General features: G+C 64.6%; 45 protein-coding genes (1 of these 45 only partly in view). 26 read left to right on the top strand and 19 right to left on the bottom strand.

What is annotated here, in order from left to right:
* The first annotated feature begins 201 nt into the window (after positions 1 to 201).
* On the top strand, positions 202 to 1,095 hold the full coding sequence (locus NKI59_RS14695; RefSeq protein ID WP_352704982.1) for a sugar phosphate isomerase/epimerase family protein: 894 nt from the start codon (positions 202 to 204) through the stop codon (positions 1,093 to 1,095).
* Between the two features lie 39 nt (positions 1,096 to 1,134).
* On the opposite strand, the gene NKI59_RS14690 is transcribed toward NKI59_RS14695, so the two are convergent.
* Both NKI59_RS14690 and NKI59_RS14685 read right to left on the bottom strand, forming a co-directional pair.
* A complete protein-coding gene (locus NKI59_RS14690; protein WP_352704980.1) occupies positions 1,135 to 1,590 on the bottom strand; it encodes a cyclic nucleotide-binding domain-containing protein in 456 nt (151 codons plus the stop codon).
* 196 nt (positions 1,591 to 1,786) lie between these two features.
* Entirely contained in the window at positions 1,787 to 2,470 is a 684-nt protein-coding gene (locus NKI59_RS14685) for a response regulator transcription factor (RefSeq protein ID WP_023680479.1), read from the bottom strand.
* 144 nt (positions 2,471 to 2,614) lie between these two features.
* Between NKI59_RS14685 and NKI59_RS14680 the strand changes: the two genes are divergently transcribed.
* Positions 2,615 to 3,151, top strand: coding sequence for a L,D-transpeptidase family protein (locus NKI59_RS14680; protein ID WP_352705004.1), 537 nt, complete (start codon positions 2,615 to 2,617; stop codon positions 3,149 to 3,151).
* Positions 3,152 to 3,234: 83 nt separating this feature from the next.
* On the opposite strand, the gene NKI59_RS14675 is transcribed toward NKI59_RS14680, so the two are convergent.
* Positions 3,235 to 3,480 carry a hypothetical protein gene (locus NKI59_RS14675; protein ID WP_352704978.1) on the bottom strand — a complete coding sequence of 82 codons (246 nt, stop codon included), beginning with the start codon at positions 3,478 to 3,480 and terminating at the stop codon, positions 3,235 to 3,237.
* Positions 3,481 to 3,642: 162 nt separating this feature from the next.
* Between NKI59_RS14675 and gcvA the strand changes: the two genes are divergently transcribed.
* Positions 3,643 to 4,563 (top strand): transcriptional regulator GcvA, encoded by a 921-nt coding sequence (gcvA, locus tag NKI59_RS14670; protein ID WP_352704976.1) that lies wholly within the window; start codon positions 3,643 to 3,645, stop codon positions 4,561 to 4,563.
* A gap of 3 nt (positions 4,564 to 4,566) precedes the next feature.
* Here the strand turns inward: gcvA and NKI59_RS14665 are convergent, their stop codons facing one another.
* The 6 genes from NKI59_RS14665 to tsaD form a co-directional block, all read right to left on the bottom strand.
* Positions 4,567 to 4,986 (bottom strand): DUF1761 domain-containing protein, encoded by a 420-nt coding sequence (locus NKI59_RS14665; RefSeq protein WP_352704974.1) that lies wholly within the window; start codon positions 4,984 to 4,986, stop codon positions 4,567 to 4,569.
* Between the two features lie 48 nt (positions 4,987 to 5,034).
* On the bottom strand, positions 5,035 to 5,691 hold the full coding sequence (locus NKI59_RS14660) for a class I SAM-dependent methyltransferase (RefSeq protein ID WP_352705002.1): 657 nt from the start codon (positions 5,689 to 5,691) through the stop codon (positions 5,035 to 5,037).
* On the bottom strand, positions 5,688 to 6,113 hold the full coding sequence (locus NKI59_RS14655) for an EVE domain-containing protein (protein WP_352456302.1): 426 nt from the start codon (positions 6,111 to 6,113) through the stop codon (positions 5,688 to 5,690). Before NKI59_RS14655 ends, NKI59_RS14660 begins: the two co-directional genes overlap by 4 nt.
* Before the next feature lie 181 nt (positions 6,114 to 6,294).
* Positions 6,295 to 6,591 carry a YciI-like protein gene (locus NKI59_RS14650; protein ID WP_352704972.1) on the bottom strand — a complete coding sequence of 99 codons (297 nt, stop codon included), beginning with the start codon at positions 6,589 to 6,591 and terminating at the stop codon, positions 6,295 to 6,297.
* Positions 6,592 to 6,617: 26 nt separating this feature from the next.
* Positions 6,618 to 7,628, bottom strand: a complete 1,011-nt coding sequence (locus tag NKI59_RS14645; protein ID WP_352704970.1) for an NAD(P)H-dependent glycerol-3-phosphate dehydrogenase — start codon at positions 7,626 to 7,628, stop codon at positions 6,618 to 6,620.
* Positions 7,625 to 8,710, bottom strand: a complete 1,086-nt coding sequence (tsaD, locus tag NKI59_RS14640; RefSeq protein WP_352705000.1) for a tRNA (adenosine(37)-N6)-threonylcarbamoyltransferase complex transferase subunit TsaD — start codon at positions 8,708 to 8,710, stop codon at positions 7,625 to 7,627. Before tsaD ends, NKI59_RS14645 begins: the two co-directional genes overlap by 4 nt.
* 101 nt (positions 8,711 to 8,811) lie before the next feature.
* Between tsaD and hemC the strand changes: the two genes are divergently transcribed.
* The 6 genes from hemC (at position 8,812) to NKI59_RS14610 (ending at position 15,308) form a co-directional block, all read left to right on the top strand.
* Positions 8,812 to 9,738: a hydroxymethylbilane synthase gene (gene hemC / locus NKI59_RS14635; RefSeq protein ID WP_352704968.1), complete on the top strand. Its 927-nt coding sequence runs from the start codon at positions 8,812 to 8,814 to the stop codon at positions 9,736 to 9,738.
* 1 nt (position 9,739) lies between these two features.
* The gene (locus NKI59_RS14630; RefSeq protein ID WP_352704966.1) at positions 9,740 to 10,447 is read left to right on the top strand and encodes a uroporphyrinogen-III synthase; all 708 of its coding nucleotides are present in this window, start codon (positions 9,740 to 9,742) and stop codon (positions 10,445 to 10,447) included.
* 500 nt (positions 10,448 to 10,947) lie between these two features.
* Positions 10,948 to 12,438 (top strand): COG4223 family protein, encoded by a 1,491-nt coding sequence (locus tag NKI59_RS14625; RefSeq protein ID WP_352704964.1) that lies wholly within the window; start codon positions 10,948 to 10,950, stop codon positions 12,436 to 12,438.
* Positions 12,439 to 12,446: 8 nt separating this feature from the next.
* Positions 12,447 to 14,054, top strand: a complete 1,608-nt coding sequence (locus NKI59_RS14620; RefSeq protein WP_352704962.1) for a heme biosynthesis protein HemY — start codon at positions 12,447 to 12,449, stop codon at positions 14,052 to 14,054.
* Positions 14,055 to 14,093: 39 nt separating this feature from the next.
* Positions 14,094 to 14,573 carry a tellurite resistance TerB family protein gene (locus NKI59_RS14615; protein ID WP_023678200.1) on the top strand — a complete coding sequence of 160 codons (480 nt, stop codon included), beginning with the start codon at positions 14,094 to 14,096 and terminating at the stop codon, positions 14,571 to 14,573.
* 18 nt (positions 14,574 to 14,591) lie between these two features.
* A complete protein-coding gene (locus NKI59_RS14610) occupies positions 14,592 to 15,308 on the top strand; it encodes a glutamine amidotransferase (protein ID WP_292657163.1) in 717 nt (238 codons plus the stop codon).
* Between the two features lie 36 nt (positions 15,309 to 15,344).
* Here the strand turns inward: NKI59_RS14610 and NKI59_RS14605 are convergent, their stop codons facing one another.
* From NKI59_RS14605 to NKI59_RS14580, 6 genes are all read right to left on the bottom strand, one after another.
* Positions 15,345 to 16,550, bottom strand: coding sequence for an MFS transporter (locus NKI59_RS14605; protein WP_352704960.1), 1,206 nt, complete (start codon positions 16,548 to 16,550; stop codon positions 15,345 to 15,347).
* Between the two features lie 457 nt (positions 16,551 to 17,007).
* Positions 17,008 to 17,472 carry a Ros/MucR family transcriptional regulator gene (locus tag NKI59_RS14600; protein ID WP_352704958.1) on the bottom strand — a complete coding sequence of 155 codons (465 nt, stop codon included), beginning with the start codon at positions 17,470 to 17,472 and terminating at the stop codon, positions 17,008 to 17,010.
* A 164-nt stretch (positions 17,473 to 17,636) separates the two neighbouring features.
* Complete coding sequence (locus NKI59_RS14595; protein ID WP_352704956.1) at positions 17,637 to 18,341, bottom strand: ROK family protein; 705 nt, start codon at positions 18,339 to 18,341, stop codon at positions 17,637 to 17,639.
* A gap of 19 nt (positions 18,342 to 18,360) precedes the next feature.
* Positions 18,361 to 19,737, bottom strand: coding sequence for a glucose-6-phosphate dehydrogenase (gene zwf, locus NKI59_RS14590; protein WP_352704954.1), 1,377 nt, complete (start codon positions 19,735 to 19,737; stop codon positions 18,361 to 18,363).
* A 22-nt stretch (positions 19,738 to 19,759) separates the two neighbouring features.
* Entirely contained in the window at positions 19,760 to 20,776 is a 1,017-nt protein-coding gene (gene gnd / locus NKI59_RS14585; RefSeq protein WP_352704952.1) for a phosphogluconate dehydrogenase (NAD(+)-dependent, decarboxylating), read from the bottom strand.
* A gap of 100 nt (positions 20,777 to 20,876) precedes the next feature.
* Positions 20,877 to 23,288 carry a glucan 1,4-alpha-glucosidase gene (locus tag NKI59_RS14580; protein ID WP_352704950.1) on the bottom strand — a complete coding sequence of 804 codons (2,412 nt, stop codon included), beginning with the start codon at positions 23,286 to 23,288 and terminating at the stop codon, positions 20,877 to 20,879.
* Between the two features lie 217 nt (positions 23,289 to 23,505).
* Here NKI59_RS14580 and NKI59_RS14575 point away from each other — a divergent pair, with 217 nt between their 5' ends.
* From NKI59_RS14575 to NKI59_RS14555, 5 genes are all read left to right on the top strand, one after another.
* Entirely contained in the window at positions 23,506 to 24,519 is a 1,014-nt protein-coding gene (locus NKI59_RS14575; RefSeq protein ID WP_352704948.1) for an ABC transporter substrate-binding protein, read from the top strand.
* Between the two features lie 74 nt (positions 24,520 to 24,593).
* Positions 24,594 to 26,087, top strand: a complete 1,494-nt coding sequence (locus tag NKI59_RS14570) for a sugar ABC transporter ATP-binding protein (protein ID WP_352704998.1) — start codon at positions 24,594 to 24,596, stop codon at positions 26,085 to 26,087.
* A 1-nt stretch (position 26,088) separates the two neighbouring features.
* The gene (locus NKI59_RS14565) at positions 26,089 to 27,063 is read left to right on the top strand and encodes an ABC transporter permease (RefSeq protein ID WP_352704946.1); all 975 of its coding nucleotides are present in this window, start codon (positions 26,089 to 26,091) and stop codon (positions 27,061 to 27,063) included.
* A 2-nt stretch (positions 27,064 to 27,065) separates the two neighbouring features.
* Entirely contained in the window at positions 27,066 to 28,013 is a 948-nt protein-coding gene (locus NKI59_RS14560; protein ID WP_352456288.1) for an ABC transporter permease, read from the top strand.
* Positions 28,014 to 28,134: 121 nt separating this feature from the next.
* Complete coding sequence (locus NKI59_RS14555) at positions 28,135 to 30,204, top strand: 3-hydroxyacyl-CoA dehydrogenase NAD-binding domain-containing protein (protein WP_352704944.1); 2,070 nt, start codon at positions 28,135 to 28,137, stop codon at positions 30,202 to 30,204.
* Between the two features lie 8 nt (positions 30,205 to 30,212).
* Here the strand turns inward: NKI59_RS14555 and NKI59_RS14550 are convergent, their stop codons facing one another.
* Positions 30,213 to 31,025: a helix-turn-helix domain-containing protein gene (locus NKI59_RS14550; RefSeq protein ID WP_292657193.1), complete on the bottom strand. Its 813-nt coding sequence runs from the start codon at positions 31,023 to 31,025 to the stop codon at positions 30,213 to 30,215.
* 114 nt (positions 31,026 to 31,139) lie between these two features.
* Here NKI59_RS14550 and NKI59_RS14545 point away from each other — a divergent pair, with 114 nt between their 5' ends.
* From NKI59_RS14545 to NKI59_RS14500, 10 genes are all read left to right on the top strand, one after another.
* Positions 31,140 to 32,270, top strand: a complete 1,131-nt coding sequence (locus NKI59_RS14545; RefSeq protein WP_352704942.1) for an ABC transporter ATP-binding protein — start codon at positions 31,140 to 31,142, stop codon at positions 32,268 to 32,270.
* Positions 32,251 to 33,414 (top strand): ABC transporter substrate-binding protein, encoded by a 1,164-nt coding sequence (locus NKI59_RS14540; protein WP_352704940.1) that lies wholly within the window; start codon positions 32,251 to 32,253, stop codon positions 33,412 to 33,414. Before NKI59_RS14545 ends, NKI59_RS14540 begins: the two co-directional genes overlap by 20 nt.
* Positions 33,415 to 33,490: 76 nt before the next feature.
* Complete coding sequence (locus NKI59_RS14535) at positions 33,491 to 34,354, top strand: ABC transporter permease (protein ID WP_352451300.1); 864 nt, start codon at positions 33,491 to 33,493, stop codon at positions 34,352 to 34,354.
* A complete protein-coding gene (locus tag NKI59_RS14530; RefSeq protein ID WP_352451299.1) occupies positions 34,354 to 35,166 on the top strand; it encodes an ABC transporter permease in 813 nt (270 codons plus the stop codon). Before NKI59_RS14535 ends, NKI59_RS14530 begins: the two co-directional genes overlap by 1 nt.
* A gap of 13 nt (positions 35,167 to 35,179) precedes the next feature.
* Entirely contained in the window at positions 35,180 to 35,941 is a 762-nt protein-coding gene (locus NKI59_RS14525; protein ID WP_352704938.1) for an SDR family NAD(P)-dependent oxidoreductase, read from the top strand.
* A gap of 123 nt (positions 35,942 to 36,064) precedes the next feature.
* Positions 36,065 to 37,270 (top strand): 3-oxoadipyl-CoA thiolase, encoded by a 1,206-nt coding sequence (gene pcaF / locus NKI59_RS14520; protein WP_352704936.1) that lies wholly within the window; start codon positions 36,065 to 36,067, stop codon positions 37,268 to 37,270.
* A 531-nt stretch (positions 37,271 to 37,801) separates the two neighbouring features.
* Positions 37,802 to 38,833, top strand: coding sequence for a BMP family protein (locus NKI59_RS14515; RefSeq protein WP_352704934.1), 1,032 nt, complete (start codon positions 37,802 to 37,804; stop codon positions 38,831 to 38,833).
* 212 nt (positions 38,834 to 39,045) lie between these two features.
* The gene (locus NKI59_RS14510; protein WP_502901063.1) at positions 39,046 to 40,536 is read left to right on the top strand and encodes an ABC transporter ATP-binding protein; all 1,491 of its coding nucleotides are present in this window, start codon (positions 39,046 to 39,048) and stop codon (positions 40,534 to 40,536) included.
* The gene (locus NKI59_RS14505) at positions 40,536 to 41,591 is read left to right on the top strand and encodes an ABC transporter permease (RefSeq protein WP_352704932.1); all 1,056 of its coding nucleotides are present in this window, start codon (positions 40,536 to 40,538) and stop codon (positions 41,589 to 41,591) included. Before NKI59_RS14510 ends, NKI59_RS14505 begins: the two co-directional genes overlap by 1 nt.
* On the top strand, positions 41,588 to 42,532 hold the full coding sequence (locus NKI59_RS14500) for an ABC transporter permease (protein WP_023721348.1): 945 nt from the start codon (positions 41,588 to 41,590) through the stop codon (positions 42,530 to 42,532). Before NKI59_RS14505 ends, NKI59_RS14500 begins: the two co-directional genes overlap by 4 nt.
* Positions 42,533 to 42,546: 14 nt before the next feature.
* Here NKI59_RS14500 and NKI59_RS14495 read toward each other — a convergent pair whose 3' ends face one another.
* Positions 42,547 to 43,314, bottom strand: coding sequence for an SDR family NAD(P)-dependent oxidoreductase (locus NKI59_RS14495; RefSeq protein WP_352470743.1), 768 nt, complete (start codon positions 43,312 to 43,314; stop codon positions 42,547 to 42,549).
* A 264-nt stretch (positions 43,315 to 43,578) separates the two neighbouring features.
* On the opposite strand from NKI59_RS14495, the gene NKI59_RS14490 reads away from it, so the two are divergent.
* Both NKI59_RS14490 and NKI59_RS14485 read left to right on the top strand, forming a co-directional pair.
* Positions 43,579 to 43,734 carry a hypothetical protein gene (locus NKI59_RS14490; protein ID WP_023678176.1) on the top strand — a complete coding sequence of 52 codons (156 nt, stop codon included), beginning with the start codon at positions 43,579 to 43,581 and terminating at the stop codon, positions 43,732 to 43,734.
* Between the two features lie 130 nt (positions 43,735 to 43,864).
* Positions 43,865 to 44,812, top strand: a complete 948-nt coding sequence (locus NKI59_RS14485; RefSeq protein ID WP_352704930.1) for an LLM class flavin-dependent oxidoreductase — start codon at positions 43,865 to 43,867, stop codon at positions 44,810 to 44,812.
* Positions 44,813 to 44,846: 34 nt separating this feature from the next.
* Here NKI59_RS14485 and NKI59_RS14480 read toward each other — a convergent pair whose 3' ends face one another.
* On the bottom strand, positions 44,847 to 45,797 hold the full coding sequence (locus tag NKI59_RS14480) for a dihydrodipicolinate synthase family protein (RefSeq protein WP_352704928.1): 951 nt from the start codon (positions 45,795 to 45,797) through the stop codon (positions 44,847 to 44,849).
* Positions 45,787 to 46,236 carry the final stretch of a Gfo/Idh/MocA family protein gene (locus tag NKI59_RS14475; protein WP_352704926.1) on the bottom strand. It continues 546 nt past the right edge of the window, so the window shows 450 of its 996 coding nt (coding positions 547–996); its start codon lies off the right edge, out of view; the stop codon is at positions 45,787 to 45,789. Before NKI59_RS14475 ends, NKI59_RS14480 begins: the two co-directional genes overlap by 11 nt.

Here is a 46,236-nt window from a genome sequence, read left to right as displayed (position 1 = left end):
CACAACGTCCTGTATCGCGGTCGGGGGGGCGGGTTTTTTTTAAAAACAGACATATTTCAAGCATAACAGGGGCTGCACCCCAGCGCGCAACCCCCCCCACCCGGGGGGCGGCGGGGCTGCCCGGCCCCACCTTTTTGTCCGAGCATTGGATTGCCAAAACCGCTTTGGACTTGGGTCAGCTGGAAATAACCGGAGACGATCATGTCGCGCATCGGAATCCACTCATTCGTCTGGTCGGCGAGCTCGGCGCAGGGCGACCTCGAGCGGACGCTGGCCAACACCAGGGAAGCCGGCTTCGACCTGATCGAATTCTCCTATCTCGACCCCGCCAATGTCGACATTGACGGCTTGGCCAAGCGGATCGCCGATCTCGGCCTCGGCGTTGCGATCAGCATTGGATTGCCGGCCGACGGCGATATTTCGAGCGCCGACAAAACGATTGCCGCGCACGGCGTTGAAATCCTGGAACGTACGATCGCGCTGACCCGCGATCTCAGCGGCCAGAAGGTTGCCGGCATCCTCAGCACCAGCCACGGCTTGCAGAGCGAGGCGCCGACGCGTGACCAGTGGAACCGCAGCGCCGGCACGCTGGCCGAGGTGGCGGACACGGCAAAATCAGCCGGCGTCACCCTCAACCTCGAAATCGTCAACCGCTTCGAAAGCAATCTGCTCAACACCGCCGCGCAAGGCATGGCCTTCATCGCGGACAGCGGCTCCGACAATATCTTCCTGCATCTCGACAGCTTCCACATGAACATCGAGGAGGCCGATGTCGGCTTGGCCATTCGCAATGCGGCCGGGAAGATCGGCTATGTCCATATCGGCGAGAGCCATCGCGGTTTCCTCGGCACCGGCAATATCGATTTTGCCGCGATATTCGATGCGCTGACCGCCATCGGCTACAGCGACGACCTCAGCTTCGAATCCTTCTCCTCGGAAATCGTCGACGAGAACCTGTCGCGGAAAACCGCGATCTGGCGCAATCTGTGGACCGACAACATCGAGCTGGCCAAACATGCGCGCCGCTTCATTGCGCTCGGACTGGAGACGGCACGGCGCAAGGCCGAGCTTGTTTCCGCAACGCACCGGCCTTGAGCCCTCGCGGTTCCAATCTGGCTAGGCCAGAGGCCTACATTAGCCGGCAAAACGCGGCCCAAGTTCCTCGATGCGGCGGATCATCGCCTGGAAATCCTCCGAGATGCGTTGGTGTAGGTGAACCGCCAGCTCCGGGTATTCCTCAAGGATGCGGCGGAACATCTTGCGGCTGAGCCGCAGCACTTCCGAATCGATTTCGGCGGAGGCGCTGGTCAGCCGGTTGGTATCGGCGATCAGCGCCAGTTCGCTGAGCATGGTGCCGGGGCCGGCGGTGCCGATCGGGATGCGCTCGCAATCGTGCTCGCGGTAGAGGACGATGCGGCCGCTGATCACGATATAGGCGCAATCGGCCGCGTCATCCTCGCGGTAAAGCTTGTGGTCGGCTTGCAACTTGGTGGTTTCGGCGCCGAAGGCGAGCAGACGCAGCTGTTCCTGCGTAAAGCCCTCGAAGAGCCTCACGGTGGACAGGATGCGGATGTCGTCATCCAGCGCCATCTAGCTATGTCCCCGAACCGTCAGTCCCACTCCTCCCTTAGAGCGCCGCGCGTCCGCCGGACGCGCAAGGCGTTTCAAAAATCGGTTCCGCTCCTTGGACCCGATGCCTCCGCGAGTTCGATCCAGACCCACCTCCAGCTCAGGACCGTACCCGAAAAGCGCCCCGCCCGGATCGCTTATTTGAATAATGAAATGTTTAAGGAACCAGCTTGTAGCCGCCGCTTTCTGTCACGAGAATTTCCGCGTTGGAAGGATCGCGCTCGATCTTCTGGCGCAGCCGGTAGACGTGAGTTTCGAGCGTATGCGTGGTGACGCCGGAATTGTAGCCCCAGACTTCCTCCAGCAGCACGTCGCGGGTCACCACCTTCTGGTCGGCACGGTAGAGATATTTGATGATCGAGGCTTCCTTTTCGGTCAACCGCACCTTGGCGCCGCGCGGGTCGATCAGAAGCTTCTGGCTGGGCTTGAACGTGTAGGGGCCGACCGAGAAAGTGGCGTCCTCGCTCTGTTCGTGCTGGCGCAACTGCGCGCGGATGCGGGCCAGCAGCACGGCAAAACGGAACGGCTTCGTCACATAGTCGTTGGCGCCGGCCTCGAGGCCAAGGATGGTGTCGGAATCGGTATCATGGCCGGTCAGCATGATGATCGGCGCCTTGTAGCCGCCCTTGCGCAATATCTTTACCGCCTCGCGGCCATCCATGTCGGGCAGGCCGACATCCATGATGAGCAGGTCGATGAGCCCGCCACGCGCCGTGGCGACGCCTTTGGCGGCGGTCGCTTCCTGCAGGACATCGAATTCCTCATAAAGCGACAATTGCTCGACAAGGGTGCCGCGCAGGTCGTCATCGTCGTCGACGATCAGAATGGTGCGTGAAGTCATGGATCAATCCGTTGTTTTGAAAAGAGATTTCAGTTGACCGCTGCCTGTTTATGCGGAAGCTGACCGGCACAACAGCCGTTCACAGTGATTTGTTCCGTGGCACGATCATACAAGAAAAAACACGATCGCAATGCAGTCGGCGCAATTTTGCCGAAAGGGCTCACCGTGCTCACCGTGCGCGCGCGCCCCGGCCAACCCAGCCACGGCTTTCTGCAGGCCGGCAAACTGGTGTTTCCATGTGCGCTGGGGCATGGCGGCATCTCGGCCGGCAAGCGCGAGGGCGACGGCGCCACGCCGCTTGCCTCGATGCGGATATTGTCGGGATATTTTCGCGGCGACCGTTTTGCCGGCGGCCGCCGGACGCGGCTGGCGATGACGCCGATCGGCCGCGACCTCGGCTGGTGCGAAGTGCCTGGGGACCGCAACTACAACCGCCCGGTCAAAATCCCCTATGGCGCCAGCCATGAGCGGATGCTGCGCACCGACGATCTCTATGACGCCTGCCTGGTGCTGGACTGGAACATTGTGCCGCGCCGGCGCGGGCGCGGCAGCGCCATCTTCTTCCACCTGGCGCGCCCCGGCTTCACGCCGACGCAAGGCTGCGTCGCGGTAACAGCCCGCACCATGGCGCGGCTGCTGCCGCTGCTGTCGGAGCGGACGGTGGTAAGGGTGGTGAGGTAAGGGAGTAGGGGAATAAGGGGGTAGGGGAATAGGGCAGTAAGGGTAAGACAGGCGCGGGCGCGCCGCTTAGCTTTCCTACTCCCCTACTCCCCTACTCCCCTACTCCCCTGCCAACCGATGTCGAGAAGGCCGAGCCGGCCGAGTTCGCGGTCCATGGCGCGTGCGATGTCCTTGCGTTCGCCGCCGATGTCGCGCAGCTGGCGATCGGAGAGATCCTCGACATTCTCGCAGGGGAGATTGACGGCGATTTTTGCATGGCGAAACCAGTCAAGCACGGCGCGCAGCCAGGCCGGGCGGAGGGTTACCGAGCGCAAGGTGATGTCAGACATGGTGCAATCCGCTTCTCCGGACATCAAATCCGGTTTGATGTTTCTTCGATGCTCAGAGCATGGCGGATTGAAATTCAAACGAGAAACGAGTAGTTTTTTCTGCATCTTCAAGTTTTGTTTGAGGATTGGAATGCTCGACCGAACCCTCCTCGTCTGGCATTAATGGCGCGCCTGCTGCCTGGAACCCGTGCGCTGCGGACGCTGGAGGCAGCGGCGCGGCACCTCAATTTCACCCGCGCCGCCGACGAGCTCGGCCTGACGCCGGCAGCGGTCAGCCATCAGATCAAGGAAATCGAGGATCAGCTCGGCATCGTGCTGTTCACACGCACCAGCCGCACGATCCGGCTGACCGAGGCGGGCGCGGTGCTGTTCGAAGCTTCGACCGATGCGCTCGACCTGCTTGGCCGGGCCGTCTCACGGGCGCAGAAGGCGGCGCGCGGATCGGCGCTGCTGAAGGTCACCCTCGATGCGCAATTCGCGACGAAGTGGCTGATGCGGCGCGTCGACGATTTTCGCAAGCAGCATGCGGCAATCGAGCTGCGTTTCGACATCAGTTACGAGGTGCGCGACTTCGATCGCGACGACGTCGATCTCGGCATCCGTTTCGGCACCGGCAAATATCCGGGGCTTCGCTCGCACCGGCTGTTCGAAAACGTCATCATCCCCGTCTGCAGCCCGGCCTTGCTGCGGTCAGGGCCGCCGCTCAAGGAGCCGCGCGACCTGTTCCATCATACGCTGGCCCATATCGAGTGGTCGCGCCAGGGCGTCACCTGGCCGAACTGGAGCATGTGGATGGCGGCGGCGGGCGTCGACGATTTCGACGACAGCCGGACCATCGTGTTCGGCAATTCGACGGATGCCGTCCAGGCCGCGCTCGACGGCAACGCGGTCGCGCTCGCCGATTTCGCCATGGTGGCAAACGACCTTTCGGAAGGTAGGCTGATCCGGCCGTTCGAACTCGGCATCAAGGTCGCGCCCGAATTCGCCTATTTCCTGGTCTATCCCGAGACTGCGGCGAACGATGCGCGCATCGTCGCCTTTCGCGCTTGGCTCCTCGAGGAAATCGCCAAGACGCCGACCTGACGGTCAGCCTGTCGCCGCCGCGCCGAACCAGCCGATCACCGCCCCGATGAGAAGCAGCACGCCGAGCCAGTGACCAACATCGATGAGCGTCAGATCCCAGCCGAAACCTTCGTAGCGATGGTTGACCGAAAGCGTGGTGGCGACGAACCCCAGCCAGAGAACGAAGCCGAAGATCACCCCGGCAAGCAGGCTCGGCTCGCCGCCGGTTACGGCGCCGATGATCAGCGACATGACCAGCGCCATGACGAGCTCCGCGATGAAGGAGACGACGAAGGGCAGCATCGATTTGCTCATCGTCGCCGGATCAAGCTTGGCGGCCTTCAGCCACGGCTTGCTCAAGCCCATGTACCAGGCCCCGCCGAACAACCACGCCACGACGGCGGCGACGATTACCGCCAGCCAATTGATTGCTGAAAAATCCATGGTTCCCTCCGGTCGATTGCGCGATGGAACGCCTGTTCGGCGATGCCGTCAAGCAAGACGCCAGACGGTGGTGCGCTTGACCTCGGCGTCCTCCAGCGCCCGGGTCACCGCCACTTGATAGACGGCAAGCGGCTCCAGTCCCGCCCTCGGCAGATAGGAGCGGCCGGGATCGCCGACGAGAATGTCGGCGCCGCGCGCCTTCAGCGCGACGAACCATGGCATCAGCCTGTCGGCGAAAGTTTTGTCGTAGAAGACGTCGCCGGCCAGCACCAAGTCCCAGCCGGCATCGCTGCCGATGCAGTCGCCGATGAGGAATTTTATCTCGGTCCCATTTGCCTCGGCATTGAGGCGGATGGCGGTCGCGCAGAACGGGTCGATATCGGCGGCGATCACCTCGGCAGCTCCGGCCTTCACCGCGGCAATGGCGACAAGGCCGGAGCCGGAGGCGAAGTCCAGCACGCGCTTGCCGCGCACCGCCGCCGGATTGTCTAGGATGTAGCGGGCAAGGCCTTGGCCGCCGGCCCAGGCAAAAGCCCAGAAGGGCGGCGGCAGGCCGATTTCGGTCAGCTCGTCCTCGGTCCGCCGCCACAGTTCGTGCGCCTCGTCGGCCAGCTGCAGGCGGATCTCCGGCACATGTGGCGGCGCCATCAGCGCCGTGTTGTCGAGGATGAATTTCCTGGCGCTGTCCGGCGTCAGCGCCGTCATGGCGCCGGCGTCAGGCCGCCCATGCGGCAAACCTCTTGCCATTCGGCCGGCGTCACCGGCTGCACAGACAGCCGCCCAAGCCGCACCAGCGCCATGTCGGCCAGCTTTTGATTGGCCTTGGCTTGCTCCAGCGTCACCGGCTTCGGCATGGCCTTGAAGGCGCGGATGTCGACGCACTCCCAGCGGGGATCGTCGGTGGTGCTGTCCTGATGGGCCAGAGCGCAGACTTCGGCGATGCCGACGATGTCCAGCCCGTCATTGGAATGGTAGAAGAAGCCGAGATCGCCGATCTGCATCGCCTTCATGTTGTTGCGCGCCGCATAATTGCGCACGCCGTCCCATTGCGTGCCGGCCTTGCCCTTGGCCTTGAGGTCCTCGAAGGAGAAGACCGAAGGTTCGGATTTGAACAGCCAGTAGTTCATCTCAGTTGTCCCGTTGCCGTTGTCGGTTTGTCGCTATCCAGCGTTGGCGCTGCCCCTCACCCTTACCCTCTCTCCGTAAGGACGGGGAGAGGGGTCGCCAGCGCTGGAGCTTCTCCCTTCTCCCCGTTCTTCACGGGGAGAAGGTGCCGGCAGGCGGATGAGGGGCAGCGCGAACGAACGATCATTCACTCACAGGTTTGTTGAAGCTCCAGTTCCACTGCCGGATTTCGACGCTTTCGAACAGCCCTGCCTTGGTATAGGGATCGGCCGCCGACAGGGCTCTTGCCGCAGCCAGATCGGGCGCCTCGACAACGGCGAGAGTGCCGTTCGGCTTGCCGTCGGCGTCGAGGAACGGGCCGGCGAAGGCCAATTTCTTGTCGCCGTTCAGCCCTTCCAGGAAGGCAAGGTGCTTGGGCCGCGTATCGAGCCGCACCTGCAGCCTTCCTGGCTTGTCCTTGCAAATCAACGCAAACAGCATCTTTCCATCTCCGCAATCGTTCGCGATCACATGTCGGTTTCGGTTTTGAGCGGCCTTGTCATCAACGCCGACACGGCCTGGTCTATGGTTATGGTGCCGTCCAGTATGGCGGCGACGGCGGCGATGATCGGCGCGTCGATCCGGCGCTCGCCGGCGATGCGGGCGGCGATTGCCGCCGTCGGCACGCCTTCGGCCAAAGGCAGGCCGGCAAGCGGCTTGCCTTGCCCCAGCGCCAGCCCATAGGCGAAATTGCGCGACTGCGCGGACGAGCAGGTGAGCAGCAGGTCGCCGAGGCCGGAAAGCCCCATCAGCGTCTCCGGCTTGGCGCCAAAGGCGGCGCCGATGCGGCGCAATTCGACGAAGCCGCGCGTCACCATCGCCGCCTGGGCGCTGGCACCGAGCTCGGCGCCGGTGACGGCACCCGCGGCAATGGCAAAGACGTTCTTCAGCGCGCCGCCGATCTCGACGCCGATTAGATCGTCGCTCGAATAACAGCGCAGATTTTCCGCCGAAAAGCGGGCGGCAAGGTCGGTGGCCAGAGCCTCGTCGCGGGCGGCGACCACGACGGCCGTCGGCAAGCCCCTGGCGACGTCGGTGGCAAAGCTTGGGCCGGACAAAGCGGCGACCGGATTTGCCGGCAGTATTTCCTCGGTGATGGACGATAGCAGCGCGCCGGTGTCGCGCTCGATGCCCTTGGCGCAGAGGACCAGCGGGACGCCTTTCGGCATATGGCTGGACGCGGCCGTCAGCATAATTCGCAACGATTGCGCCGGCGCTACCGCCAGAACGCAGTCGGCACCGTCGAGCGCCGCCTCGATGTCGCTCGTCGCCACGATGCCGGGATCGAGCGCGATGCCCGGCAGATAGCGCGGGTTTTCGCCACGGTCGACCGCCGCGACGGTCTCCGGGTCGCGCGCATAGAGGCGGACGAAATGACCGGCGCGCAGCGTGGCCAGCGCCAGCGCCGTGCCCCAGGCGCCGCCGCCGAGCACGGCGACGCGCCAGCCGCTTGGCGCCTTGTGCCCGCTGCCGGTCATGCCTTGGCCCCACGCCGGCCCGAGCCGACCATCGGGGCCGAGACGCTGTCCAGCGGCCAGCGCGAGCGCGGCACGAAATCGGCGGCGTTTTCACCTGATATGCCGGCGCGCAAGCGCTCGATGCCGGCCCAGGCGATCATCGCCGCATTGTCGGTGCAGAGGTTAAGCGGCGGCGCGACGAAGCTGAACCCGGCCTGCTCGCACAGGCCCTGCAATGTCGCCTTGATGGTCCGATTGGCGGCCACGCCGCCGGCGACAACCAATGCAGGCTCGGCCTTGTCCGGGAATTGCTGACGGAACCGGGTCAGCGCCCGCGCAACACGGTCGCCCAGCGCATCCGCCACCGCCGCCTGGAACGAGGCGCAGATATCGGCAACATCCTGGTCGCTCAGCGGGGCGATCGCGGTGGCTGCCTGGCGGACCGCGGTCTTGAGGCCGGAGAAGGAAAAATCGGGCTGCACCGAGCCCTTCATCGGGCGCGGAAAGGCAAAACGGGCCGCATCGCCATTTGCCGCCGCCTTCTCGACATTCGGTCCGCCCGGATAGGGCAGGCCGAGCATCTTGGCCGTCTTGTCGAAGGCCTCGCCAAGCGCGTCATCGATCGTCGTCGCCCAGCGCTGGTAGTCGCCGACGCCGCGTACGGCGACGATCTGGGTATGGCCGCCGGAGACCAGCAGCAAGAGGTAGGGAAAGTCGAGCCCGTCGGTCAATCTGGCCGTCAGCGCGTGGCCTTCGAGATGGTTGATGGCGATCAGCGGTTTTTTTGCTGCCGCGGCGATTGCTTTGGCCGTCATCAGGCCGACGATCAGCCCGCCGACAAGACCGGGGCCGGCGGTGGCGGCAATCGCATCGATGTCGGCGAGCTCGACGCCGGAATCGGCCAGCGCTGCCTCGATGATGCCGTCGAGCGCCTCGACATGGGCGCGCGCGGCGATCTCCGGCACGACGCCGCCGAAAGCAGCATGCTCCTCGATCTGGCTGAGCACGATGTTCGACAGGATTTGCGGCGTGCTGCGACCGTCCAGCGCCACCACGCTGGCGGCGGTCTCATCGCAACTCGTCTCGATGCCCAGAACGCGGATCAATTCGTCGCTGTCCAAAAATCGTACAGATTGTACTGTCGGCCTTTCCCCGATAGGAGAAAACCCGAAAACCTGCCGGGGGTTATCACGGACGGCGCGTCATGCAAACAACCTTGAAAATCGGAACACGCGGCAGCCCGCTGGCGCTGGCGCAGGCGCATGAAACGCAGGCGCGACTGATGGCGGCGCATGGCATGCCGGCGGAAGCTTTCGAGGTGGTCGTCATCTCGACCAGCGGCGACCGCATCCAGGACCGGCCGCTGTCGGAAGCCGGCGGCAAGGGCCTGTTCACCAAGGAGATCGAGGAGGCGCTGCTGGCGCGCCGCATCGACATCGCCGTGCATTCGTCGAAGGACATGCCGACGCTGTTGCCCGAGGGGCTGGAACTGTCCGCGTTCCTGCCGCGCGAGGACGCGCGCGATGCCTTCATCGGCAAGGCGGCGCGAACGATTGCCGGCCTGCCGCAAGGCGCCAGGGTCGGTTCGTCGTCGCTGCGGCGCCAGGCGCTGATCCGGCGGATGCGGCCGGACGTCGAAGTGGTGATGTTTCGCGGCAATGTGCAGACGCGGCTGCGCAAGCTCGACGACGGCATCGCCGACGGCACCATCCTAGCCTATGCCGGGCTGAAGCGGCTCGGGCTCGAAGACGTCGTCACCGACCTGATGCCGCTCGAGGTCTTTCCGCCGGCGCCGGGGCAAGGCGCGATCTGCATCGAAAGCCGCATCGGCGACCGCGACGTGGAACAGATGCTGGCAGCGATCCACGACGGGCCGACCGGCGAAGCGCTGGCCTGCGAGCGCGCCTTCCTGGCGGCGCTCGACGGGTCCTGCCGCACGCCGATCGCCGGACATGCGACGATATCGGGCGGAACGGTTTCCTTTGCCGGGCTGATCATCTCGCCCGATGGCACGCAGTCGCATGAAGTCAGGCTGCAAGGGCCGGCGCAGGAGGCGGCGCGCATTGGCGCGGAAGCCGCGGCGACCGTTCGGGCCAAGGCCGACGAAAAATTCTTCGATGGCTGGACCTGACATGCTCCGCGTCCTTGTGACGAGGCCCGAACCGGGCGCGTCGCGCACGGGGCGCCGGCTTGCGGATGCCGGCTTTCAGCCGATCCTGCTGCCATTGACCGGAACCGTGGCGCTGCCGGTCGATGCCGGCGCGCTCGCTGACGCCGCGGCGGTCGCGGTCACCAGCGCCAACGGCGTTCGCCATGCGCCGAAAGAGGTCATCGCGGCGCTCGCCGGCTTGCCGTGCCACGCCGTCGGCAGGAAGACGGCGGAAGCCGCCCGCGCTGCCGGGTTCCTGTCGGTCAGCGAAGGCCCGGGCAATGCCGAGGCGCTGGCCGATGCGCTTGCTGGCGGTTACGCGGGGCAGACGATCTGCTATCTCTGCGGGCGGGTGCGATTTCCCGGCTTCGAGGAAGGGCTGTTGGCGTCGGGCGTTCAGGTCCGCGCCGTCGAGACCTACGACACCGTTGTGTTGGATTACTCCGACGAGGCCGTTCTTGCGCGCCTGTCCGCCCGGCCGGTCGAGGCGGTGCTGCTCTATTCGGCCAAGGCGGCCACCGCTATGCAGGCCCTGGCTAGCCGGCCGGTGCTGCGCGGTGTTTTTGAAAAGACGCGCTTTTTCGGATTATCGGGGCGCATCGCCGCGGCCTTGGGCGATGTCGCCGAGATCCGGATTGCGCCTGAGCCCAGCGAGGACGCGCTGCTGGGACTTTTGCAGGCGTCGCGCTGACCGGCATCCGCCGCTGCTCTGTGCCAGCTTGTTCCAAACATTGGCGCCGCCCCTCACCTGCCTGCCGGCATCCTCTCCCGTATAGTGACGGGGAGAGGGTGCCTTCGCCGAGGATTTCGCCAACCTCCGGCGTTGCAGAAGAAGCGTCGAGACGCGTGACAGCCCTTCTCCCCGTCACTATACGGGGAGAAGTGCCCGGCAGGGCGATGAGGGGCAGTCCCAACGTGGATGACTGCGCTCGGGCACATTTTGTTCTTGCTTTGTGCCGGCAGCTATGCTAGTAATTTGGTTATGGTGCTAATTGGCTCCAACGACCCGCCCGCCGAGGCGGGTTTTTTGTGTGCCGAGATGGGCCTTGGCTTGAAACGTGGATTCGGCCCTGCGGCGTTTTGCCAAAACTGAACTCCAAGCCGTGGCGTCATCACGCCGCCCCTTTTCACCGCTTGGTGATGTGCTAGACCCTTCAAACCATCCCGAAGCGAATTTTGCGGAGCCCGAGCATGGTCAAGACGCCGAAGATGCGGCATTCCAAGAGCCGCCGTGAGCCGGTGACCATCGAGCTTGAGCCTGGCGCCGTCTCGCGAGTCGCCGACGAACAGGATGCCGTGACCTCGCAGACCGACGAGGCGCGGGCCGAGGAAGCGGCGAACGCCTCGCAGCCGGAGCCACCTGAAGAGCCGGTGCATGCGGACCAGACCGATCTCGAGCCATGGGAACATGCCGACGCAGCCGCGCCGGCCGGCACGCAAGAGCCGGCGGACGCCGGCGTCGATTCTGCCAGGGAAGCGGAAACCCCTTATCCCGCCGGTTCGGATGCGCCGGCCGGGCGCTCCACGGTTTCCGACTACAGTTTCGAAGATGCATCCAGCGGAACCGGGGCCAACGAACCGGGGATCCCAGGTTCCGGCGAGAAGACAGCTGAGACGAGGGACGACCATATGGCAGCGCAGCCGAAGCGAAGCGGCATCAACGGCATCGCCGCCGGTATTATCGGCGGCGTCATCGCCCTCGCCGCGGCCGGCGGGCTGCAATTTGCCGGCCTGCTCGGTGCGCCGGGGTCGGGCGGCGTGTCGCTCGACGCGGTCAATGGTGAGATCGTTTCGCTGAAACGCGAGGTCGCGGACCTCAGACAGGCCGGCGCCAACAATGACGCATCGGCCAAGGTGGACGGGCTGTCGGCGGCGCTGGATCAGGTGAGGGCGGACGTTGCGACGTTGAAGTCGGCGGTCGAGCAAGGCGGTGCCGGCGACAATGCCGGCCTGGCAGCACTTGGCGACAAGATAAGGCAGATCGAGACGGCGGTTGCGGCCCTCGGCAAGGCCGGCGGTACGGCGCCGGTCGATCTCGGCCCGCTCAACGAAAGGCTGGCCGCGCTCGATGCGCTGGTGAAATCGGCCGGCGAGACGACAAAGGCGCAGGACAGCCGGCTTGCGGCCCTGGAACAGTCGGTTTCACAGATCTCGGGCAAGGTCGATGCACAGGCTTCGCAGCCGAAGATCGCACTGGCCATTGCCGCTTCGGCGCTCAAGGCAGCGCTCGACCGTGGTGCACCGTTCGCCGCCGAGCTCGAAACCTTTGCCGCGATCTCACCCGATGCACCCGAGATCGCGACGTTGCGCACCTATGCCGAAAAGGGCGTCCCGATGCGCTCCGAGATCGCCGCCGAAGCGGACGGCGCCGCCAACGCGATGGTCGCTGCCGCGACGCCCATCGACCAGAATGCCGGCATCCTGCAGAAGCTGCTGTCCAGCGCCGAATCGCTGGTCAAGGTCAGGCCGATCGGCGCCGTCGAAGGCACCGGCGTTCCGGAAACCGTCGCGCGCATGGAGGTCGCGGTCAACCAGGGCGACTACGCCAAGGCGCTCAGCGAATACGAAACCCTGCCTGAGGCGGCCAAGGCCGCCGGCGCCGACTTTGCCGGCAAGCTGAAAATGCGGATGGAGGTCGAGACGCAGATCGATTCGCTCATCGCCGGCGCAATGAAGGCGTGAGGAACCCAATGATCCGCATCCTCGCCTTCCTTGCCGTCGTCTTTGCGCTCGGGCTCGGCTTCGCCTGGCTGGCCGACCGGCCGGGCGAAATGCTCGTCACCTTCAACGGCTATCAATACCAGGTCAGCCTGATGGTCGCGGCGGTGGCGGTCGTTGCCGTGGTTGCCGCGGTGATGATCGTCTGGTGGCTGGTCAAGGCGCTGTGGAACAGCCCCTATACGATCTCGCGCTATTTCCGCGTGCGTCGCCGCGACCGCGGCTACCAGGCGCTGTCGACCGGGATGATCGCCGCCGGCGCCGGTGACGGCGCGCTCGCCCGCAAGAAGACCAAGGAAGCGGCAAAGCTGATCCGCTCCGATCAGGAGCCACTGATCCAGCTGCTCGACGCGCAGGCCTCGCTGCTCGAAGGCGACCATGAAGGCGCCCGCGAAAAGTTCGAGACCATGCTCGATGATCCCGAAATGCGGCTGCTCGGCCTGCGCGGGCTTTATCTCGAGGCCGAGCGGCTCGGCGACCGCAACGCAGCCCGCCACTATGCCGGCCGTGCCGCGGCGGTGGCGCCGCAACTGGCCTGGGCGGCCGAATCGACGCTGGAAGACCTGACCGGACGCGGCGACTGGGATGGCGCGCTGAAACTGGTCGACGCCCAGAAGTCGACCCGGCAGATCGAGCGTGACGCCGCCAACCGGCGCCGCGTCGTGCTGCTGACCGCCAAGGCGCAGGCGCTGATCGACAGCGATGCCAATGCCGCCCGGACGGCGGCTCTGGAAGCCAACCGGCTGCGGCCGGATTTCGCGCCGGCGGCGGTCGTCGCGGCGAAATTGCTGTTTAGGCAGAACGACGTGCGCAAAGGCTCGAAAATCCTCGAGGCGGCGTGGAAGGCCGAGCCGCATCCGGAGATCGCCGAGCTCTACACCCATGCCAGGCCGGGCGATGCCGTGCTCGACCGGCTGAACCGGGCAAAGAAGCTGCAGGAGCTGAAGAAGAACCATGCCGAGTCCTCGCTTGCCGTGGCGCGCGCCGCGCTAGATGCGCAGGATTTTTCAACCGCCCGCCGGGAGTCGGAAGCCGCCATCCGCATGGATCGCCGCGAAGGCGCCTATCTGCTGCTGGCCGATATCGAGGAGGCCGAAACCGCCGACCAGGGCAAGGTGCGGCAGTTGCTGTCGAAAGCGGTGAGAGCGCCGCGCGACCCGGCCTGGGTCGCCGACGGCGTCGTCTCCGAACGCTGGGCTCCGGTATCGCCGATCACCGGCAGGCTCGATGCATTCGAATGGCGGGCGCCGATGGAGCGGCTCGGGCAGTTGATCGACGGTCATGAGGATACGCCGGAGGCGCCGGTGCCGGCCATCGCGGCTCCAGCCAGGCCGGTACAGGAAAGAGCCGGGACGATCGAGCACACGGCGGAGACACCGGGCACAGCGACCGAGGAGAAGACGGACGACCGTGCCGGCGAGGATCATGTGACACCAATCACCGCGGCGGCGTTTGCCCAAGTGCCGGAAGATGCCGAGGCCGTCGAGCCGGCGCAGGAGCTGACGCGGCTGCCCGACGACCCCGGCGTCGATCCAGACGACGCGGCGGATAAATCGACGCGCCGGTTTCGTTTGTTCTGATCAGGGTCGAGTGGACCCGGGCTTATTGGGAATGATTTGATGTTCGAACGCGTTTTGTCGTTTCTAAGGGATCTGCCGTCCGGTGGTGGCGCCAGCCCCAGCGCCGACGATCCCCGCATTGCCGCGTCCGCCCTGCTTTTTCACGTGATGAACGCCGACGGGGTGCGCCAGGATACCGAATGGGAACGGTTCAAGAAGGTGCTGGCGGAAAGCTACTCGATCAGCGGCGACGAACTCGACGCGTTGGCGGCTGCCGGCGAGCGGGCCGACAATGAGGCGATCGACCTCTACGCTTTCACCAGCGTGCTCAAGCGCCATCTCGACGCCGAGGCGCGAAAGGCCTTCATCGGCCTGATGTGGGAGATCGTCTATGCCGATGGCGAGCTGCACGAGCTCGAGGACAATACCGTGTGGCGGGTCGCCGAGCTGATCGGCGTCGAACGTCGCGACCGTGTCGAGGCGCGCCTCAAGGCGGCCGCCGCGGCTCCTGGTGCTGCCGGAACCTCAAGCGACGAATAGACAGGATCCCGCCTTCCAATGCCGCCCAAGCCAAGTCCGAGACCAAAGATCCTGATCGTGCTGCATCAGGAGCATTCGAGCCCCGGACGGGTCGGCCATATGCTTATCGAGGAAGGCTTCGACCTCGACATCCGCCGACCGCCGCTCGGCGAGGCCTTGCCGCAGACGCTGGATGGCCATGCCGGCGCCGTGGTGTTCGGCGGGCCGATGAGCGCCAATGACGGCGACGAGTTCGTCCGCCGCGAGACCGACTGGCTCAAAATTCCGCTCAACGAGAACCGGCCGCTGCTTGGCATCTGCCTCGGCGCGCAAATGCTGGTCAAGCATCTTGGCGGCAGGGTCGAGGGCCATGGCGAGGGCCTCGTCGAAATCGGCTGGTATCCGCTGAAGGCAACCGAAGCGGGCAGCAGGCTGATGCATTGGCCGGAGATGGTCTATCAGTTCCATCGCGAAGGGTTTTCGCTGCCGAAGGACGCGACGCTTTTGGCGACGGCCGAAACCTATCCCAACCAGGCCTTCCGCTATGGCGACAATGCCTGGGGCATTCAGTTCCATGGCGAATTGACCCGGGCGATGATGCAGCGCTGGGTGGTGCGCGGCGCGCACCGCTTCGAACTGCCCGGCGCGCAGCCCGGCCGCGACCATCTCGGCGGCCGGCTGATCTGGGACATGCACCTCAAGCGCTGGCTCGGCGAGTTCCTGCCGATGATTTTCGGCAAGCCGGCGCTGCGGTAATCAGTTTCGCCCCCTGAGATGACGCACCTTGCGCAGCTACGGGAACAGCACCGCCCATAGGCCGGCAACAGCGATCGCCCCGACACCTCCGACCACCACGGCCGGAACCGTGCCGATCAACGCCGCCATGGTACCGGCGCGGAATTCGCCGAGCTCATTGGAAGCGCCGACAAACACCTGGTTGACAGCGTTGACGCGGCCGCGAACGTCGTCCGGGGTCCACAGCTGGATCAGCGTCTCGCGGATATATACGCTGAACATGTCGGTGGCGCCGAGCAGCGCAAGGGCCGCAATTGACAGCCAGGTGATGGTCGAGAGGCCGAACAGAACCGTGAACGCGCCGAACAGCGCGACGAAGCCGAGCATGACAAGGCCGGCATGGTTGCGGATCGGGTGTCCGGCCAGCCAGATGGCGACGCAGATGGCGCCGACGCCGGGCGCCGAGCGCAACAGGCCGAGCCCCCATGGGCCGAGTTCGAGGATATCGCGCGCGTAGACCGGCAGCAGCGCCGAGGCGCCGGACAGGAGCACCGCAAACAGATCGAGCGAAATCGCGCCGAGCACGATCTTTTCGCTCCAGATATAGCCGAAGCCGGCGAACAGGGTCTGTACCGTCGGCCTGTCGGTCCGGCTGCGCTGGGCAGGCTTCGGGATGGTGAAGATCAGCACGGCGGCAACCAGCATCAGCACGGCGGCGGTGGTGTAGGCGGCTTCGGCTGAAAGCCCGTAGAGCAGGCCGCCGGCGACCGGCCCGACGATGGTTGCCGTCTGCCAGGCGGACGAGTTCCAGGCGATGGCGTTGGCGAAATCCTCGGGCGGCACCAGATTGGCGAACAGCGATGAGGAGGCCGGCCCGAAGAAGGCGCGCGCCATGCCGAACATGGCGAGCACGATGAAGACCGGCATTGGCCCGGAAAGGCCGCGCAGCGTCAGCAGCAGAAGGGCCAAAGCGCAGCCCGCCTCGACCAGCACCGCCAGCGCCATGATCAACCGGCGCCCGAAACGGTCGGCAACGTCGCCGGTGACCAGCACCAGCAGCAGCGAAGGCAGGAACTGGACGATGCCGACAAGGCCGAGGTCGAACGGGTCGCGGGTGAGATCGTAGATCTGCCAGCCGACGGCGACCGACACGATCTGGGTGGAGAATGTCGAGAGGAAGCGCGCCGCCCAGTAGCTCAGGAACGGCCGGTGGCGAAAGGCGGCATAGCGCTGGTAGGATGGTACTTGGGATTCTGTGGTCATGGAATAAGGCCCCGTGGCGGCGATGTCGGCCGACGGGGCACTTCCACGATGGGCGCTGGTCCGGCCAAGAGAGCCTTTAGCGCAGTTCGGCACGGGGCGCGCGCAAAAATCCGGCCTGGCTCCAGCTTTTTTCAGGCTGCCATACCAATTGCAGGCGGCAACCACGCTCGGCGGAGATGGAGAGGGTTATTTGGCGCGCAGGTCGAGTTCCTTCGCGCCCCCCTCTGTCCTGCCGGACATCTCCCCCTCAAGGGGGGAGATTGGACGTCGCGACGTCCTTCGCCAGTCTCCGGCTTCGAAGGCAATTTGTACGTTCAAAGATTTGTACGTTTAAAGAGTAGCGCCATCGGCGAGGCAGCTGATCTCCCCCCTTGAGGGGGAGATGTCCGGCAGGACAGAGGGGGGCGCTGTCCCGCCAATCTTCGAGGCTTGCGTTTGCAGGGCTTCGAACGATGCTTTAGGCCGTCGCCTTGGCCTTCCTGCCCCGGCCCTTGACGGGCGTGGGCGGGGGGGCTTTGCGGCCGAGGCCGATCGCCTTGGCCAGTTGCGAACGCGAGGCCGCGTAGTTGGGGGCGACCATCGGGTAGTCCGACGGCAGGCCCCATTTGGCGCGATAGGCGTCGGGCGTCAGCCCGAAATGAACGCCGATATGGCGCTTCAAGGATTTGAACTTCTTGCCGTCCTCGAGACAGATGATGTAGTCCGGCGTCACCGATTTCTTGGGATTGACGGCAGGCGTCAGCGGTGCGGCGACCGGCACTGCCGGTTGCCCGAGCCCGCCTATGGCAGCGCTGACGCTGGCGATGAGGTCGCCGAGGCCGGAAGACGGCAAGCGGTTCTTCTCGACATAGGCGGACACGATATGGGCGGTCAGCTCGAGCAGGTCGATATTTTTGCGAGCGTTGTTGCTGTCGTCGGTCAATCTATTTCTCCGTCCGTGGGGGTCGCAGAAATTCCTAGTCGGCAAATCTGCGCAATGCAATGACGCCGCACCACGTCACACATTATTTTGAATAATAATACTAACGGCAGCGCGGGATTAACAACCCTGAGCCGGTGCTCGATAATATCAGACAATCAGCAATATCAAATAATCAGGGATTTGTCGCGCCATAGTCGAAATCCGCCCTCGAAGGCGCGTGTGTTGTCGCCGCGTCTGCAATCGGCGGGCAAGTCGGTGAGTTCGTCGACATTGCCGCCGCCGATGACCACGTAATCCGGCTGCATGGCGGCGCGAAGCCGGTCGACCACGTCGAAGACGTGTTTGCGCCATTTCTTCTTGCCGCGCTTTTGCAGGCCGCGTTCGCCGACATAGTCTTCGAAACTGCCGCGCTTCTTGTAGGGAAGATGGGCAAGCTCCATCGGCTGGGCAACGTTATCAACGATCATCGCGGCCCCCAGGCCGGTGCCGAGGCCAAGGAACAGCATGCGGCCGCCCTCATAACTGCCGATGGCCTGCATGAGCGCATCGTTAACGACCTTGACCGGTTTGCCGAACTCGGCGGCGAAATCGCAGCCGACCCAGCCCTTGCCGAGATTGGCGGGTTCGGTCAGCGGCCGGTTGTGGTGCACCGGGCCCGGATAGCCCATCGAGACGACATCGTAGTGCAGCCCTTCGGCGAGCGCCTTCACCGCCGCGACCATCTGCTGCGGCGTAAGCTCCGGTCCGGAAGCGGTCTTGCGCTCGTCGCCGCCGGCGCTGGTGCGGATCTTGACGTGCGAGCCGCCGATATCGATCGCAAGCACGATCTTTTCTTCCTCCGATGCCGGTTGCTTCACCGCCTTGGTCATCGCTTTCGCCTCCCAGAAATCATTTCGCTGGATTGATCCAGCCGCTCGGCGGCCCGAATCCAGCCATGGCTTCGGCCGGCCCCCACGTCTTTGGCGCGTAGACAGGGGGCGGCGTGGTGTCGCCGAGCACCGGGCCGACGATGCGCCAGGCGAGCTCGCTGGCGTCCTGACGGGTGAACAGCTGGCCGTTGCCGTTCATGGCGTCGCCGATCAACCGCTCGTAAGGCGGCATGTCGCCCTTCGAATCGTCGAGCGCGGTGAGCTCGACCTGCTCACCGACCATGTCATCGCCGGGTGCCTTGCGCCGGGCTCCGATCGAGATCGCCACCTGAGGAGCGATGCGGAAGCGCACGTGATTGCAGTCGCCGGGCTTGATCGGATCGAAGACGTCGAGCGGCGGCCGCTTCAGCCGCACGATGACCTCGGTGGCGTGCACCGGCAGGGATTTGCCGGCGCGAATGAAGAACGGCACATCCTGCCAGCGCCAGGTATCGACGAAAAAGCGCACCGCCGCGAAGGTCTCGACCGGCGAGTTCGGCGCCACGCCCGGCTCGTTGAGATAGCCGTCGAACTGGCCGCGCACCACATCGTCCCTGGTCAGTGTCCGGATCGCCCGCAGGACCTGCACCTTCTCGTCGATGAGATCGTCGGCCGAGCGGCCGACCGGCGGTTCCATGGCGAGCAGCAAGAGGATGTTGAGCAGATGGTTTTCAATGACGTCGCGAATGCAGCCGACCTCGTCATAGAAGCGGCCGCGGCCCTCGACGCCGAAATCCTCGGCCATGGTGATCTGCACGCTCTCGACGTAATTGCGGTTCCAGATCGGCTCGAGGAAGGAATTGGCGAAGCGGAAATAGAGCAGGTTCTGGATCGCCTCCTTGCCGAGATAATGGTCGATGCGGAAGATCGACTTTTCGTCGAAGACCAGATGCAGCACCCGGTTCAGCCAGCGCGCCGATTGCAGATCGTGGCCGAACGGCTTTTCCACCATCAGGCGCGCACCCTGGGCGGCGCCCGACTGCTCCAGCCCCTGGACGACCACCTCGAACATCGCCGGCGGCACCGCCAGATAGTGCAGCGGCCGCTCAGCGCTGCCGAGCGCGGTCTTCAGCTTCTCGAAGGTCGCAGGCGCCCGATAGTCGCCGCTGACATAGCGCAGCAGCGATGCAAGCCTGGCAAAGATCTTGTCGTCGATGCTGCCCAAGGCGTTGACGATGCCGTCGCGGGCGCGCGCCTGCAGCTTGGCGAGGTCCCAGGGATCGAAGGCGACGCCGATCACCGGCTCGTTCAGCGTCCCTTTGGCCACCATGGCGTAAAGGGCGGGGAAGATCTTCTTGTGGGCGAGATCGCCGGTGGCGCCGAAAAGCACCAGCGTGTCCGATCGTTCCTGGCTCATGGGCGTGCCTCCCTGTCGCCCGTCACGAGCCGGCCTTGGGTTTTTCGACATGGCCGCCAAAGGCATAGCGCATGGCGGACAGAAGCTTGTCGGCGAATTCGGATTCGCCTTGCGAGGAGAACCTGTCGAACAGCGCCGAGGACAGCACCGGCGCCGGCACGCCGGTGTCGATCGCCGCCTTCAGCGTCCAGCGGCCTTCGCCGGAATCCGAGACCCGCCCGCCGAACTGCGTCAGCGACGAATCGGCCTTCAGTACGCCGGCCGTCAGGTCGAGCAGCCACGAGCCGATGACGCTGCCGTGCCGCCAGACCTCGGCCACCTCAGCGATGTCGATGTCGAACTGGTAATATTGCGGGTTTTCCAGCGGGCTGGTTTCGGCGTCGGCGGTGCGCTGCCGTTTGCCGGCATTCGCAGACTTAAGGATGTTCATGCCCTCGGCATAGGCGGCCATGACGCCATATTCGATGCCGTTGTGGACCATCTTGACGAAATGGCCGGCGCCGCTCGGTCCGCAGTGGAGATAGCCGAAGGGCGAGGTTCCGGCATCCCTGGCAGGGGCGGGCGAAGCGGCGTCGGCGCCCGGCGCCAGCGTTGCGAAGACCGGATCGAGATGCTGGACCGCGCTGTCGGGGCCGCCGATCATCAGGCAGTAGCCGCGCTCGAGGCCCCAGACGCCGCCGCTGGTGCCGACATCGACATAGCTCAAGCCTTTCAAGGCGAGGCGCGCGGCGTGGTCGACGGCCTCGTGATAATAGGAATTGCCGCCGTCTATGATGATGTCGCCCGGCTCCATCAGGGCAGCCACCTGGTCGACGATCCTGCCGGTGATCGCCGCAGGCAGCATCAGCCAGGCGCTGCGCGGCTTCGCCAGCTTGCCGACGAACTCCTCCATCGAGGCGGCTCCGACCGCGCCGGCGCTCACAAGCGCGGCGACGCTCGCCGGGTTGATATCGTAGACGACGCATTCGTGGCCATCACGCAGCAGGCGCCGAACCATGTTGGCGCCCATCCGGCCCAGTCCCATCATTCCTATCTGCATGGTCTCGTCCTGCCTTACTTGAGGGATCGATGATCTAGTGGCGCTGTGATTGAAGCATGATCTTTTCCGAAAACCGGTCTCCACTTTGCGGGATCATGCTCTATCCGGTATCGCCGATGCCGACAGAAAAGTCAGCATTCTCCCAATGGCCGCTATCGGGCCAGAAGAAAGTGAAGACAATGCTATTGCCCGGGCTATTGCCCGGAGCAATCTCGGCAACCTGCAATTCCGCAAGATGGATGCCGAAAGCATTCGCGGTGGTCTCGGTGTCATGGACGGTTGCCCAATTGTCGCTGCTCCAATGAACCACCGCCCGGGCCAGAAGTTCGATGCGCAGCGCCTTGCCTGCCGGGATGGTACGGATCTTGTGGTTGAAGCGCCATGCCCTGAAGCGCGACACCGTCCTGCCCTCGATATAGCGCTTGACGCCTTGCGGCGGCATGTCGAACACCGTGCCGTCGCGCAGCGACCGCAGCAGCTTGATGTGCTCGGAATGCGCCCAGGCCAGCGGCTTGGCGCTGCCGGAGGGCCCGCCATGCCGCAATTCGCGCTCCGGCATGTCGGGACCGTCCCAGACCTGCTCCGGTAGCAGGCCGCCCGGTCCGGCAGAGTTCTCGAACGTCCTGAGCAGGCTTGCCGCACTATCCCTGCGGCCTGCCGCCAGCTCGTAATGAGCGCGCTCGCCGACCAGCAGCGGCCAGGGCCGGCCCCGGCCGGTTCCATCGAAGGGCGCGCCGTCGGCATGCTCGCCATAGCCATCGCCATTGTAGCGGTACCAGAGCGAGCCCTGCGGCAGTTCGCAGCGCAATTGCGCGTCGATGACCTTGACGGTGTCGAGGATGCGCGGATCGTCGGCCGCCCTGAGGCCGAAGCGGACCAGCGCTAGTGCATCGGGGCTGACGATCGCCTTGGCCGGGCGGTCCGTATCGGCCGGCGGGCGGTTCTTGATCGGGACGTAGCCGTCTTTCGGCGATGCCGCGCCGGCTTTGTCGGGCGGCGCAATGCGGACATAGTGGCCCTCGACGCTGGCTTGCTCGCATGCGGCGGTGCCGGCGACGTAGGTCCAGCGCTCGATCTGATCGTTCCAGACGTCGGCGGTTTCGCGCAGATAGCTTGCCGGCTCGGCTTTGCCGGCGGCATCGAAGATGTCCGCAGCCGCTAGCAATGCGGCGATCTCGACGGCAAGTGTGAACGGGCTGTAGCCGGCGTCTTCTTCCCAGCGGTCCTCGCCGGTGACCGGGCCGTTGCGCACGACATAGGCGGCAGCGCGCTCGATCATCGGCATGAAGGAGGAGAGTGCGGCAGGCGGCAAATGGCCGGCGCGGCGCAGTGCGTCGGCAAGCAGCAGCGGGAAGGCGCATTCGTCCATCTGGATGCCCGGCCAATAGGCCGATCCGTCGAGCCAGGCGTTCTGCGGCCAACGGCCGTCCGGCTCCTGGATCGCGCGCAGATAGCCAAGGATGCGCAAGGCTTCCGCCGGGTCGCCGGCGGCGAGGAAGCCGCCGGCGGTTTCGACCAGATCGCGCGGCCAGACCAGGTGATAGCCGCCGAGGTCGTCGTCGCCCTTGTTGAAGCCCCACGGGATCGACAGGCTGGCAACGGCTGCTCCGGCAGACGAGCGGTGTGCCGCCAGCACCGCCGTGCTGAGGCGGTAGCTGTTAAGGCCGGACGCCGCATGCCGGTCCAGCGGCAGCAATCCGGCCTGCCATTGGTGCCATTTGTCGACGTAGGATCTGGCTGCGGGCCCAAAACCTTGCTTCAGGCTGGCGAAAGCAGTTTCCGCCGCCTGTTGCGGCGTCGTGCCGAAGCCCAGTGCCAGCAATATTTTTGGGTTCGCGGCCGAAAAGGCGATCTCGCCGGTCAGCGCGACATTGCCGTCCTCGGCCCTGCGGTAGGCCGCATCGAGCCGGCCGCCTTGACGCAGCTGCTGCCAGCCGTCGGAGACGCCGACATAGCCGGCCGAGCACACCTTCCACGGCAGCGACGAGGCGAGCGCCAGGCAGGTGCCGCGTCCCGATGCAAACAGGACAGGCTGTCCTTCATGGTCGTCGATCCAGGCGGTGTTGCCCATGCCGGCGTTGACGAGGTGCGGTGCCAGTAGCGCGTAGACGCGGTAGTCGGCGGCCGCGCCTTTGAGCGGCGTGAACATAATCTCCTGCAGCAAGACGGGACGTTCCGGATCCGTCAGGATGCGCTTTTCGATCCTGTAGGTTCCATCGCTTGCGGTGTTGACCAGCCGGTAGGCAGGCACCCCGTCCGCCAGGGGTTCGATACTGTGTTCGGCGTCACGTTTTTCTTCCGAGAAATAGCCGTCGGGTCCGGTGACGATCAGCCCCAGATCGCGGGTGCATGCGCTATCGAGGCGCGGGTAGTAGATCTCGTTGAGGATACCGTGGCTGATGGTGAACCAGATCGGGCAGGCCGGTGAAAGCGCGGTGCCGACGCCGCTCTTGGCGCTCGAGGTCCAGCGCGCCGGAATGCCGGGTGCACCCGGGGCAAGGTTCGTCGCCATTCAATCGGTCTCCAGTGCCATCCCTAGACCAGGAGTCGAACCGGTTTCAATGATTGACCGCAAGTTGATCGCCGGCCATGGATTGCTGTTGACAGCTTGCCGCCTATCTGCATTTGTCTGATAATAGATAAAAAACAAGATTGTGAGCGTATCAGCCAATACCCACCAGCCAGCCATTAACCACCAGTAAGACAGCAACTCACGGGAGGAGTATGACATGAGGAAAATATTCGTTTTGGGGGCTTTTGCGGCGATGCTCGCCGCAGGTACCGCGCTTGCCGACACCAGCGGCAAGAAAATCGCCTTCTCCAACAATTACGCCGGCAATTCCTGGCGGCAGGCGATGCTGGACAGCTACGCCATCGTTACCAAGAAGGCGGTTGCCGACAAGGTGGTCGGCGCCGCGGACGTCTTCACGACGGCCGACAAGGAAGTGCCGACGCAAGCAGCCCAAGTGCAGAACCTGATCCTGCAGGGTTATGACGCGATCGTTATCAACGCGGCGTCTCCGGATGCGCTCAACGGCGCCATCAAGCAGGCCTGCGACGCCGGCATCGTCGTCGTCTCCTTCGACGGCATCGTCACCGAACCCTGCGCCTACCGCGTCGTCGTCGACTTCAAGGACATGGGCAAGCAGGAAGTCGAGCAGATGGCCAAGTTCCAGCCCAAGGGCGGCAACCTGCTGGAAATCCGCGGGCTCGCCGGCACCTCGATCGACGATGCCATCCATGCCGGCATCCTCGAAGGCGTCGCTGCCCATCCCGAGTTCAAGATCGTCGGCTCGGTGACCGGCGACTGGGACCAGACCACGGCACAGAAAGCCGTAGCGACGATCCTGCCTTCGCTGCCGGATGTTGTCGGGGTCGTCGACCAGGGCGGTGACGGCTACGGCGCGGCGCAGGCTTTCGCCGCCGCCGGCAAGCCACGCCCGACCATCATCATGGGCAATCGCCAGGACGAATTGCAGTGGTGGAAGGAGCAGAAGGAAAAGGACGGTTACAAGACCTGGTCGGCATCGATCGCACCGGGCGTATCGACGCTTGCCTTCTGGGTGGCGCAGCAGGTGCTCGACGGCCGCACCGACGTGCCGCACGACCTGCTGGTGCCCTATCTTGCCTTCACCCAGGACGATTTCGAGGCCGCGCTGCCGAAGATTCCGAAGGGCGGCGTCGCCAGCCACGAATACACGCAGGAAGACGCCATCGCCGCGATCAAGGCCAACATCAAGTGAGCATGGCACTATTGTTGCCGCCACGGATAACCGGGTATCGTTGAGGGATGCCCGAGGCCAATGCAGACATCATCATGCCGGACGGCGCCGAAAAGCTTTTCGGCGCCGTCAGTTTGGACATCATAAGACTGGACGGAGCCGAAAAACATTTCGGCGCCGTCAGGGCGCTCGCCGGTGTCGATTTCAGCGTTCGTGCCGGAGAATGCGTCGGTCTCGTCGGCCATAACGGTGCGGGAAAATCGACGCTCATGCATATGGTAGCGGGCACGCTTGCCCCCGACAGCGGGCAGATCGCGGTCCGCGGCGGTGTCGAGGCAAGTTATTCGGTGCCGCGCGCGCAGCAGCTCGGCATACGCTGTGTTTTCCAGGAACTGTCGCTCTGCCCGAACCTCAGCGTCGCCGAGAACACGCGGATCAACCACGCGTCGCTGCATGGCTTCGGCTGGCGGCGCAAGGCGGCCGATCTGATCGCCGCCAAGCTCGACGAGATCTTCCCCGGCCACAGCATCTCGGCATCCGATATCGTCGGTGATCTTTCCATCACCAGCCGGCAGATGGTGGAGGTGGCGCGCGCCTTCACGGTCACGCAGGAGCCGCTCGAGCTGGTTATCCTCGACGAGCCGACATCCTCGCTCGACGCGCATACCGCCGGCCAGCTGCTGGCGTTCGTGCGCCGCTTCATCGCCGCCGGCAAGAGCTGCATCCTGATCTCGCATGTGTTGGGCGAAGTGCTCGGAAATGCCGACCGCATCGTGGTGATGCGCGACGGCAAGGTGGTCACCGCCGGGCAGGCCGACGCCTTCGACCGCGACAGGCTGGTGACGGCGATGGGCGGAGCGGAGGCGCGCGAGAAGACCGCCGCAGAGATTGCGAGCGGCAAGCCGGAGCCCGGCCCGCTGCGGGTCCGGGCGCGCCCGGCGCGACAGCAGGACGGCAACGAGCTCGTCGCCCGTGCCGGTGAGATCATCGGGCTTGCCGGGCTTGCCGGGCATGGGCAGACCGATCTTTTGCTGGCGATCTTTGCCGCGGCTTCCCGCGCCAAGACCGGCATCGAGGTTACCGCGCCGGTGGCGCTGGTTGCCGGCGACCGCCAGTCGGACGGGATTTTTCCGCAATGGTCGATCGCCGAGAACATCGGCATCCGTTCGCTGGCGCGATTGCGCAACGGCCTTTTGATCTCGCCGCAGCGTGAAGCCGAGCTCGCCGAGTTGTGGCAGCGGAAAATCGGCATCCGTACGCCCGACATGAACAACAACATCTTCTCGCTGTCCGGCGGCAACCAGCAGAAGGCGCTGTTCGCGCGGGCGCTCGGCTCCGACGCCAAGATCGTGCTGATGGACGATCCGATGCGCGGCGTCGACATCGGCACCAAGCTCGAAGTCTACGACCTGGTGCGCGAGGAGGCTCGCCATGGCCGCACTTTCCTCTGGTACACCACCGAAACCGAAGAGCTCGACAATTGCGACCACATCTATGTGTTCAAGAACGGCCGGATCGTCGCCAACCTTCGTCGCGACGAACTGACGGAGGAAAAGATCATCCAGTCGTCGTTCGGCGATGCGGCCTGAGATGACAGCGGTATCCGTCGAGAATGGGCTAAAATCTTCGGCTCGCGCCACGAGGCGGGCGCGCATGCTGCGCAGCCTGCTGCCGGCACTGTCGCTGGCGCTGGTGCTCATCGCCATCGCCTGGCTCAACCCGCGCGCCATCAGCTATTTCGGTTTCAGCCTGATGCTCAATCTGGCGATCCCGATCGCTCTGGCGACGATCGCGCAGATGTTCGTCATCGCCGGCAACGAGCTCGATCTGTCGATTGGCACCTTTGTCGGCTTCGTCGGCTGCGTGACGGCGACATGGCTGAAGGACGCGCCGCTGCTCGGCGTCGTGATCCTGCTCGGGTCGATCGGCGTCTACGCGCTGCTCGGCGCGCTGATCCATCTGCGCAACCTGCCCTCTATCGTGGTGACGCTCGGCATGAGTTTTGTCTGGCAGGGCATGGCCATCCTCATCCTGCCCAAGCCCGGCGGCAAGGCGCCGGACTGGCTGCTGGCGCTGATGGCCTTCAAGCCGCCCTTCATTCCGTTCCCGATCATCGCGGCATTGCTGATCGCGGCCGTCGTCCACTTTTGCCTGATGCGCACCTCCTACGGCGTCATCCTGCGTGGATCGGGCGGCAATTCAGCCGCACTCAAACGCGCCGGCTGGTCGCTGCTCCGCACCAAAATCGCGCTGTTTGCGCTGACCGGCCTGTTCGGCGTTTTGTCCGGCATGGCGCTGATCGGCATCACCACCTCGGCCGATGCCAATATCGGCAATGGCTACACGCTGCTTTCGATCGCCGGCGTCATCCTCGGCGGCGGCGAGTTCGTCGGCGGCCGGGTGTCGCCGATCGGCGCCGTCATCGGCGCGTTGACGCTGGCGCTGGCGGCATCGCCCCTCTTGACGTTCATGCACATTCCGCCCGACTGGCAGGTCGCCGCCAATGGCGCCATCCTGATCATCGTGCTGGCGGCGCGGGTGCTGATCAGCCGCAGGGAGAGGTGAGCATGGCCTCGCTGCGGACGCTGCTCGCCAGGCCCTGGATCTGGTCGTTCTTCGGGGCGCTACTAGTGTGGCTGGCGACCATCGCCTTCACCGGCGGCTACGGCGGCGGCGGCATGATCACGGCGGCACTGTCGCTCGCCGTCTTCACGGTCATCGTCGGCGTCGGGCAGATGTTCGTCATCACGCTCGGGCCGGGCAATGTCGACCTGTCGCTGCCGGCCAATATCGGCCTTGCCAGCGCCGTCGCCATGAAGGTCATGGACGGCAATGATGCGATGATCGCGGTCGGCCTGCTGGCAGCGCTTGCCTGCGGCATGGCGATCGGCGCCGTCAACTATCTGCTGATCTGGGCGCTGCGCATTCCGCCGATCATCGCGACGCTGTCGGCCAGCTTCGTCATCCAGTCGGTCGATATCAGCTACGGGCGGGGCCTGCAGATCAAGCCGCCGCCGGGCTTTGCCGATTTCACCAACTGGCAGATCTTCGGCATTCCGGTGCTGGCGATCCTCACCGTGCTGTTCACCATCGGCGCCGGCATCGTTTTGCAGCGCATGATCTACGGACGCTCGGTGCTGGCGATCGGCCAGAACATCCGCGCTGCCTGGCTGGCCGGCGTCAATGTCGGCCGCACCCGCTTCCTCACCTACACGCTGTCGGGCGCGCTCGGCGGCCTCGACGGCGCACTGCTCGCCGGCTATTTCCGCGGCGCCAATGTCGATATCGGCAATGAGTATCTGCTGGCCTCGATCGCCGTCGTCGTCATCGGCGGCACGTCGGTGGCGGGCGGCAAGGCCAATGTGCCGGGGGTCTGGGGCGCGGCACTGTTCCTGGTGCTGCTGTTGACCATGCTCAACACGTTCGGCGTGAGCGTCGGCGTCCGCCTGGTGCTGACCGGGCTGATCATCGTCGGCGTCATCACCGCCGCCGGTGGGCAGAAGGCGCTGCGCTAAGGCAAGGCCACCCGGCGGCGAGGGGATATCGATCCGGCCCGCAAAACACGTGGTTCCCATCCGCATGCCAGCGCTGTAAATCCCGTCGCGCTATTGGCCAACATCATTGCGTGAGGTTTTCGTGTCCGATTTCGTCAGCACTACAAGGCACGGCAACGTCGCGGTGGTGAGCATCGACAATCCGCCGGTCAACGCGCTGAGCTTCCATGTGCGCGATCCGCTGATGCAGGCGCTCGTTTCCCTGCGCGACGAGCCGTCGGTCGGAGCAATCGTGATAGCATGCGCCGGGCGGACCTTCGTCGCCGGCGCCGACATCACCGAATTCGGCAAGCCGGCGCGGCAACCGGACCTGGGCGCCCTAGTCGCCATGCTGGAAACCATCGCCAAGCCGACGGTCGCGGCCATTCACGGCACTGCGCTCGGCGGCGGCCTGGAACTGGCGCTCGGCTGCCATTTCCGTGTTGCCGACCGAACGGCAAGGCTCGGCCTGCCGGAAGTCAAGCTCGGCCTGCTGCCGGGCGGCGGCGGCACGGTTCGCCTGCCGCGCTTGGTTGGTCCGCTGAAGGCACTCAGCATGATCGTTTCGGGAACGCCGATCGGTGCGGCCGAGGCGCTCGCCGCCGGCCTGGTGGATGCCGTCTTCGATGGCGACCTGACCGCGCAAGCGGTGAGTTTCGCCAACGAAACGGCCGCGAAAGGCGGTCCGTTCACGCCGGTGCGCGACCGCAATGATCGCCTCGACCAGGCCGACTTGCCGGCGTTCGACAAGGAAGCGGCAGTGCTTGCCGGCAAAGCACGCGGCCTCGAGGCGCCGATCGCCTGTGCGCAGTCGGTCCGCAACGCCCTGACGCTGCCCTTCGACGAAGCGCTGGCGGCGGAGCGCGACCTGTTCGTCAAACTTGTCGCCGGGGACCAATCACGCGCGCAGCGGCATTTGTTCTTCGCTGAACGTGAGGCGGCAAAGATTGCCGGCAAGGACGTCGTCAGGCGCAAGATCGCCCGGGTCGGCGTCATCGGCGCCGGCACGATGGGCGGCGGCATCGCCATGGCGTTCGCCAACGGCGGCGTCCCCGTGACCTTGCTGGAAGCGACACACGAGGCCTTGCAGCGTGGGCTGGCGACGATCAACAAGAATTATGCCGTTTCCGTCATCCGCGGCTCGCTGAGCGAAGACGCCAAGCGCCAACGGCTTGGGTTGTTCAAGGGTTCCACCGACTATGCCGATCTTGCCGATTGCGACCTGATCGTCGAGGCCGTGTTCGAGGAGATGGCGGTCAAGAAGGATGTCTTCGGCAGGCTCGATGCCGTGGCCAAAGCGGGCGCGATCCTCGCCACCAACACCTCCTATCTCGACGTCAACGAAATCGCCGCTTCGACGTCGCGGCCGCAAGATCTCCTCGGCATGCATTTCTTTTCGCCGGCTAACGTCATGAAGCTTTTGGAAATCGTCCGCGCCGACAAGACTTCGCCCGAGGTGCTGGCGACTATCGTCGATCTGGCACGGCGGATCGGCAAGGTGCCGGTCGTTGTCGGCGTCTGCCATGGCTTCGTCGGCAACCGCATGCTGGCGGCGCGCGGTGCGGAACTGGAGACGCTTCTGCTGGAAGGCGCAATGCCGCGCCAGGTCGACCAGGTGTTCACCGATTTCGGCTGGCCGATGGGGCCGTTCGAGATGAGCGATCTCGCCGGCCTCGACATAGGCTGGCGCAACCGCAAGGCGCGTGGCCAGACGGCCGTGATCGCCGATGCGTTGTGCGAACAGGGACATTTCGGCCAGAAGACCGGCAGCGGCTTCTATCGCTACGAAGGCGGTTCGCGCACGCCGCTGCCCGATCCCGATGTCGAGGCGCTGATCCGCAACAAGGCTGCCGAGCGCGGTATTGCACCGCGCGCGATCGGCGCCGAGGAGATCATCGAGCGGACGCTCTATCCGATGATCAACGAGGGCGCCAAAATCCTCAAGGAAAAGATTGCCGCCCGCGCCTCCGATATCGACGTCGTCTGGGTCAACGGCTACGGCTTCCCGGTCGGCAAGGGCGGGCCGATGTTCTGGGCGAGCCTCGAAGGCGTGGACAAGATCATCCGGCGGCTGGACCACTGGCACCAGCAGACCGGCAAGGATGTCTTTCGAGTGGCACCCCGGCTCAGGCAGATGGCCGAAACCGGTTCCTGGGACGGCGCTGCCGGCTGAACTTGGGACTACCGAATCCGTGCGTCCATGATCTCGACAAAACGCGCGAACAGACCCGCCTGCGACTTTATCTTGAGCTTGCGGTAAATGTTACGGCGATGAACTTTTACGGTTCCCGGCACGATGCGCATCGCCCTGGCAATCGATTCCGTGGAATGGCCCTGAAGCACCAGATCGACGACATGCTGTTCGCGCGGCGTGAGCGAAAGGCTCTTCCAGATGTGAGCACGTTCGAACTCACTGACCGGAGCAATCGCCTCGTCTTGCTTCGTCCCAACCGGTCCGTCAGCCGGAAGGGTAGGCCAGCGCAGCCTGACGAGGCTGATCACCGCAGGCGCCATGTCGCGCAGCAACCTGGCATCGGCGGTTCCGAACGGCCCCGAAGCGCGCAATCGCATCAGCGAGACCACCAGCGCGTCCTTTCCCGGCAGCGGCACGAAAAAGCCGACCTCCTCCGCAAGCCTGGTCTGGCTGTAATAGGAGCGGTAATATTCGCTGGCATAGAAGCGATCCGGCGCCAATTCGCGCATGCGCCAAAAGCCTTCCTTGCGCTCGACTGCCGCATGGTGGAACGGATCGAGCAGATAAGGCCCTTCCTGATAGAGCGCGACGAAGACGTGACTTTCGGCCGGCGAGAATGTCTCGAACAGCAGCGGCGGGCGTGAGGCGCCGCGATAGCCGAAGATCACGCAATGATCGAAGCTGACATGCTGGCGGAGCCAGGCGACCATCGCCTTGCCGAAAAGCTCGCCGCTGGTCTCCCGCGTCGCTGCGATGAGCGCAGCGAGCCGGCTGTATTCATCGCTGCGTGAAACGCCCAATTCATACCCCTCCAGACGAGAAAATAGACGAAATATACCACCTGGGAGGTATATACTAGCCGCCATTGGCTCTGATAGCGTTTCGAGACCAACTAGCCGCTGGAGCCCGCAGCTTTGACCGCAGTGCCCGACATCGAGTTTCGCGGGGTCACCAAACGCTACGGCAGCGTGATCGCGGTCAGCGGCATCGATCTTGCCATCCCGCCGTCTGCCTTTGTCGCGTTGCTCGGGCCGTCCGGCTGCGGCAAGACAACCTGTTTGCGCATGATCGGCGGTTTCGAACAGCCAAGCGAAGGTGTGGTATTCATCCGTGGCCGCGACATGGCCGGCACGCCGCCCTATCGGCGGCCGGTCAACATGGTGTTCCAGCAATATGCGTTGTTTCCGCATCTGGATGTGGCGGACAACGTCGCCTATGGCCTACGCCAGGCGCGGCCGCGCCTGTCGTCGCGGGAGATCAGCCTGAAGGCAGGCGAGGCGCTCGCCATGGTTCGGCTTGCCGGCTATGGACGCCGCAAGATCCATGAGCTTTCCGGCGGCCAGCAACAGCGTGTCGCCCTGGCGCGGGCGCTGGTCAACAAGCCGGCGGTGCTGCTGCTCGACGAGCCCCTGGCGGCGCTCGACAAGAAGCTGCGCACCGACATGCAGATAGAGCTGCAGAACCTGCAGCGCGAGATCGGCATCACCTTCGTCCTGGTCACCCACGATCAGGAAGAGGCACTGTCGATGAGCGATTTCGTCTGCGTCATGAATGGCGGGCGCATCGTCCAGCTTGGGCAGCCGAGCGAAATCTACGACGAACCCGCCGACCTCTTCGTCGCCGATTTCGTCGGCAAGACCAATCTCTTGAGCGGCAAGGTCGTCGGGCTCTCGGGCAAGCTCGTCGAGGTAGCGCTTGCCGACGGCACCGTCATCGCCGCGCGCAAGCGCACTTCGGTAGCCCAGGGCGAAGCCGTCTCGGTCAGCCTGCGTCCTGAATCCCTAAGTCTCGGCGCGCCCGGAAGCGGCCGGCTGAACGGGCTTGTCCGCAACCGGATCTTTCTCGGTTCCACCGCGGAATATGCAATCGAGGTCCAAGGCATCGGGACACTGCTCGCCAAGGCCGATCATCTGGTTGGCGGTGGAAATCTCTTCAAGCCGGGTGAACCCGTCGCCGTCGGCTTTACAGCCGGAACGCCGCTGGCGTTTCCGGAGAATAACGGGACCAACCAGAGGGAAAACAAAAATGTCGAAATCGTATCGTGACGGACTGCCGATAAGCCCTGAAAAATTCGTCGACCAGTTGATGCGCCTCAAGCGCGGTTCCATCGGCCGCCGCGAGTTCCTTGGCCTCACCGGCCTAGGCATCGCAACGGCAGTAATGGCCCGCGAACTCGGCATCGTGCCGTCGCCAGCCTTCGCCCAGGAGGGGCTTGGCGACCGCATGTCGATTGCCACCTGGCCCAATTATCACGACCCGGCGACGTTCGAGAATTTCAAGGCCGAAACCGGCGTTGCCGTCGAGGTGAACGTGTTCGGGTCAAACGAGGAGATGCTGGCCAAGCTGCAGGCCGGCGCCTCGGGCTGGAGCCTTTTCGTTCCGACCAACTACACGATCTCGACTTACAAGAAGCTTGGCATCATCGAAGCGCTGGATATGGCCAAGCTTGCCAATTATGACGGCTCGCAAGAAGACCCGCGCTTCACTGGGGAAGGCACCATTGATGGGGTGACCTACGCTGTGCCGAAGAATTGGGGCACCACCGGATTTGCCGTCAACACCAAGAAACTGACCAAGCCGATGACGAGCTGGAAGGAATTCTGGGACACGGCCATGGCGGAGGGCGACGGCCGGACCATGGTTCATGATTACCAGCTGACCACGATCGGCAACGCGCTGAAATATTTCGGCTTCTCGTTCAACTCGCTGAAGCCGGACGAACTCGCCAAGGCGGAGGAATTGCTGCTGAAGGTCAAGCCGCATCTGTTCGCGGTCTCTAGCGACTACCAGCCGTCGATGCGTGCCGGCGACGCCTGGATGACGATGTGCTGGACCAATGACGGGGCGCAGCTCCACCGCGACATCCCCGAAATCGCCTACGTGCTTGCCAAGGAAGGCGGCGAGATCTGGACCGACTTCTACGCAATACCCAAGGATGCGCCGAACAAGCCTGCCGGCTATGCCTTGCTCAACTATTTGATGAATCCGAAAGTCGCGGTCAAGGAGCACCTGGCCAACGGTGCGCCTTCCACCGATGCGCGGGTCAATGCGCTGCTGCCCAAGGAGGTGCTGGACAATCCGATCCTCTATCCGGCGGCGGATCTGCTGAAGCCGCTCGAATTCGGTGCGGCTGCAACGCTAACCGATCCGGGCCGGGCCGAATTGATGGCACGCTTCAAGTCGGCTTGAACCGGGCAGGCCACAGGCTCGATGCAGGCAACTACCTGGCGGACAGATGTCCGCCGGCACCGGGGCGGTTTTTTCAATGCGCAGCAACGTCCTCCGTCACAATCTCCTGACCGCCCTGCTGCTCGGTCCAGCAACTGCGTGGCTGGTGGTGTTTTTAGTTTTGCCGTTCGTGGCGATCGCCGTTTTCAGCGTCGGCGAGCGGGCGCCGGAAGGCGGCTATCAGGCCGCTTTCACCTTGGCGCAGTTTGCCAATCTTCCGGCGCGGGCGACCGCCTTCTGGAACACCATGGTGCTGGCGCCGGCGGGCGCACTGGCCTGTCTTCTCGTTGCCTATCCGGTCGCCTATTACCTCGCTTTGCGCGCACCCGAACGGTGGCGGCTGATCCTGCTGGCGCTTGTCGTCATCCCGTTCTGGACCAGCCTGCTGATGCGAACCTATGCCTGGATGTATGTGCTTGGCGGGCGCGGCATCCCAGCTCTGCTGGCCTATGTCGGGATGGAGGACGTGCGGCTGATCAACACGCCGGGAGCGGTTCTGCTCGGCATCGTCTATGGTTATCTGCCGCTGATGATCCTGCCGATCTATGTCAGCCTCGAGCGGCTCGACCGCCGGCTGCTGGAGGCCTCCGCCGATCTCGGCGCGACGCCGATCTCGACATTCCTCGGCGTGACGCTGCGGCTGTCGCTGCCAGGTGTGATGACCGGCTTCTCGCTGGTCATGATCCTGCTGCTCGGCGAATATCTGATCCCGACGCTACTCGGCGGCGGCAAGGTCTTCTTCATCGGCAACGCGCTGGTCGATCTGTTCCTGCAATCGCGCAACTGGCCATTCGGATCGGCAATCGCCATCACACTTGTGGCGGTTTCAGTGGTCGTGCTGCTTGCCGCGAACCGCATTTCGACCCGGCTTTCGGGTGCCCGCCGGGTGGACCTGATCTGATGCGTGCCTTCGTCGTTGCAGTCTTTGCCTTTCTCTACCTGCCGATCGCGCTGGTGGTGCTGTTTTCGTTCAACGCCGGCCACCACGCCAGCGAGTTCACTGGCTTCTCGGTGCAATGGTACGGCAAGGCCCTGGCAAACCCGTTCCTGGTCGAAGCGCTGAAGAACAGCCTGTTCATCGCCACGACCAGCGCCTTGCTGGCGGCGCTGTGCGGCACGGCCGCCGCGCTTGGCCTGGCGCGTGTCGGCGTGCGGACGCGAGCCGTGTTCGATGCGCTTTTGGGTGCTGCGATCGTCGTTCCTGGTGTCGTCATCGGCATCTCGACGCTGGTCGCGCTGGTCCAGCTATTCGGGGTGGTCAACCCGTTTGTCGCTTCGCTGTGGCCGAACGACCAGCCACCGCGCCTGGCGCTCGGCTATGGCTCGATCATCGCCGCGCACGGGCTGTTTTCGATGGCGCTGGTGGCGATGATTGTCGGCACGCGCCTCGGCAGCCTCGACCGCAATCTGGTCGAGGCCTCGAGCGATCTTTACGCCACCCCGCTGACGACGTTCCGCAGCATCGTGTTGCCGCAGATCATGCCGGCGGTGATCGCCGGCTTCCTGCTCGCCTTCACATTCTCCTTCGACGATTTCATCGTCGCCTTCTTCGTCGCCGGCGCACAGACGACATTGCCGATCTATGTCTTCGCCTCGATCCGGCGCGGGGTCACGCCGGAGATCAATGCCATCGCGACGATCGTGCTCGTCGCCTCCGTTTTGCTCGTGGTGCTTGCCCAATGGCAACTGCGGCAACGAAAACCATCACACTGAAAGATAAAAAAACATGATTCTGAGAGATCGCATCGCCGTGGTGACGGGTGCCGGGTCGGGGATCGGGCGTGCCGGCGCCATGATGATGGCCAGGGAAGGCGCGCTCGTGGTGATCGCCGACAGGGACCAGGCGGCGGGGGAAGCAACCGCTTCCGACATTCGTGCGGCCGGCGGTCGGGCCGAGGCCGTCGCCATCGACGTCGGCGAGGATGCGGCGGTCGAGCAGCTCATTGCGAGAACGCTGGGCCGGCATCGGCGGATCGACATCCTGCACAATCATGCCGGGATCCAGGTCGGCGGCACGCTGACCGAAGTCGGCGCCGACGGCATGGATGCCTCCTGGCGGATCAATGTGCGGGCGCAGTTCCTCGCGGCCAGGCTGGTCATGCCGTCGATGATCGCGCAAGGCGGCGGGGTGATCCTGAATACCGCCTCCAATTCGGGTGTGTTCTACGACCGCGAAATGATTGCCTACGCAACGTCAAAACATGCAGTGGTGGCGATGACCCGGCAGATGTCGCTCGACTATGCCAAACACAATGTCCGCATCAACGCGCTGTGCCCCGGCTGGGTCGATACGCCCTTCAACGAGCCGTTCATCGCGCAGATGGGCGGGCGGGCGGCGATCGAGAACTATGTCCGCACCAAAATTCCCATGCAGCGCTGGGCCAGCGCGGAGGAAATCGCCGAAGCGATCCTGTTCCTCGTCTCCGACCGCTCGTCCTTCATGACCGGTCAGGCGCTGGTGATCGACGGTGGAGAAAGCATCGGCTGATCCGCCGCTCCCGGCGGGCGGCAGCTGAAATTCTCTTTGGCCTAACGGCCGGCAGCGAGATGTGCTTTCGTCTCAAGGAGAATGCGGCCAACATGACCGGCCGGGAAAAGAGAAGGCTGCATAATGGCCGAGGCCTATATCTGCGACTACATCCGCACGCCGATCGGACGCTTTGGTGGGTCTTTGTCGGCGGTCCGTACCGACGATCTCGGCGCGATACCTCTGAGGGCGCTGATCGAGCGCAATCCAGGCATTGATTGGGCTGCTATCGACGACGTCGTCTATGGCTGCGCCAACCAGGCCGGCGAGGACAATCGCAATGTGGCGCGCATGGCGCTGCTGCTGGCCGGCCTGCCCAAGGAGGTTTCGGGCTCGACCGTCAACCGTCTCTGCGGTTCGGGCATGGATGCGGTGATGATTGCTGCCCGCGCCATCAAGGCCGGCGAGGCGGAGTTGATGATATCAGGCGGCGTCGAATCGATGAGCCGCGCTCCGTTCGTGCTGCCGAAGGCAGAGACCGCCTTTTCGCGCAATGCCGAGATTTACGACACCACGATCGGCTGGCGCTTCATCAATCCGCTGATGAAGAAGCAATACGGCGTCGATTCGATGCCGGAGACCGGCGAGAACGTGGCGGAAGAGTTCGCTGTCTCCCGCGCCGACCAGGACGCATTTGCCGTGCGCAGCCAGGACAAGGCTGTAGCCGCACAAGCCAATGGCCGGCTGGCAAAGGAAATCACGCCGGTGACGATCGCGCAGCGCAAGGGCGATCCGGTCGTTGTCGACAGAGATGAGCATCCCCGCGGGGGCACGTCGATCGAAGCGTTGGCCAAGTTGCCGACGCCGTTCCGGCAAGGCGGCACGGTTACGGCCGGCAATGCCTCGGGCGTCAATGACGCCGCCGCGGCGCTGATCGTCGCCTCGGAAGCAGCCGCGAAAAGATATGGGCTGACGCCGATCGCCCGCATCCTCGGCGGTGCCACCGCCGGCGTCGCTCCGCGCATCATGGGCATCGGTCCGGTGCCGGCCACGCAGAAGCTGTGTGCCCGGCTCGGCCTGAAGCCGCAACAGTTCGATGTCGTCGAGCTCAACGAGGCCTTCGCCTCGCAAGGTATCGCCGTGCTGCGCCAGCTCGGCATTGCCGAGGATGCGGAGCACGTCAACCCGAATGGCGGTGCCATCGCGCTCGGTCATCCGCTCGGCATGTCCGGCGCGCGCATCACCGGCACGGCGGCGCTGGAGCTGCGTGAACGCGGCGGCCGATACGCGCTCGCCACCATGTGCATCGGTGTCGGCCAGGGCATCGCCGTGGCGCTCGAACGCGTTTGATCTTTTGGCCGCCCTGGGGCAGAGCCCTGGCGCCGCCTATCTCGTTTGCCCGATATGCGAACGACGCTCTGGTCAATGGGCGATCCTTGCGAAATGATGGACACCGTTGCGCCTAGGCCGGGAAAGTGAGGCCCTTGCAAGAAAGCTGTTTGAATTGAGCGATCCTCAACCCATTACCAACGATACAATCCTCATAATTCTGCATTCTGTTCTCGTCGAAATTCGAGGGACTGACAAACCGGAAAAGGCACGGATGCTCGCGGACTGCCTTTCACAACGCGCCGAGCTTGATCGCAAATGGCCATGAACCGCAAAAAACGTGGGGAAGCATTCTTTCAACCGCGCGAAGGCTTGAAATAGAGCCTTACGTCCTTCGGCTATTGCGGCACGTTCAATCGCGTCAAATTTCAAACTGAGACATTACCCGAAATTTGACCATGTGGACAAAGGTCCGGCGTCGTTCCATAGTTCCCTGTCTTTATATTTTCCGAACAGCCGGCTCGACATGGCTGTCGAACAGAGGGGCATGCAATGGACAACAAAAAGAGCAAAATCCAATCGAAACGCGAAGGGCTTTCGCGACGCAACGTGCTGGAGCTGGGCGCGCTCGGCCTTGCGGCAGCGATGCTGCCGGGCAGCGCCTTTGCCAAGACCAAGAAGCTGAAAGTGGCGGCGATCTTCGCCACGCCGATCGAGGAGCCGTGGGACAACCAGATCCATGTTGCCCTGCAGAAGGCCGAGAAGGAACTCGGCATCGAATACAAATGGTCGGAGAAGGTGCAGACCGCCGATTTCAGCCGGGTCATGCGCGAATATGCGCAAGGCGGCTATGAGCTGGTGCTGGGTGATGCCTTCGCCGCCGAGCGCGAATCGCGCAGGACCGCCAAGCAGTTCCCGAAGACCGCCTTCCTGTTCGGCTCCGGCGCCGGGCCGGCCGAGCCGAATTTCGGCGTCTTCGACAACTGGATTCACGAGCCGGCCTATCTGTCCGGCATGATTGCCGGAAAGATGTCGAAATCGGGCACGGTCGGCGCCGTCGCGGCGATGGGCATTCCGGAAGTGAACCGGCTGGTCAACGCCTTCTTTGCCGGCGCCAGGGAGGTCAATCCCAACATCAAGAAGAAGGTCGCCTTCATCGGCTCGTTCTTCGATCCGCCGAAGGCAAAGGAAGCGGCGGTCGCCCAGATCGATGCCGGCGTCGACGTCATCTATGCCGAGCGCTTCGGCGTCATCGAAGCGGCGGCGGAGAAAAAGATCCTCGCCATATCCAACATGTCCGACCAGTCGAGCCTCGGCCCCGACACGGTGATCACCGGGCCGGTCTGGGACATGTATCCGACGGTCGAGCAGGCGATCAAGCTGGTCAAGGCCGGCGTCTTCACCGCGCAGGACTACGGCGATTTCTCGCGCATGGCCAAGGGCGGCTCCTACCTCGCGCCCTACCACAAGTTCGATAAGACGCTGCCGGCCGAGGTCAAGGAACTGGTCGAGAAGAAGAAGGCAGAGATCCTCGACGGCAATTTCCGCGTCGACGTCGATGAGAATACGCCGGTCTCGGACTGAGCGGCGCATCCCTCCCCCTTGAGGGGAGGGTGGCCCGCAGGGCCGGGTGGGGTCCTCGGCGACGCGCTCCATCTTTTTCGGTCTAAACGTCGAGGCAGCTGAGGGGACCCCCCCCGCCTCGCTTCGCTCGGCACCCTCCCCTCAAGGGGGAGGGATATCGGCGTCAACGCCACCAGGATCCCGCCTTGTCAACGCCTGCCCCTCTTATTGAAATGCGCGGCATCTCCAAGAGCTTTGGCGCCGTCAAGGCGAACGAGGCCGTCGATCTCAGCGTCGCGCCGGGTGAAATCCTCGGGCTGCTCGGCGAAAACGGCGCCGGCAAGACGACGCTGATGAACGTGCTGTTCGGCGCCTATGCGCCCGATGCCGGCGAGATCCTGGTGCAGGGCCGGTCGGTGGCGATCAACAGTTCGGCCGATGCGCTGGCCGCCGGCATCGGCATGGTGCACCAGCATTTTCATCTCGCACCGCGGCTTTCGGTGCTGGAGAACCTCTTGATCGGCATTCCCGGGAGATCGGGCCGGATCGACCGCGCCGGCGGGCTGGCGCGGCTCGCCGAGATCGGCCGCCAGCACGGGCTGACGCTCGACCCGGACCTCCCCGTCTCGGCGCTGTCGGTCGGCGAGCAACAGCGGCTCGAAATCGTCAAGGCGCTGTTTCGCGGCGCAAGGCTGCTGATCCTCGACGAGCCGACGGCGGTGTTGGCACCGACCGAGGTCGACGGGCTGTTTTCGGCGCTGCGCTCGATGGCGGCACAAGGGCTCGGCATCATCTTCATCTCGCACAAGCTCAACGAGGTGCGAGCGCTGACACATCGCTGCGTCGTGCTCCGGCATGGGCGCGTTGCCGGCCGCGTCGATGCGCCGGCCAGCACCACGTCCTCGGAGATGGCGCGGCTGATGTGCGGCCACGAGATCGTGCCTCCGGCCAGAGGACCGTCGATGCCCGGTGCGGCCGTGCTGACCCTCGACGGTATCTCGACATCGCATCATTCCGGCATGGCGCTGCGCGATGTTTCGCTGTCGATTCGTGGCGGCGAGATCCTTGGCATCGCCGGCGTCTCCGGCAATGGCCAGCGCGCGCTTGCCGAGGTCATCTCCGGCGTGCGTGCGCCCGATGCCGGAAAGATGACCATAGCCGGCAAAACGGTTTCGCGGTTCTCGCCGAGCACAGTGCAGGCGCTCGGCCTCGGCCGCATCCCGGAAGACCGTATGACGACAGGGCTGGTCACCAATCTGCCGCTCGCCGATTCGATGGTGCTGCCGCGCATCGGCACGGCGGCGTTCAGCCGCAACGGCCTGCTCAAGCCGGATGCGATCCGCGCCTTCGCCGAGGCGCAGATCAAAGCCTACGATATACGTTGCCCCGGGCCGATGACGCGCGCCGGGGCGCTTTCCGGCGGCAATCTGCAGAAGGCGCTTTTGGCGCGCGAACTCGCCTTCGATCCGAAGGTGCTGATCGTTTCGCAGCCGACTCGCGGCCTCGACATCGGCGCCGCGCGCTTCATCCACGAAAAATTCCTCGACATGCGCGCCAAGGGCTGCGGCATCGTCGTCATCGGCGAGGATCTGGAAGAGTTGCTGATGCTCTCGGATCGTATCGCGGTGATGTATGAGGGCCGCATCGTCGGCACGCTGAACAGCGCCGACGCCAGCATCGCCAGACTCGGGTTGATGATGACCGGAGCGGAGGGCCATGCCTGATGTTCCGTCTCGAGGCCCGCACCTCAACGCCCGCCTGGTTCAATCTGGCGCTGCCGCTGCTCGCAATCGGCGCGACGCTGATCCTGTGCAGCGGCCTCATCGCACTGGCCGGCGCCGGCGTGATCGAGGCCTATGGCGTGATGTTTTCGGCGTCTTTGGGCGACAGCTACGCCGTCACCGAAACGCTGGTGCGTGCCGCGCCGATGATCTTCACGGGACTTGCCGTGGCGGTCGCCTTCCGCGCCAAATTCTGGAACATCGGCGCCGAAGGGCAATTGCTGGCTGGTGCGGTGGCGAGCTGTGCCGTCGGTGCAATCCCGATGCCGGGGCCGCTCGCCATGCTGCTGATGGCGCTGGCGGGCGCTGCCGCCGGCGCGGCCGTCGCCCTGATCCCCGCCACGCTGCGGGTAAAATTCAGGGTCGATGACGTGGTCAGCTCGCTGCTGCTCAACTCGGTCATTTTCTACGCACTGATGGCGCTGATCGAGGGGCCATGGAAGGACAGTTTCAGCGGCTACCCGATCTCGCCGCCGATCGAGGATACGGCCAATTTTCCAGTGCTGCTCGAAGGCACGCGGCTGCATCTCGGCGTCGTCGCGGCGCTGGTCGCAGCACCCCTGATCTGGTTCGTGGTCGCGCGTACGACGCTCGGCTTCCGCATCAGGGTCACCGGCGAGAACCCGGAAGCTGCTCGCTATGGCGGCATCAATGTCGAGCGGGTGCTGATTTCGACGGCGATGCTGTCTGGCGCATTGGCCGGCCTTGCCGGCGTCGGCGAGGTCGGCGGCGTGCATTTCCAGGTGATGAGCGACATCTCGCCGGGCTATGGCTATTCCGGCATCGTCGTCGCCATGCTGGCGAGGCTCAATCCGCTCGGCGTCGTGCCGGCGGCGATCTTCCTTGCCGCGGTGATGACCGGCGCCGAGGCGATGTCGCGGGCGACCGGCGTTCCGGCCTTCCTCAGCGAAGTCATCCAGGGAACTGCGCTGCTCGCCATGCTGGTGGCGTTGCTGTTCACCGCCTATCGCCTCCGTCGCGTGGGAACAGCCAAATGAGCGTGGTGCTGGAGCAGATATTCCAGGTCGGCTTCCTGGCCGCCATCATCCGCATCGCCACGCCCCTGGCCTTTGCGACGCTGGGCGAGATGTTCTCCGAGCGCGCCGGGGTGCTCAATCTCGGCATCGAAGGCATCATGCTTTTGTCGGCGATGACCGGCTTCACCGCGGCGAGCCTCAGCGGCAGCCTCTGGCTTGGCGTGCTAGCGGCGGTGCTGACCGGGGCGCTGATGGGCGCCGTGCACGCGCTGTTCACTGTAGCGCTCGGCCTCAGCCAGCATGTCTGCGGCATCGGCGTGACGCTGTTCTCGTCGGGCCTCGCCTATTTCCTCTACCGGCTGATCTTCGGCCAGCAATCGGTGCCACCGAACATCAAGGGGTTCGAGACGCTGCCGATCCCGATCCTGTCCGGCATTCCGGTGCTCGGGCCGGCGGTGTTCAACCAGTTTTCGCTGGTCTACATGGCGATGCTGTCTATTCCCCTGGCCGCCTTCGTGCTCTACCGCACGCCGTGGGGCCTGTCGGTCCGCATGGTCGGCGAAAACCCGCGCGCCGCCGATTCGGCCGGCGTCAGCGTCATCGCTACGCGCTTCCAGGCGGTGATCCTCGGCGGTGCCTTGATGGGGCTGGCCGGTGCCTTCCTGTCGATGGCGCAGTTCAACGCCTTCACCTTCGGCGTGGTTTCGGGGCGTGGCTGGGTGGCAATCGCGCTCGTCGTTTTCGGCCGCTGGGATCCGTGGCGATCGGCAGGCGCGGCACTGCTGTTTGCCTTCGTCGATGCCCTGCAGTTGCGCATGCAGGCGAGCGGGCTTGGCCATATCCCCTACGAGGCCTTCCTGATGCTGCCGTTCATCTTCACCATCGTCGCTATGGCGGTGATGTCGCGCAATGCGGTGGCCCCGTCGGCGCTGCTCAAGCCGTTCCGGCGCGAAGAGCGGTAGCGGCGCTTCGCCTTTCACATCGCGGTGAAGCCGTTATCGACGAACAGATGGGCGCCGTTGACGAAGCTGGCCTCGTCGCTGGCCAGGAACAGGGCTGCCTTCGCGACCTCTTCCGGCTCGCCGATCCGCCCTTGCTGCGCCGCCATTGCCGCGTCGGAGACATCGACGCCGAGTTTGTCGAGATCGGCGACCTCGCGCAGGCCATGCGGTGTCCTGATGAAGCCTGGACAGACCGCATTGCAGCGGATGTTGCGGTCGCGGAACTCGACGGCGATGGCACGCGCGAACATATGGCAGGCGCCCTTGGTGGTGTCGTAAAGCACCTCCATCGGCGTCGCCGCCACCGCCGAGATCGACGAGGTGCAGACGATGGAACCGCCGCCGGCGGCGATCATGCCAGGCAGCACGGCACGCGTCATCAGGAACATCGAACGCACATTGACGGCATGCAGCCAGTCCCATTCCTGCAGCGTGGTCTCCAGGAAGGGTTTGATGACGAGGGTGCCGGCGTGGTTGAACAGAACCGTGACCGGACCGAATTTTTCCGTCGCGCCCTTCACCGCCGCTTCGACCTGCGCCTCATCCGATACGTCGGCGACCCAGTGCTCGGCGACATGGCCGCGTTGCCTGATTGCCGCTGCGGTGGCCGCCGCCGCTTCGCCGTTGCGGTCGACGATCGCCACCTTGGCGCCCTCGGCCGCGAAAAGCTCCGAGGCCGCACCGCCCATTCCCGTCGCGCCGCCCGAAATGATGGCGACCTTGCCGGCCAGTCTTGTGCCCATGGTTTGCTCCCTGCTGCCTTGCCGTGACGTCGCGGCTTTCCGCTGAAGCGATGCTATCCCTCATCCATTGGATGGCCAAGGAGCCACAGACACATGGACCTGACGTTTCCTGCCGTCACCCCGGCATGCCGCAAAAGGCAGCGCTAAGCAGTAAAAGCACTAATGTGTCTATCATTTGGAGAAAATTGTTCTAAGGATCGCGCGAAAATAGCACTCGACAAAGTCTACTGATTTTATAGATTAAGCGCCGAGACGGAGGTCGATATGTCCTATAGCCAGAACGCTCAGACTGCCCGCAAAGGCCAAAGGCTGGGTTCCGACCAGGTGTGGCGGCCGGCCTATGCCGGCGCTTTCGCCTATCTCGTCTTTGCCCTTGCGTTTGTATTCACCGGGGCAGTGGTACTGGGGCTGATCCCCTGATTGTCAAGGCTCTGATCATCGAGGCTTCCTCGGGATAGCGGCCTGCCGTTTGCAGAAATTCCGGAGTTGATGAACCGAATGCCGGTGCGCTTTTGCGCGCCCTGATTCCAACGTGATGGAGGAGATGGCAATGCCAATCGAGTTCACGCATGTTCCCGGTAAGATCCACGCTGCCGACGCCAGCTTTTTCTACGACTTTGTCGAGACCGCGACGAAGCTGTCACTGATCGAGGATGCCGGATTCCGGAAGATCGTCATCGACGACCAGGCCGGGCTGCTGACCAATATGGACCTTGCCGCCCAGACGCTGGACCGGACCTCGTCCCTGGAGGTCGTGCTCACGCATTGGGCAGGCGTGATCGAACCAACCGTGGCGGCGCGGCAGCTCGCTGCCCTCGACGCGAGAAGCGGCGGCCGGCTGTCGCTCAGGATGCTCAGCGAGCCGCTGAGCGACGACGATGCCGAGGCACGTCCGGCCGGCCATACGGTGGTCTGGCAACGCATCGATGAATATCTGGTGCTGCTGAAGCGGTTGTGGTCGAACGACAGGCCGTTCGACCATGAAGGCACCTTTTACAGCATCAAAGGCGGCTATGTGCCGCGCAAGGGGCCGCATGGTGCCGATGTGACCATCCGCATGGGCGGGCAGTCGGGCACTGCGCTCAGGGTCGCGGGCAGGCATGCGGACGTGTTCGAACTGGCGCCTGGCTCGCTTGCAGAAATCCGCCAGTCAATGGAGCGCGTACGCGGCGCTGCTGCCGAACACGGCCGGGCCGGCAAGCTGCGTTTCGCGCTTCCCGTCCGAATCCGTTCGGAAGACAAACCGGCCGCTTCCTGCCAGAAGGCGCTCGAACTTGCTGGGCCGCCGGCGCAGGTCGCGCTTTCGCTGCTTTCCTACGCCGCTTTGGGGATCAATGAGTTCATGATCGTCGGCATCGACAGGCCACGCGAGATTGCGACCGCCGGCCGCGAGGCGATCGCACTGCTGCGCAATTCGCTGGCACGGCGCGAGGCCGATGTCCCTCAGCCGGGGGCGTTTGCGTCACGCGCGACACAGGGAGCACGCGCCGGCTGCTGAAGCGCCTCCGTCATCCCGCGCCTTGGTGACGGGTCTACCACCATTCCGGGAAAGCCGCGTGAGCCGCCCTGGCCAGCGTCGGTATTTCCTGATCGGGAACGGAGCTGTAGGGCCAGAGCAGTCGTGGGCCGAGCGGCGCCCAGCCGCCGGCCGCCGCCATCGCCTTATCGAGTGCTGCATCACCGACATTGTAACGGGTGCGAAACGGTAGGACATGTGCGGCGAGGAAGGCCTGTATGCGGGCCTCGACCCCGGCGGCGGCGGCCATGTCGGTGCGGATTATCTGCCACCACATCATCGCGCCCTTCGGGTTGAGGCAGGCAACGTTGGAATAGCTGCCATGGGCCCCTCCAGCATAGCCTGTTGCCAGCGTGTGGCCGGGGACGAAGACGGAAAATCCGTCCAGTTTGCGGCGCATGTCGGCATACCAGCCGGCGTCGCCGCCCGGCAGCTTGGCGCCGACCAGCGATGGCACGGCCGCACGCAGACTGGCGATGCCGTCGAGCGTCAGGTGGCGCTTGGCGTGCGGCGGATTGTAGAGCACCAGCGGCGTTTCAGGCGCGGCGTCGCACAGGCCGCCGGCAAAGCGCATGACCTCGTCGTCGCTGGGCGGCCACCAGTCGGGCAGCGTGAACTGCACCGCCGCCGGGCGAAGTCCGGCGACCCGCGTCAGTCGCTCCAGCGCGACGCGCGGATTGGACTGGCTGATGCCGATCTGGAAAGGAAGGCGCGCGCGGCCGGCTATGGTTGCGACCAACTCACAAAGCCGGTCGAATTCGGGCTCGGTCTGGCAATGGAATTCGCAGGCCGTGCCATTGGAATAGACGCCGTCGACGCCTGAGGCGCAGAGCCGGGCGATCGTCTCTTCCGTCGCCTGCCAGTCGATCGCTCCGCGATCGTCGATGGCCAGCATCACCGCGCCCCAGATGCCGCGCGGTGCGTGTGCGGGCAAGCGGGCCAGATGGTCGTCGAGGTCAGCGTCCACCGGCGATCTCGTGTTCGCGGCGGGTTTCGTTCGACGCGAAGGCAGCCTCGATAATGGCGATGATCTTGCGCGCATAGATGCCGTCGACCGGCACCGGCGTGTCATCGGCAATGGCATCGCGCATTGCGCCCCATTCGCGCACCAGCGCGTTATGCATCCAGTTCGGCTCAAAGGAACCGGGCAGCTCGGTCCAGACCGTCTCGCGGCCAAGCATGGTGCCGCGGTCCATGTCGATGCGCAGCGTTCCCCGCTCGCAGATAAGGTCCATGGCATAGGTGGTGGCGCCGGTGCGATAGCCGACGCTCTGCACCTGGCCGATGCCGCCGCCGGCGAAGCGCAATCCGAGCAGAGCGCTGTCGTCTGCTTCCTGGTCATGGAACTTGGCGCCGAGCATGCCGCTTACCGACACGACATCGTCATCCATCAGCCAGACCAGGCG

It is taken from the genome of Mesorhizobium sp. M0598 (assembly GCF_040320865.1).
GTDB lineage: Bacteria > Pseudomonadota > Alphaproteobacteria > Rhizobiales > Rhizobiaceae > Mesorhizobium.
Note: the sequence above shows the minus strand (reverse complement) of the source record. Positions and strands in the feature narration are given on the sequence as shown.

Excerpts from the sequence above, each read along its gene's own strand:
- NKI59_RS14485 (WP_352704930.1), top strand. The coding sequence starts at position 43,865 with ATGCCAATCGAGTTCACGCATGTTCCCGGTAAGATCCACGCTGCCGAC.
- NKI59_RS14665 (WP_352704974.1), bottom strand. The coding sequence starts at position 4,986 with ATGGATTTTTCAGCAATCAATTGGCTGGCGGTAATCGTCGCCGCCGTC.
- NKI59_RS14560 (WP_352456288.1), top strand. The coding sequence starts at position 27,066 with ATGGCCTCGCTGCGGACGCTGCTCGCCAGGCCCTGGATCTGGTCGTTC.
- pcaF (WP_352704936.1), top strand. The coding sequence starts at position 36,065 with ATGGCCGAGGCCTATATCTGCGACTACATCCGCACGCCGATCGGACGC.
- NKI59_RS14535 (WP_352451300.1), top strand. The coding sequence starts at position 33,491 with ATGCGCAGCAACGTCCTCCGTCACAATCTCCTGACCGCCCTGCTGCTC.
- NKI59_RS14500 (WP_023721348.1), top strand. The coding sequence starts at position 41,588 with ATGAGCGTGGTGCTGGAGCAGATATTCCAGGTCGGCTTCCTGGCCGCC.
- NKI59_RS14515 (WP_352704934.1), top strand. The coding sequence starts at position 37,802 with ATGGACAACAAAAAGAGCAAAATCCAATCGAAACGCGAAGGGCTTTCG.
- NKI59_RS14620 (WP_352704962.1), top strand. The coding sequence starts at position 12,447 with ATGATCCGCATCCTCGCCTTCCTTGCCGTCGTCTTTGCGCTCGGGCTC.
- NKI59_RS14650 (WP_352704972.1), bottom strand. The coding sequence starts at position 6,591 with ATGCTGTTTGCGTTGATTTGCAAGGACAAGCCAGGAAGGCTGCAGGTG.
- NKI59_RS14675 (WP_352704978.1), bottom strand. The coding sequence starts at position 3,480 with ATGTCTGACATCACCTTGCGCTCGGTAACCCTCCGCCCGGCCTGGCTG.
- NKI59_RS14530 (WP_352451299.1), top strand. The coding sequence starts at position 34,354 with ATGCGTGCCTTCGTCGTTGCAGTCTTTGCCTTTCTCTACCTGCCGATC.
- NKI59_RS14610 (WP_292657163.1), top strand. The coding sequence starts at position 14,592 with ATGCCGCCCAAGCCAAGTCCGAGACCAAAGATCCTGATCGTGCTGCAT.
- hemC (WP_352704968.1), top strand. The coding sequence starts at position 8,812 with ATGCAAACAACCTTGAAAATCGGAACACGCGGCAGCCCGCTGGCGCTG.
- NKI59_RS14540 (WP_352704940.1), top strand. The coding sequence starts at position 32,251 with ATGTCGAAATCGTATCGTGACGGACTGCCGATAAGCCCTGAAAAATTC.
- NKI59_RS14660 (WP_352705002.1), bottom strand. The coding sequence starts at position 5,691 with ATGACGGCGCTGACGCCGGACAGCGCCAGGAAATTCATCCTCGACAAC.
- NKI59_RS14630 (WP_352704966.1), top strand. The coding sequence starts at position 9,740 with ATGCTCCGCGTCCTTGTGACGAGGCCCGAACCGGGCGCGTCGCGCACG.
- NKI59_RS14625 (WP_352704964.1), top strand. The coding sequence starts at position 10,948 with ATGGTCAAGACGCCGAAGATGCGGCATTCCAAGAGCCGCCGTGAGCCG.
- gnd (WP_352704952.1), bottom strand. The coding sequence starts at position 20,776 with ATGCAGATAGGAATGATGGGACTGGGCCGGATGGGCGCCAACATGGTT.
- NKI59_RS14685 (WP_023680479.1), bottom strand. The coding sequence starts at position 2,470 with ATGACTTCACGCACCATTCTGATCGTCGACGACGATGACGACCTGCGC.
- NKI59_RS14495 (WP_352470743.1), bottom strand. The coding sequence starts at position 43,314 with ATGGGCACAAGACTGGCCGGCAAGGTCGCCATCATTTCGGGCGGCGCG.
- NKI59_RS14490 (WP_023678176.1), top strand. The coding sequence starts at position 43,579 with ATGTCCTATAGCCAGAACGCTCAGACTGCCCGCAAAGGCCAAAGGCTG.
- zwf (WP_352704954.1), bottom strand. The coding sequence starts at position 19,737 with ATGAGCCAGGAACGATCGGACACGCTGGTGCTTTTCGGCGCCACCGGC.
- NKI59_RS14570 (WP_352704998.1), top strand. The coding sequence starts at position 24,594 with ATGCCGGACGGCGCCGAAAAGCTTTTCGGCGCCGTCAGTTTGGACATC.
- NKI59_RS14655 (WP_352456302.1), bottom strand. The coding sequence starts at position 6,113 with ATGAACTACTGGCTGTTCAAATCCGAACCTTCGGTCTTCTCCTTCGAG.
- NKI59_RS14525 (WP_352704938.1), top strand. The coding sequence starts at position 35,180 with ATGATTCTGAGAGATCGCATCGCCGTGGTGACGGGTGCCGGGTCGGGG.
- NKI59_RS14580 (WP_352704950.1), bottom strand. The coding sequence starts at position 23,288 with ATGGCGACGAACCTTGCCCCGGGTGCACCCGGCATTCCGGCGCGCTGG.
- NKI59_RS14510 (WP_502901063.1), top strand. The coding sequence starts at position 39,046 with ATGCGCGGCATCTCCAAGAGCTTTGGCGCCGTCAAGGCGAACGAGGCC.
- NKI59_RS14615 (WP_023678200.1), top strand. The coding sequence starts at position 14,094 with ATGTTCGAACGCGTTTTGTCGTTTCTAAGGGATCTGCCGTCCGGTGGT.
- NKI59_RS14505 (WP_352704932.1), top strand. The coding sequence starts at position 40,536 with ATGTTCCGTCTCGAGGCCCGCACCTCAACGCCCGCCTGGTTCAATCTG.
- NKI59_RS14575 (WP_352704948.1), top strand. The coding sequence starts at position 23,506 with ATGAGGAAAATATTCGTTTTGGGGGCTTTTGCGGCGATGCTCGCCGCA.
- NKI59_RS14695 (WP_352704982.1), top strand. The coding sequence starts at position 202 with ATGTCGCGCATCGGAATCCACTCATTCGTCTGGTCGGCGAGCTCGGCG.
- NKI59_RS14645 (WP_352704970.1), bottom strand. The coding sequence starts at position 7,628 with ATGACCGGCAGCGGGCACAAGGCGCCAAGCGGCTGGCGCGTCGCCGTG.
- gcvA (WP_352704976.1), top strand. The coding sequence starts at position 3,643 with ATGGCGCGCCTGCTGCCTGGAACCCGTGCGCTGCGGACGCTGGAGGCA.
- NKI59_RS14690 (WP_352704980.1), bottom strand. The coding sequence starts at position 1,590 with ATGGCGCTGGATGACGACATCCGCATCCTGTCCACCGTGAGGCTCTTC.
- NKI59_RS14595 (WP_352704956.1), bottom strand. The coding sequence starts at position 18,341 with ATGACCAAGGCGGTGAAGCAACCGGCATCGGAGGAAGAAAAGATCGTG.
- NKI59_RS14605 (WP_352704960.1), bottom strand. The coding sequence starts at position 16,550 with ATGACCACAGAATCCCAAGTACCATCCTACCAGCGCTATGCCGCCTTT.
- NKI59_RS14565 (WP_352704946.1), top strand. The coding sequence starts at position 26,089 with ATGACAGCGGTATCCGTCGAGAATGGGCTAAAATCTTCGGCTCGCGCC.